Origin of the sequence: Gardnerella sp. DNF00571G (assembly GCF_049262695.1) — a bacterium.
Classification (GTDB): Bacteria; Actinomycetota; Actinomycetes; order Actinomycetales; family Bifidobacteriaceae; genus Bifidobacterium; species Bifidobacterium piotii.
In genome coordinates this window covers 1,153,430-1,211,100 of the sequence record NZ_CP058396.1, presented here as the reverse complement: position 1 = coordinate 1,211,100, position 57,671 = coordinate 1,153,430, and the positions used below count along the sequence as shown (strand labels likewise).

Sequence of the window (57,671 nt, the reverse complement as noted above, 5' to 3'; positions counted from 1 at the left end):
TTTGTTTAATCGGAGTGTCGACTTGACTATTAATGAGAATCATTATTATTATTGATAGACGTTGTAAAGATATCTTCAATAGTCATTCGTGAAAGAAGAGCGCGAATAGGCGAAATAGAGAAGATGAAGTGTAGAGAGCGAAACAGTAATATGACTCAGGTCATTAAGAATATGGTAAAACGCGCGTTCGCGATGTGCGGCGTTGCGGTGCTTGCGTTTGCGGTGCTGGTATCGGGGTTCAGCGCTGCTTTACCGGCAGTTGCATTAGAAAATAGTAATCCTGAAGAAAAGTACAGTCCTACAAAAAAAGAAGTGCTAAGTCATGGCCATACGGACGTATTTTACCCAATTCAATACAATGGTAAATTCATTATGGCCGTCGAAAAAGACGGTACCACTTTCTTAAAGCCTGAAAACACTACTTTGCGTGTAGCGAAAAGCACGTATACTACAAAATCGCAGCTTCCTTCGCTCGCTACTGAATACTACTATCTTGATAGTTCCGGAAATCAAAAAGGAAATCCTCTCTACCCGGGTTGGGACACAGGTTATGCTGCAACTTTAGTTGGTGCATCTCACGCAGATGAAGCAACAGCAGATATTGCAATTCAGCAAGTTACTGGACCAATGAACGGGCGTATTCTGCTTTGGACTACAGAGGGCGTTGGTAAAAATTCAAAGAAATTATCATTTGAAGAGAACGATTTAGACGACGAACCTGATACTGAAGGTAGCCGATTTATGCTACCTGGTGTGATTCATCAACATACTGCTGGTCACGTGCATGCAAACTGGGGATTTACGCAACCTGGCGTGTATAAACTAAAAGTAGCAGCAACTATTACAAATAAAAACACTAAAAAGCAGATCACAACTGAGCCTGCAGAATACACTTTTGAAGTAGAAGACACATATTCAAGCGAAGTACCTGCTTCTGGAATTACGGAAACGCTTGATTTGCATCGTCGCGGTGATTTTATTAATCCTGATGATGATGAAGAAGCGCACAAAGCTTCTGAAGATCATAAGGACACGGATGAAGACGATGGTGGTGATATGCGCATCGGTAATATTCGTGATTCCGGAGAACATCCACATTATCATTCATACGAAGGTTATGGCGGTTTAGACTTAAAAGTAGTTAACAAACCAAAGGGCGCTCGTATTGAGTGGAGATATGTGCGCGCTGACGAAGGTCCTGACGCGTATGGAACCACTCTTTTTGCCGAGAGATTGCAGCTTCCAGCTGAGCCTGCAATGAACAAGATGAAGGTTTATGCTCACGCAACTGAAGGCGAAACGCAAGTTGGCAAAGATACTGCATCTGCAACAATCGCTGTTGAAGATCACGGTGCTGACGGGCATCCTGTAGTAAAAGCAATTGTTCCTTATAAGCGTTTCAAACCAGGGGATACTTTACACGCGAAAACAGTGTTGCTTAACCCTCATGTTGCAACAGATGCTACTACTGGTGATCCAATCGATGACCCTACGAATCCTGTAACTTCCATTGTTAAAGACTATGTTTGGTTGATAAAAAAGGAAGGGGAAAGCGAATTTAAGCGCATTCCTGGTGCTGTGAGCAGCAAGTTGGATCTAAAGCTTGATGCATCAATGCAAGGTGCAACGATTCGTCCTTCATTAGTTTTAAAGAACGGTGAGCTTTACCGTAATAAAATGTTTGATGAGTTTTGCGATTATGTTATTGAGATGAAAGGTGTTCCTCACTCTCATAACAATGAGGGCAATGATGATCAAAGTGGTTCTGATTCTGAAGATGATGAGAATCCTCATGGGAAAAAGCGCCATGAGAAGCGCCATGAGAAGCGCCATGAGAAGCGTCATAATAATCGTCATAATAAGCGCAAAAATAAGACTAAGCATTTCGCTGGTGGAAAGAACTTTTTGAAAGGCGTATTCGGTGGTGCTGCAAATTCTGGACTATTCGGATCTAGCTCTAACGGTGGATTCCAATTCGAATCTAATTTCTTTAAGAAATCTGGCAAAAAATTAAAGCGCGCAAAGAATAATCGCAATAAGACTAACCGCAATAATCGTAAGAATAATCCTAAAAATAATACGCAAAGTGGTGCTAGTTCTGGTTCTAGTTCTTTTACAAGAACAGAAAATTCAAGCGGAACATCGTTACATAATTCATCGCGACGAACTTCTGGCGGAACTCATACTAAGAACAAGAGCTCTAAGAAAAGTGGACAGACTATTCGTAATTTCGTAAGAACAGATAATAATTCTGGCAATAAGTCCAAAAATAGTTCTGTCAATAACTCTGATTTTGTTAAGAGTAATGAACGCCATGCTTTGCAAGGTGCAAGGCAATACAACGAAGAATCTGATGAAACGTATGAAGATGATTCAGATGATACAAAAGGTGATAGTTCTTCGATTAAGTGGATTGCGGTTGCAGCTTCAGGTGCGAGCGTAGGCTTATGCACAATAACTGGTGCATTCGGCGCATTGGTACGTCCTAGATTGAAATTGTTGTAAATGGTATTCGTATTATTACTAGAAAGTTTAAATAATGAATTACAAACAAAATGAAACATTGCAAGTAAAACGAAAGCATGCATATTCTACTGCGTTGCTTGCGCTCGTATTTTCTTTAGTAACTTTGGTTGCATCGTTATATGCACCAAATCCAATGCAAGAAACTGCTTATGCCGCTGAAGGCAATCAGCCGGTTATGATTCAAGCAGGTCATGCTGATTTTGGGCCAACGCTAATCGACGGCAAATGGAAATTGAAGATTCGCGATGATACTGGTGATGAACCAGTGTGGCGAGACCCAGAAAATGTGGTATTTAAATTAGGTGGCAATTCAATAATTCCTATGCCTGATGACGCTGCCTACAGTTTTATTGGCGAAAAGCCTGGAACCAAGCTTTACGTAATTCCACAAACTCAGAATCCTGATGTGCCGTGGCTTGGTTGGAATACGCAGGAAGGTGGCGTGCTTAACGAGCTCGATCGTGGTGCAAACCTTTCGCTTGAAGGAGTAAGTGGTCCAGGCAAATTGCATGTTTACTTAGAAAATGGCAATAACAATCCACAGCAACTTTGGGATAGTACTAAAGGTTATCCGCAAAATAGCTGGATTGAAACTAACGCTCATACTCACGTGAATTGGGTGTTTTCTAAGCCTGGAATTTATCATGTGAAGCTTACTTTTTCAGGAAAGCTTAAAGACGGACGCGCAGTAAGCGATACGCGTGTTCTTAATTTTGCGGTTGGAGATAATACCGATCCTAATGCTGCTTTAGGTGCGGGTGCTGCTGGAGCAAATAGCAACGAGGGTGACGGAGAGGGTCAAGATGAAGAAGATAACGATGAATCCGAAAAAGATGAAGCTAATCATCATCACGAACTCCTTCACAACAAGCATAAGCATTTTCACAAAGTATCTGAAAAAAGTGACGATACAGCTTTAGTTCTTCAAATCGTAGGTATTTTTGTGGCTATTATTGCCGTAATTATTGTGATTTTTGTACTAATAGCTGTAGTTAAAAGCAAGAAAGCACGAAATCTTGCGCTTGCTAAGCAAGTTTCTGCACAAGCTAATCGACAGCATGCAAATAATGCAAATTCTGTGAATAATGCAAATGGTGACAATACCTTGTCAAATCTAGTGAGTGATCAAGAAACGACAGTAATGTCACCAATTAATAATTCTCAATATTCTCAATCAGACAATATGCAATCTGATGGTACTCAGTGGAAATAATGGTGTGACGAAAATGGTTCTTAATAGTATAAAGAAATTGTCTCGCGCTTTGTTGGTGGGCGTGTGCTTGTGCGGCATGATGATGGGAACTCCCGCAGCTTTTGCTGACAATGGTAGTGACACAACTGTTGTAAGCGGAAAGAAATCTTCTAAAGATTTTGACGCAATAAAGAAAGCTAATTTTGAAGCGTGTACAGCTGCTCGATTAGATAAAACTGCTTCACAGCCTGCGGCTGATAGTAAAGCTGTAATGTGCCACGCGTATAAAGGGCATGCTGACGTTTTTGCAACTTTCTTTGATACTACAAGCAGGCGCATGGTATTAGGAACCTTGGGAGATGCGTTTGAAAGTGAAGATCATAATGGCACTCGTTACGATACGAATAGACTTATTTTTGAAGTCGGCTCTAAAAATATCATGCAGCTTTCCAAAGATGAGAATAATTCGGTAATAAAAGAAATCTACGCAACAACTCGCGAAGGTGTAGTCTGGTTCTTTGATCAGTCGGGAGACAACAATACTGGTGCATTATGGCCTGGTTTAGATACTAGACCGTTATATGAGGGAGCTGGTTCTACTTCAGTTAATCCAACAGTCAAACTGTCATTAACTGGTATCGAAGCACCTCACAATGGCGAAGTTTTTATGTACACTCGCAGCGGTGACGATTATGAGAAAATGCTCGGCTCTGCTGAAAACTGGCCGAAAGATGTTGACATCACTGAGACTGGTGGAAAGCATTCGCACATGTATTGGTCTTTTAACCGTCCTGGTGTGTACAAGTTAAAAATGAAGGCTACTACTACCGTTGGTGACGAGGAGCAAAGTTCTGAGCAAGTCTATACATTCCACGTCACTAATCATGATGTGACAGCTGGGGATTTTACTGATTATGATGGCGCATCTTTTGATGGTGGTGAAGATGACGAAGAAGATTCAGATGATAATGACGATTCTCAAAGTGAGGATCACAGCATTAATGTGCAACAAAGTAACGGATCTTTCTTCATTAACGGTAATAACAACACTGTGTATGTGACTCCATGGCCTGGAGCAAAAATGCAACAACAAGGACTTCTTGGAAGTAATAAAGGACTTGCTGGAAATAATAACGGTGGTCTTATTAATGGGGAACATAACGCGAAAAGCGGAAAGCAAGATTCTCAAAGTCAGCAATCTGCTGCGCTAAAGTTCAAAGACATCAAGGGTGACAAGCTTGTTATAGACCACGGTCACGTTGATATTGCTGTATATACTGGCGATTCAAATAAAGTTGATATGGCTGTGCAAGAAGATGTGACAGGAAGCCACGTCTTTAGAGACCCAGACACAGTTGTATTCGCAGTTGGTGATGCTGGTAAAACTAACGGAGTGTATCGTATACCGCAAACACAAATTGATGGTGTGCCATGGATGGGTTGGAATAATCAGTCTATGAATCCGCATAAGCCAACTCAATTGAGCTTAACAGGAGTTGAAGGTCCTGGAAATGTACGTGTTTGGATGTTTGGCGGCTTGGGCGGTGGAGATCAAGAGATTTTCTCCACTCAAGGAGCAACAGATTATACGATACCTGCAAATACGCATGCTCATGCGAATTGGGATTTCGACGAACCGGGATATTACACATTGCAATTCCAAGCTTCTGATGGAAATTCTACAGTAACTCGCAATATTCATGTTGCTGTTGGTGTTGATCCACAAGAAACGCCAATGGGGTATGCTGACGGCGGCGGAAGCAATGAAAAAGAGGATACACAAGGCAAAAAAGTTGGTCCTTCTGCACCTCATAATCCAGTAAAACCTACTAGTTTGCCTCGTTCTGGCGGTAATAATGGCAGTGGTGGAATCGGTGCCGTTGGTGGCGGAAATTCTTTTGTTGGAGGTCGTGGCTTTGGGGCAAACAATTCGCGTTCTGGAAAACAATTGCCAAGAAAAGCTAAAAAGTATAAAGGTCTTGTTTCAAAAATTAGTAACAAGAGGCTTGCTAAAAGTTTGTACCGACAGAAATTGAATGATAATGACGATATTGTGAAATCTGAAGCAAAGGGTGTAAAAGGATTATTCAATCGGAATCCTTCACTTGCCTATTCGCTTCTTGCTGGCGGAATTATTGCTGTGCTTGGCGTTTTTGGTGCCGGAATTTGGTTCCTCTACAAGCGCGGGCTTATTAACTTCAATTGGTTGTTGCGCTATTAGGTTGCACTATTAGTAGTAGGAGTGTGTAAGGGTGATTTATAAGCCCAAAAAAGTAAAGCCGACTTTCTTCTCTTCGCTTGCTGCAATTGCAGTCGTCGCGCTTATTTTGCCGCTTTCTTCTTGTGGTAGTGCTAACGGGGATCGTGCAGGGCATCGCGATGGTCGCATTAATGTAGTTACAACAACGGGCGTTTTGCGAGATATGGTTGCGAATGTTGCAGGAGACGCAGCAAATGTGAGCGCGATTGTGCCAGACAACGCAGATCCGCATTCGTACGAGCCGCGTTTGCGCTCAATTAGAGATGTTGTGTACGCGGATGTAGCTTTTAGCAACTACATGATGCTTGAAGAACACGGCGTTATTACCGCGCTCGACGCAAATTTGCGAAAAGGTGTGCCAAATGTGCAACTTGCGGAAGAAAGTGTGAAGCACGCGGCAGATATTATTCCGATGATAGAAGACGTGTCTTTAGACACGATTTGGCTAGGGCTTGCTACAGAACGCATGGCTGCGCAGCCAAGCGAGGAAGCGCATAGCGCGCAAGGCGGCGCAAGTGCAAATACGCAAAAGCGTGCGGAAGAATCGCCCTCGGCGGCGGCTGGTGAGTTAGCTTCGCTAAACAATCTCAATAAAACAAAAACAAATTCACAGCAAGCTAGACAACTAGAAAAGTCAGGTCAATCTTTGCAATCAAATGCGCCTTCTACCGCAACAAAAGAAGGTCGCGCAACTGTAATAAAGCCTAATGCATACAACATGAAGCGCTCCGACAGAATACGCTTAACGGCAACGAAAGTAAGCGGACCAGGCGCGCTATTCGCATACTTGACTGGCACTTTTGGAAGCGTAGAAACATACTTTAACAGCGCAAACGGAATAAGCGCAAACGACCACATAGACTTGCCAGCAGACGCGCACACGCATTTAAGCTGGGCATTTAGCAAGCCAGGCGAATACACGCTTGACTTGCACGCCGACATGCTAAACGCGCAAAACGAGGTAGTTTCTAGCCTTGGAAACACTAAAATGCGATTTGCTGTAGGCGTAAACGCGCAAAAAATAGCCAAAAAGCGTGGAGCTAGCGTAGTGCTGAACAAAGGTCATGCAGATTTAGCTTACGACTTAGCAAAACGCGGATTTGTGTACCGCGTAGATACTTTGCAAGAAAAGCGCTCCGCTGCGCCAAAACGCGTGTATTACAAGCCGCAAGATGTTGTTGTAGAAGTGCCAACTAACGCGCTAAAAGAGATACCAGCCGAACAAGGATACAGGTTTTTGGGAGCTGCAAGGCAGAAGATTTATCAGCTTCCGCAAGCAGTTTTAGGAAAGCACGTTCATGGAGACATTGACCCGCATTTGTGGCAATCCGTAAAAAATGGCATAGCATACGTGCGCACAATCGCAGATCGCCTTTGTGAAGTGGACCCTAAAAATGCTCGTAAATATCGCGAAAATGCGGACCGATACATTAACAAGTTGCTAGATGTAGACGCGTATATGCGCAAAAAAGTGGCGTCAATACCAAAAGAGAAGCGCAATTTGGTTACAACGCACGACGCTTTTGCATACTTGGGCAAAGCTTACGGAGTGAACATTGCAGGATTTGTAACGATTAATCCTTCGAGCGAGCCGAGTGTGCAAGATAGGCGTAGATTGCAGCAGATTTTGCGCGATTTAGAGATTTCAGCTGTGTTTTTGGAGCCAAATTTGATCTCGCGTTCGTCTGTGCTTAAAGAGCTTGCGGCGCAAGCGCGCGTAAAAGTGTGCCCGATTTATGGAGACGCTTTCGATTCTAAAGTGCGAACTTATGCGGATATGATGCGGGCGAATGCGGATTCTTTGGCGAAGTGTTTGAAGTGAGATTGATGGTGGATTTATGAAGATTAATGAGGGGAATATGGACGCGAATATGGACGAAAATATGGACGCGAATACTGTTATAAACGCGCAAAACTTAAGCGTAAGTTACGGCAGTCGCACGATTGTAAAAGACGTTTCATTTACGATTAAAAGCGGCGAATTTGTTGGGCTTCTTGGTGCAAATGGAGCTGGTAAAACAACGCTTTTCCGCGCAATTATGGGGCTAATACCGCATTCTGGAAAACTGGAAGTACACGCTAATAAAAGCGATGAATCTTTGATTAATTCGCGAGTGAGTAACGTTGGTTACGTGCCGCAACGTCACGATATTGCGTGGGATTTTCCGCTTTCTGTACTAGACGTGGTAATGATGGGTCGCATTCGCCACATTGGCTACGTGCGTCGCGCAAAAACAGAGGATTACGAGATAGCGCTCGCTTCTCTTGAGCGCACAGGAATGGCGGATTTTAGGGATCGCACAATCGGCGAGCTTTCGGGCGGGCAAAGGCAGCGCGTACTTGTTGCGCGCGCTCTTGCAGGGCAGCCGCGATTGCTTCTTTTAGATGAGCCATTTACAGGCTTAGACATGCCTACTCAAGAGCTGCTCACGAGTCTTTTTTTGGATTTAGCAAAGTCGGGAGAAGCGATTTTGATGAGCTCGCACGACATAATCGGATCCATAAACTCGTGTTCTAGAATCATGCTTTTCGACGGAAGCATAGTAGGAGACGGCGCTCCAGAATCATTAAACGCAAATCAATGGGTGCAAACATTCCATGTGGATGCGCAAAATCCACTAATCAAAGCTGTAGAGCGCGTTATGGCGCATGAAAGTGTGGTAGAAAAATAATGCTATCTCCAATCGACTTTATACAAGACCTTACAAACCCAGACCTTTGGTTCTTACTAAAAGCGCTTATAGTGGCGTGCCTTTCTAGCGTAATATGCGGAGTTGTAGGATGCTACGTGGTGCTACGCGGAATGGCGTTTATTGGAGACGCAGTAGCGCACTCCGTTTTTCCAGGACTTGCAATCGCGTTTGTTTTGCAAGGAAACTTGCTATTTGGCGGCGCGCTGGCAGGAGTTGCAACCGCGCTAATCGTATCAATATTTAGCCAAAATCGCAGGCTTCGCGAAGACTCGTTTATAGGCGTATTCTTTGTGTCTGCCTTTGCGCTTGGAATCGTAGTAATATCAAAAGCTTCGGGCTATGCAGGATCCCTGGAATCGTTCCTATTTGGCTCCATTACAGGAATACCAGACTCCGACATTGCTGTAGTAGCAATAACAGGGCTAATAATCGTAACGCTTTTAATGATGTTCCATAAAGAGCTAGTATGCGTTTCGATGGATCGAGAAACAAGCCGCGCAATGGGCTTGCCAGTAGCGTGGTTGGACGGAATGCTATACGTTTTAGTTGCGATTGCTGTAGTGGTATCTGTGCAAATAATCGGAAACGTGCTTGTTTTAGCGCTTTTGATTACGCCTGCGGCGACTGCGCGATTGCTTACTGACCGACTTGGAAAGATGATGATTTTAGCGCCTGCTATTGGGTGCGCTTCTTCGATTCTTGGAATGTACTTGTCTTGGAGTTTAGACACCGCTACTGGCGGAACAATCGTTTTGGTTGCCACTTTTATGTTTGTTCTAGCGTGGGTGTGCTCGCCTAAACACGGGTTGGTGGCGAGAATTGTGCCGAAACTACGATCAGTCGTTGCACGATTTGACTGAGCTTGAAATTGCATAATGCATTTCAAGCTCCTTCAAAGCGCTGAGCCGCTCAAACGTAAAGTCCAGTGGACTTTACGTGCGGCGAAGACGTTCGCGCGCTTAGACCGCGCGAGCGATTTTCTCTATTTGCTGTTGCGCGAGGTTTGAGTATTTCTCTCCTCGCAGGCGCGCCAACCTGCCTTCGAGCTTAGAGCGTAGCGCGAGAAGGCAATTTGGCGCGCTGAGCCGCTCAAACGTAAAGTCCAGTGGACTTTACGTGCGGCGAAGACGTTCGCGCGCTTAGACCGCGCGAACGAAACACTTTTACGGATGGTTTATGAACGTTAATATTCTAAGGTTTTAGGTTTTAGTACGGCGCTATTTATTGCTCGTAGAGAAATACATCAAACCTTCTGGATATCTAGGACTTTTGCGTGGCTTTTATCACCGAGATTCTCGATTTTTCTTGCTGCTTCAGCGAATCACCATCGGAGGACTGCGAATCGACTTGCATGAGCGCTTAAAGCGTAGCGCGCGAATGCACTTCGATTCGCTGAGCCGCTCAAACGTAAAGTCCAGTGGACTTTACGTGCGGCGAAGACGTTCGCGCGCTTAGACCGCGCGAACGAAACGCTTCATCCGCTGCGAAAAATCTCGAATCTCTACAGCACCTGGCGTAATCATGTAGTGTGCTTATGGAAGATTTTGCGGTTTATACTTTGCGGCACAATAGACGTATGGTATCTAAAGGAAAACCTTCGCCTAGAAGCGCAGTTAAGCCGCTCAGCGATGAGCAAGTAGAACGCTTAGCGTGCGCACACAAGTTAGTTGACCCCACTTATTACTACCCAACGGGCGCGCGGACGCCAAATACAGCAGAAATCAACGCACAAAATCCAAAGGCAACCGAACGATTGCTTGAAGGAACGTCTCGCGTGCTTAGATCTCGTTGCAAAGTGCGCGCATGGGGATTGGAAAACGTGCCAGAAGAAGGCGTGTTTATAACCGCTTGCACGCACGTTACAATGTTCGACGTTTTTGTGCCAATGACTTCTCTATTCCACCAAGGCCGACGTCCGCGATACATGGCAAAAGCAGAGCTTGCGAATTGGCCAATCATGGGAAAATGGTTCCAGCTTGTTGGCATGCAACCAGTTCCGCGCAGAAGCGGAAAAGCGCGCGAAATCGAAGAAGAATCGATTAAAATCCTAACAAACGGCAGACCGCTTAGCGTATGGCCAGAAGGAACAGTTACGCGCGACCCTCAAAAATGGCCTATGAGCATGAAGCCAGGAATTGGCATTATTGCGCTCGAAGCATCGCGCAGGCTTGGACATCAAATTCCGCTATTTTGCGCTGTTACGTGGGGTGCTGCAAGCATTAATCATTGGTGGCCGTGGCCAAAGAAAAACGTTGTAATGTGCTACGATGCGCGTCTTGACTATTCGGATCTTCTAAAAGATATGGAAAATTGGGGTGATTTGCCGCCAATGGAATCTGCTGCCGAATTGGCTCGTCGCGTACGCGTGCGCATGACGGAAATTATGGAAGAGATTCGCGGCGAAAAATCGCCAGAAGGATACTTCGATTACAAGCTTATGAAAAGAGTGAAAGAATAGCGATTGTAAATTTGCGATTCGATAAGCGATAAGTCGTTGATAAATCGTTGACAAGTCGTAAGTAAATCGTTGATAAATCAGTGATAAGTTATTAGAAAATCGTAAGCAAGTCACCAATAAGTCACTAATAAAGTCTTCACAAAATGCCCGTAAAGCGCACTGTGTAGAATTGTGTAATAGTGTGATTAAAAGTTGACTAAGTTGACTATAAGCTAACTAAGTTTGCTACGAGTTGACTAAGTTGACTATAGCTTGACTAGTTGTAAATCGCTACAAATGGCTTAAAGCCAAAGTGGTTTACAAACTTATAAACCGAAAGGCTAGGCGTAAACATGAACGTTACGGTGTTGGGTGCTGGAGCTTGGGGTACGGCGTTTGGGCAGGTGCTTGCAGACGCGGGAAATCAAGTGACAATGTGGGCAATAGAGCCGCAAATTGTGGAAGGCATTCGTAGCAATCACCGCAACGAAGTTAGGCTGCCAATCGTAGAGCGTTTGCCAGAAAACATGACTGCTACGGGGGATCGCGCAGAAGCTGTAGCAAACGCAGACATTGTAGTAGTGGCGATTGCAGCACAATTTGCGCGCGTTGCACTCGAAGAATTTGTTGGCAAGATTCCGCAAAATGCGATTGTTGTTTCGCTTATGAAGGGCATTGAGCGAGCTACAGGCAAGCGTATGGACGAAGTTGTGTGCGAGGCATTGAACTTACCGCGCAACCGTTTTGCGGCACTATCTGGGCCAAACTTAAGCAAAGAAGTGGCACTAAGGCAGCATGCTGCGGCGGTAGTTGCGTGCGAGAATCGCGCAAATGCCGAAGTGGTTGCAAAAGCTTGCTCAAACAGCTATTTTAAGGCGTTTGTGTCAAGCGACGTAATCGGCGTAGAAATGTGCGGATCGCTTAAAAATGTTGTTGCGCTTGCAGTTGGCATGGCTAGAGGAGCAGGCTTTGGCGAAAATACTGCAGCGATGATTGAAACGCGCGGTCTTGCAGAGTTGACGGCATTGGGCGTTGCGGAAGGCGCGGATTCTCGCACTTTTGCAGGACTTGCAGGCTTTGGTGATTTAGTTGCAACTTGTGGGTCTCCGCTAAGTCGAAACTACACTTTTGGCGCCAATCTTGGAAAAGGCATGAGCGTTGAAGAAGCAACCGCTGTGAGCAATGGCGTTGCGGAAGGCGTTCCAACTACTAGCGCGGTTGTAGCAATGGGCAAGCGTTTGGGAGTTGCAACTCCGCTTGCAAGCGCAATGGCTCGCGTGTTAGAAGAAGGAATCTCGTGCCAAGAGATGCTTGCAATGCTTTTTGATAACGATGTTTGCGAGGAGTAGTGAAGCGCGAAAGTAGCAGTTGCGAAAGCCGCGCGTAAATCGTAAGCATGCAAATCGTAAGTGCGTTAGTCGTGGTCGCGTTAATCGTAGGCAAAAATAATAATCCAAAATAATCAAAAATAACTAAAATAATCTAAGATAGCTAAAATAATTCAAAATATATAGAGGAAAAAAATGACGAAAAAGCGTGTAGTGTTCTTGTATGGCGGTAAAGCAGACGAACATTCGATTTCTTGCATATCGGCTGCTGGAGTGCTCAGTGCTGTAGACGAAAGTCGATTCGATATTGTACGCATTGCAATCACAAAGCAAGGCGAGTGGATTGTTGGCGGCGAAGATCCGCGAAACTTCCGTATGGAACAAGGCGAGCTGCCAGTAATCACAAAAACCGCGCAAACGCGCGATGTTGTGCTAGACCCAGCAAAGGGCGCAGACGGATTTTTGGTGCGAGAAGCGGATGGCACGCTTACAGGCCTGGGGCATATTGACGCAGTTTTTCCAGTTCTTCACGGCCCGAATGGCGAAGACGGCACTTTGCAAGGCTTGCTAGAAATGATGCAAGTTCCGTACGTTGGTTGCGGAGTTTTGGCATCTGCTGCGTGCATGGATAAGTACTACGCAAAGCAGCTTTTTAAGGCGGCGGGAATTAATGTTGCTCCTGGAATCGCACTGGACGCGCGCAAGTTTGCAAGCGACGCGGCAAATCGATTCGTAGCGTACGCAAACGAAATTCTTGAGCAAGTTGAAGAAGCAAAACTAGAGTATCCGCTTTTTGTAAAGCCAAGCCGTGCAGGGTCTAGTTTTGGAGTTACAAAAGTAGAAACGCGCGATGCTAAAGCTTTAGCAGATGCCGTTTTTGAGGCTTCAAAGCACGATTGGCGAGTATTGATAGAGCAAGGAATTGACGCGCGAGAAATTGAGTGCGCGGTTCTTGCAGCGCGCGATGGTGAAGAGCCAAAAGCCAGCTGGCCTGGAGAAGTTGTGCTCGACAAGCGCCAGGCTGGCGAAGACCAGTTCTACGATTTTGACAGCAAATACATGGATTCCGCAGCTTCGCACGTGGAAGTGCCAGCAGATTTGCCAGAAGAGACTTTGCAACGCGTTCGCAAAACGGCGCTCGCAGCATTTAAGGCGGCAGATGGCAGAGGGCTAAGTCGCGTGGACTCTTTTGTAACTAAAGACGGCCGCGTAATCCTTAACGAAATCAACACAATGCCTGGTTTTACGCCAATTTCCATGTATCCAAAAGCTTGGGAAGCAACTGGAATAAGCTACAGCGATTTGATTACAAAACTTATTGAAGGCGTTATTTTAGACTAGTCGGAGGTAAAAATGCGTAAACAGCGTAAGCTTGCAAACAAACAGAATCCAGACGCGTACACGATTGCGCGCAGACGTCAAGGATCTGTAGGAGTGTCGCTGTGCGTGTTCCTATTTACGTGGATTCTTGCAACGCTTTTAATTGGCGAGTTGATTAGCATTTTTGTTCCAAAAGGTGTTTTAAGTCCTTCGTTAAGCTCCTTTGTTTCTTCGGATGTTGCGCAATACTTAATAGCGTTGCCGCTTGCAATGCTTGTTCTAAGGCGCACTCCAGCAATAGAAACTCGCAAGTTTACTATGTCTTTGCGCCAATTTGGCGGATTCTTTGCTGTTAGTGTGCCAATAATGTATGCAGGAAGTTACATTGGGCTTGTTGCTTCTGCGCTTATTTCTGGCGGAAAAGCCGAGAACAGGATTGCAGACGTTGTAGCAGGCGGAAACGTGTGGGAAACGCTGCTTTTTGTGGTATTTTTAGCGCCAGTTGTGGAAGAATGGCTGTTTAGAAAGCAAATCATAGACAGGTTGCGCGTGTATGGCGAAAAGCGCGCGATTGTGTTCTCCGCGTTGGCGTTTGCGCTTTTCCACATGAACATGTTCCAGTTCTTCTACGCTTTTGGACTTGGTCTTGTGTTTGGATACATGTACGTTCGCACGTCGCAGCTTAGATACAGCGTATTTTTGCACATGATTGTAAACTTCCAGGGAAGCGTTATAGCGTTGTGGATTTCAAACAACATGATGGATTCAAATGGAGATCTTATTAAGGTTGAAAACTTGAACACGCAAGAGATTGCGGATTTGGCTCCAGGATTTATGTTTATAGGCCTTTACGCAATGTTTATGATTGTTATGTTTGTGTTTGGAATTGTGCTTCTTGCTCGTCGCAAGAGGTATCTTGAATTCTACGATTCGCCGCTGGAGATTCGCGGGAGTGCTGGAACAAAAGCGCTTTACGGAACTGTTGGCGTTATGGGATTCTTGATTGCGTCCGTTTTGCTGAATCTGCTTATGCTGTTTGTGTAGTGTGAATCTATAAGCTGTTTGTGTAAGCTGAAGCTGTTCGTACAAATTGAATTGATTTAATTGATATTTGATTTAAGTTAGGAGGCGTCTATGTTAGACCAAAACAATTTAGAAAGCGCTCAATGTGCAAATGACGATTGCTTTGCCGCAGATCCAATCCGCGTGGGTCTTTTAGGCGCTGGAACAGTAGGATCGCAAACAGCGCGTCTAATAGTGGAAGAAAACGCTGACTTATCGGCAAGAATCGGCGCTCCGCTAGAGCTGGCGGCGGTTGCGTGCTTGCATCCAGAAGATGTGGACGCGCCATGGATTGCCAAAGATCTTTTAAGCGCAGACGCAGGAGCGATTTGTAAACGCGAAGATATAGACATAATAGTTGAGCTAATTGGCGGCTTAGAGCCAGCGCACACATTTGTAAAAACTGCGCTAGAATGCGGAAAATCGGTTGTAACAGCAAACAAAGCGTTGCTTGCAAAGTTTGGTCCAGAACTCTACGAGTGCGCGCAAAAAAACGGAGTCGATTTAAGCTTTGAGGCGTCTGTTGCAGGCGCAATCCCGATTTTGCGTCCGCTTAGAGAGTCGCTTGTAGGCGACAAAATCACGCAAATTTTTGGAATCGTAAACGGAACTACAAACTACATTCTTGACGAGATGACGGTTCGCGGGCTTGATTTTGATTCGGCTTTGCGCGCAGCTCAAGAAAAGGGATATGCGGAGGCGGATCCTACAGGAGACGTTGAAGGATTTGATGCAGCAAACAAGGCTGCGATTTTGGCAACGCTTGCATTCCAGATGCCAATAAGCATTGATGACGTTAGTGTTGAAGGAATTAGCGCGATTATGGCTGAAGATATTGCGGCAGCAAGTGCGCAAAATCGCGTGATTAAGTTGCTTGCGGCGGTTGCAAGCAACACTCGTGGCGCAGTGAGCGCAAGCGTTTACCCAGCGTTGGTTAGCAAAGAGCATCCGCTGGCTTCCGTTCATGGCAGCTTTAACGCCGTTTTTGTTAAAGCGCAAGCGGCGGATGATCTTATGTTCTACGGCCGCGGCGCTGGTGGTGCGCCAACAGCAAGCGCGGTTGTTGGAGATATTGTTGGAGCTGCTAGAAACATAGCGCGCGGTTGCAACGATGCTAGCGTGCCAATGTATAATGCAAAATCCTTGGCTTCTACGCGTTCGATTCGTGCGGATTTTGTTGTGCGATGCAGTATGGAAGATACTTCGCTTGCTCTTTGCAGCGAAGTGATGGATGTGTTTGCGGAGCACGGAGTTAACGCGGAACGATTGCCTATGCTTTGCCAAACTCAATATGAGGGCGAGGGCGATTGCCCAGCTTGCGGAATCGGCGGCCCTGGCGATTTGCGTGTGCTTGTAAAAGATTGCACAGAGGCGGATTTTAGCGCAATTCTTGCGGATTTGCAAAAGGTGGATGCTGTGTGTGCAAAGCCTCTTGCATTGCGAATTATTAAGTGATTAAGTAATCGAATAATTAAGTAATTATTGAGTAGTTAAGTAGTTAAGTAATTATTAAATAGTTAAGTAATTAAGTAATCGAATAATTAAGTAATTTAGTAGGCTGCTCGAGTGGAAAAGGTGCGAAATGAAACCAGTATGCAATAGTGTGTCAGTTTGCGTGCCAGCAACCAGCGCAAATCTTGGTTCGGGATTTGACGTTGCAGGAATTGCGCTTGACTATGCGGATTCGCTAGTTTTTACGCTTGATGATTCGCAAGATGTTCGCGTGATTATTCATGGCGAAGGCGAAGATACATTGCCAAAAGATGAGACGCATCTTGTTGTTCGCGCGTTTCGCAAAGCGTGCGAAGCGTTTGGCTTGCCGCGTTTGCGCTTTACTCTAGAAGCGCATAATCGCATTCCGCAAGCGCGCGGAATGGGGTCTTCTGCAAGCGCGATTGTTTCGGGCGTGGCTGCAGCTTGGGCTTTTGCGCATAATGGGAATCTTAACAAGCAGGCGATTTTTGAGCTTGCAGCTGCGATTGAAGGTCACCCAGACAACGTTGCTCCAGCGGTTTTTGGTGGATTAACAACCAGTTGGAAGAATGGCAGTGAGTTCCACACTGTTCGGTACAGCGTTTCTAAGAAGATTCGCGCAACGATTTTTGTGCCAAACTTTACTCTTTCAACGCAAATGGCTCGCCAAGCGCTTCCAGAAAAAGTGCCGTACGCAGATGCTGTGTTTAACGTTTCGCGCGCTTGCTTATTGCCGATTGCATTTGGTGATTTTGGTGATTTTAGCGCATTTGCTGATTCTTGCGATTCTTGCGATTCTGCGGACTCTGCGGATTCTTGCGATTCTTGCGCAAAAACAACTCTTTCCAGAAACGATTTGCTTTTTACGGCTACTCAAGACGCTATTCACCAGCCATACAGAGCAAGTCTTATGCAACCAACTTGGGATTTGGTAAAAGCTTTGCGAGACAAGGGGTTTGCGGCTGCGATTTCGGGAGCTGGATCTTGCGCAGCGGTGTTCTACGAGGAAAAGTCGCAAGCAACCGAAGAGGCAAATAACGCCACTAATATAAGCGAAAAAATAGAAAAAATTGCAGAACCGATTTTGAGTGGCTGCGATTGGAAGATTTTGCACGTAAAAATCGACTCGCACGGCGTAACGGCATCTCGCGCGTAGCTTGCAAAAATATAAAAGGAAGAGGGAATATGACAGTTTCGTTGATTTTGGCTTCTCAGTCTCCTGCAAGAAGAGCGGTGTTGGCTGCTGCAGGCGTGATTCCTGTGATTCACGTGAGCGAGGTAGATGAGCCAGCGGCGTTGCGTAATGCTGCAAATGCGCGAGGTGTTAGCGTAGAGCAGATGAGCGCCGAGGAGCGCGTTTCGATTTTGGCGCGAGAAAAGGCTTTTGCAGTGTATGAGTCGTGGAAGCTTGTGGCAGATGCAGCAGCTTCGGCTAGTGGCGATTTGGTTGTGGGGTATCCGCTGGAGGCTGAGTCTGAGGCTGAGAATGCTGAATCTGAATCTTCTGAAACTGGATCTTCTGAAACTGGTAGTAGCGCTTTGGCAAGTGATTCGCAATCAGACGTAACGCATAACGTAGATACCGCGCAAACTCGCGATTTTTCTGGCGTAAAAGTGCCTACTAAGACTTTTGATATTCACGATTTTGCGCATATGAATGAATCTTGTAACGATTGCAACAGCGTGCTTATTGTTGGCTGCGACTCCATGTTTTTGCTAGACGGCGAATGCTACGGCAAGCCGCATACTCCTGAAGTGGCATTTGAGCGGATTAAGCAAATGAGCGGAAAAACTGGAGAATTGTTTACTGGCCATTGCTTAATCGATGCAAAAAGTGGCAAAACAGTGTGCAAGGTGAGTCGCGCAAGCGTGACTTTTGCACATATGAGCGATGAGGAAATCCGCGCGTACGTAGAAACTGGCGAGCCGCTGGAAGTGGCAGGATCCTTTACGCTAGAAGGCTTTGGTGGTGCGTTTATTGAGGGGATTCAGGGAGATCCGCATGGAGTTCTTGGAATCAGCTTGCCGCTGCTAAGGCAGATGGTTTGCGATCTTGGGTACGCTTGGCCAGATTTGTGGAATAGTCGCAAGCTAGAGGGCGAGGCGATTAAAGACGATCCAGCTTCCAAAGAAGTGCCTAAAGAAAACGTGCATCAGCCAGGAGATGGATGGGTTATGTGCGATTGTGGTCGCAAGCATTGGGGTCATAATGGCGCTGCTGGCGTGTTGCTCGCTAGGCGAGACGATGCCACTGGGCGCGTGACTCACGTTGTTATGCAACATCGCGCGCTTTGGAGCGCGGAAGGTGGCACGTGGGGGATTCCTGGCGGCGCAATATCTGATGGCGAAACTGCGATTGAGGGCGCGTTGCGCGAGTCGTTTGAAGAAGCGAACATAACGTCTCAAGACATTGATGTTGTTGGAGCGTATTGCGAAAATCACGGGAATTGGCGTTATACAACGGTTTTTGCGTTTGAAAAGCCAGGGCATAGCGTGAATCCGTGCGCGCACGACGACGAGAGCATGGAAATCAAGTGGGTGCCGATTGACGATGTGCCGAAGCTAAAGCTGCTTACGGCAATGCGCACGGATTGGCCGTCTTTCCGCGCTCGCCTTGATTCTCTAGCATCGATTCGCTAGCTGCGCGACGACCTGCCTTTTTGCTTAGAGCGTAGCGCTAAAAGGCAATTCGGAGCGCTGAGCCGCTCAAACGTAAAGTCCAGTGGACTTTACGTGCGGCGAAGACGTGAGCGCAGCTAACCTGCGCGAACGATGACCTGCCTTGTAGTGCGTTTGTATTAAAAAACGCCAAAATTCAGTACAATCGCACTACAGTTTTGTTTGTTTGTGTAGTGTGTTTGTATCATAATCCGAGTTTGTTGATTCTTATCCGTGAAATCTTATAAAATCGTGTTTATGCGCTGATGCATGCTAGTTTTCTGCTAGTTTAGATGTTATATGGCTTGTGCTTGATTTTTGTAATTTTGTTTGTGATTCATGGGTACACTACAGCAAGATTCAACGAGCAGGTAAAAAATAACATAGAAAAATTTGATAGCGACTTTATGTTTCAATTAAACAAATCCGAGTTGGAATATTTGCAATCAAATTTTTTTGACCGCAAATATTAGTTCTAAAAAAGCAGGTCAATGCCTTATGCTTTTACTGAGCAGGGTGTTTATATACTCACTGCGGTGTGGAGCGGCTGGAAGCGGATTTCAAACATAAACTAGTTTTGGGATTTATTAAACGCTACACTTCTATAGTTATTAATGGCGGTAGAATTAGAGTAATTTGTTTTTTGCAGGTTTTGAGCAAATAAGGCTACGATTATGGAAGTTGAAAAATTTGACCAGTGGGCAGAGCAGCTGTTGGATACTGGTAAGAATCGCAATAACTTAGTTAATTTTAAGGATACTAAAACTTCAACATTAGATGTTTTGCTTCCAAGCTGTGAAGATATTTTTCAAAAGTTTTCATCAGAAAATTCTGGTTCCTTTAAAATATTTGACCCAGAAGAAGAATTTAATAAAAAGCATAATGACAAGTATTATGTAGATAATTTAAATACGGATGATTTTAATGAGATAGAATATGCAGATGGTAACCCAAGAAAAAAATATGAATCAAAAACTGATTTTAAGAATAATTATTCCAACAAAATAAAAGCTAATCAAATTCTTGCATATAGTTCATCTGGAAAGCCATTAGAAGCAGCAAGAAATATTATGAGAAAATCCAGGGAAATTATTGAAGAGACTGGAGTAAATGTTGCGTTCATTACATTTGGGATAATTCATTGGAAAGAAGCTAATTACGCTGATACTATTTACAACGCACCAATACTTTTAATACCTATTCAATTAAGTAGTGAGTCGATTGGACGGTCATATAAAATATCTGTTTTAGATAATGATGTTATTGTAAATAGAGCGTTTTCTTACAAACTTGATAACGAGTATGGCATAACTCTTCCGAATTATAGTAGCGAAATCACGTTAGAAGAATATTTTGAAAATGTACAAAACATGGTTTCTAAACTCGGCTGGACAATAAGTAAAGAGTGCAAAATTGGGCTATTTTCATTTGCAAAGATTAATATGTATGTGGATCTTAAAGAAAATAAAAATGATATTTTAAATAGCCCTACTGTTCGTCAACTTTTTGGCGAAGTAGTTGATTATGATAATTCATACTTAGATAACGAAGATATTGATAAATCTGATTATGATTCAATAATTGATTTATGTAACGTTGTAGATGCTGATTCTAGCCAAATAGAGGCTATAGAAATGGCTAAATCTGGTAAAAGCTTTGTTCTGCAGGGTCCTCCAGGAACTGGTAAGAGTCAGACAATTACGAATATTATTGCTGAATGTCTTAATGACGGTAAGAAAGTATTGTTTGTTTCAGAAAAACTTGCTGCTTTAAACGTCGTTTATAACAAAATGAAGCAGGTTGGTCTTGCGGATTTTTGTCTTCAGCTTCATTCAAATAAAGCCAACAAAAAGAGTGTTATTGAAGATATATGCAGAAATCTCAATATTAAGAAGGATGTTGTAAGTAATATTAAATTTGATGAAGAAATAAAAGCTAAGAAAAATGTTAAAGAAAAATTAGATTCTTATGAACGTAATCTTCATGAGGTACAACCCGTAATAAATAAAAGTTTATATGATTTATACGAGTCACTTGCAAAATGGGATTATGCGCCAGAATTTATATGCCCCACTGAAGATATATCAAAATTAGGTTCTGAATACTTGAATAGGTCTACTGATCTTTTAAGAAGTTATGTTGATTATTCATATTATATCGGTTATGACTATCGCAAGAATCCTTGGTATGGGTATATAAATCAAGATAATTCAATTGCCGAAGAAGTGCGATTAAAGGGTAGTATTTCTTCTGCTGTAAATACTTTGGACGACCTAATTCCATTGTTGGACAGGATTTCTGAACAGTATGGTGTTTGTTGTGAAAGTTTAAAAGATGTTCTATTCTGGGGGAAATTCTTTGACTTTGTTGCTAATTCAGCATTAGTTACGCCATATATATTAAAGAGACAGAACTTTGATATTGCCTACAATGCGCTAGAAAATCTAGAATCAATGAGCAATAAAATACATGCTTTAATGCAGAAATTATCTGATTGTAATGAGGATATTTATTATCTGGATGGTTTAGATAACTACAATAGTTTAAGACAATTTAGAAGCGTATTATCTAGAATTTTTAATTCTGAATATAAAAAAATTGTTTACGATATACGTTCATGCAAGAAAGTAAATAAAAAACCTAATTATAAAGAATCAATTCTTTTAATGGAGCTTTTGGCGAAATATCAGAAATCTATTAGTGAATATTCTGACGTTGAAGCTTCTATAAAATCATTGCTTGGTTCGGCTTATAAAGGTATTGATACTGATTGGAATTATGTTAACAGTCAAATGAGAATTCTTAAAAATATGCTTGATAGTGGATACTCATTTGAATCCTTGGAAAGATATTCAAGCTTTGAGTCTGAAAGCAAAATTTTTGTGGAGTATTCTCATCAAATTAACAATATTTTGAATGAAAATAGCATTAAAAATATGGATTACGTTTCTGGATGTTTTGATAAAAATATTGTTGATTTTAATACAATTGATGCTGTTAAAGTTCAATCTAGATTGCATAAGTGTATTGAGTCTTCTGATACATTGCAAAAATGGTGTACTTTTAGAGACATTCTTGCTCGTTTAGATAAGAATGGGCTTATTCCTTTTATTCATGAACTTATAAAGAATAATGTGAGTAAAGATAATATTGTTCCTACATTTAATAAGCAATTTTATTTACAGTGGATTGATTTTGTAATTTTAAAAAGTCCGATTCTTTCTCAATTTAATAGAGCAACTCAGGATAGATTCATAAAAGATTTTATAGAGAAAGATTTAGAAGAATTTAATATTAATAGAAAAAAGTTGCGTGCAAAGTTAGCAAATGCATGTCCTGGAAAGGAATGTGCTGTTGCTGGGAGCCAATTAAGTGAGCTTTTGTATGAGAACCAAAAATCAAGGAATAAAAAGAATATACGTTTACTTCTTTCAGAAACAAAAGATACTGTACAAATAGTTAAACCTTGCTTTATGATGTCTCCTTTAAGTGTGAGCACATTTCTTAATTATAAAGATTTAAAGTTTGATGTTGTAATATTCGATGAGGCTTCTCAGGTCTTTCCATGGGATGCGGTTGGTGCAATTAGCCGTGCTAAACAAGCTATCATAGTTGGTGATTCAAAGCAGATGCCCCCTAGTAACTTTTTCGCAACATCTGTTAATAATGATGATGACACAGATAACTATGACGATATTAGGAGCTTTGATTCTATACTAGATTTTGCTTCTAGCACTATGCCTCAGCTAAGACTAAATTGGCATTATCGTAGTCGCAGCGAGCAGCTTATTGCATTTTCAAACAAGAATTTTTACAACGGTAGTCTTATAAGTTTTCCCGCTGCTAAAGATAATTCAGAAGGTATGGGTGTGGATTATTACTACGTAAATGGAGTATTTAATCGTTCATATCATAATAATCGAAAAGAAGCTGAATATGTTGTCGATTTAATTTATAAAAACATTGAGAAATATCCTAATAGAAGTTTAGGTGTTGTTGCTTTTAGTCAGTCTCAACAAAATCTCATAGATAATTTGCTTTTTAAACGCCGTCAAGTTACTCCTGAAAAAGAGTTTTTCTTTGATTCTGGTAAGGAGGAGCCTTTCTTTATAAAGAATCTTGAAACAGTTCAGGGAGATGAACGTGACGCAATCATTTTTAGTATTGGTTACGGCCCTGATAGTAATGGAATGTTTTCAACTAATTTTGGTCCTTTAAATCGCGATGGAGGGCAAAAGAGGCTGAATGTTGCCGTTACAAGGGCAAAATATAATATTCAAGTTGTTTCTTCCATGCATGCAACTGATATAGATTTAAGTCATAGTGAGTCAGATGGTGCTCGTCTTCTTCGAGAATATCTTGATTTTGCTGAGAATGGTGAGATTGCCTTGCAGCGCAGTGAAAGCGTGGTGAGTTATGATCAGTTTGATTCTGATTTTGAGGTTGAAGTATGTGAGTTTTTGCGAAATCATGGTTATTCGGTTGATACGCAAGTGGGGTGCTCTGGATTTAGGATAGATCTCGGCGTTAAAGTTCCTAATAGTTCAGATTATCTACTTGCTGTCGAGTGTGATGGCGCCACTTACCATTCATCAAAGAATGCGCGAGATCGTGATAGATTGCGACAAACAATTCTAGAAAATATGGGTTGGAAGTTCTATCGCATTTGGTCAACCGAATGGTTCAGAAATAAGATTTCTGAACAAGATAAACTTTTAGGATTTGTTCGTGAGGTAGTGGAAAACTATAAAAATCATAAAGATGATTATGCAGAGAATCTTGGAGATAGACTGCACGAAAGCTCCTCATTTTTATCTGAGACTGATGCTGATTTAGACGGAAAATCTTTATATGATGCTGAGTTCTCTGAAAAATCACCTAATAGTATTCTTAATGATATTCCTTTTAGTTTTGTTAAGTATAAGATGGCGGATACTAATAAGGATTGCAAGAATATTTTTAGCAAATATAATAACGCTGATTTCAAAAGTAGTGTAAAAGATATTTTGGAAGTTGAGTCTCCTCTATCAGAAAATCTTCTTTTACAAAGAATACTTTGGTATTTCGAGCGCGAAAAGGTTACTTCATCAGTGCAAAAAAGGTTTGACATCAAAATGCGTGGATGTGAATATTTTGGTATTGTCAGGGAAAATGGCTTTATGTATTTGAAGGATAAACCGATTATTTTCCGACTCCCGGGAGATATTGTTCGTGATTTTAAACAAATTGCTCCAGAAGAGCTAGGTGTTGGCATGATGGAAATTATTAGTAAAAATGTTGTTTTGGCGAAAGAAGGATTATATCGCTTTATGCTTGGCTTATATGGTAAAAAGAGAATTGGTAAATTAGATGGTGAGGCTTTAGATAATGCCTTATCTATGCTGCTTCAATCTGAGAAAATAGTTGAGATTGATGGACAGATTTCACTAAAATAGTCGTTTTTTATAGTTTTACTGGTGTAAAAGTGCAATCAAATGGCTGATTGAGCGATATCAAGTAGTTGTAGATAAGAAGACTGGGATTGTACGAAATCCAAACGAAGCATACGATAATCCGCGCTATATCGTTGATTTGGTTAAAAAGGTAGTTCGCGTTAGCGTAGAAACAATGAACATTATTGACGGTTTGCCAAAACTTAACGAAATCACTAATAAGCCAGATTGCTGGCCAGATGCGTGGAATTAGAAAGTGTAGAGTGGCTGGAAGTAGACTTCCAACTTGCGCTAGTTCAGTTAGAGTATTGTTTTCTTTACTTTGTTTGACGCTTTTTGTAGTTCGACACGCCGTTTTGAGCAACATTTTCGGGAAATCCTCTTGCTTTGTAGAATTATATTTATGCGCTGATGCATGCTAGTTTTCTGCTAGTTGTTAGAAGTTTATGGCTTTGCGAGATTTTGTAGTTTTGTTTGTGATTCATGGGTTTTGTGCTAAGCGCATAAAAATAAAGCAAACTAAGCAAGTAAATAAAATAATTACGTAAAAAACTTGCGCAAAAACTAGGGGAATATTATGTCTAATATGTCGAAAATTAAAAAAGAAACTATTGAAGCAAAAGGTTTTACAATACAGGTTTATACGGAAGATTTTAGGAATGATTACGTTAGTTTAACCGATATTGCGAGATATAAAAACAAAGAAGAGCCTAATGTGGTTGTTGCAAACTGGATGAGAAATTACAGTACAATAGAGTACTTAGGCATATGGGAGAGACTAAACAATCCGAATTTTAAACCCATCGAATTCGAGGGGTTTTTGAAAGAAGCTGGTAGCAATGCTTTTACGCTATCTCCTAAAAAATGGTCAGAAATCACGAATGCAATAGGTTTACTTGTAAAATCCGGTAGAGGTGGTGGAACTTATGCTCATAAAGATATAGCATTTAAGTTTGCAGCTTGGATTTCAGCAGAATTTGAACTATATATTATCAAAGATTATCAAAGACTTAAATCTGATGAGAACTCAAGGCTTTCTCTGAATTGGAATTTGAACCGTGAGATTTCGAAGATTAATTACAAGATTCATACGGATGCTATTAAAGAATATTTGTTGAAGGATTTGACTCCTGAGCAGTTGATGTATAAGTATGCGAATGAAGCAGATTTGTTAAATGTTGCACTGTTTAATAAGACTGCTAAGCAATGGAGAGACGCAAATCCTAAGTCAAAAGGCAACATTCGAGACGAGGCAAGTATTAATGAGCTTCTGGTATTGGCGAATATGGAAAGCTATAACGCTGTTTTGATTTCTAAGGGTTTGCCACAGGCTGATCGAATGGTGGAACTTAGAAATTTGGCGCGAACGCAGATTTTATCTCTTGAGAATTTGAATAATTCTGGAATGAAGAGTTTGGATTCCGTGCTAAAAAATTGAGTTTGCTCAGGCTGAAAGCACGGTGTGCTTTCAGCACAAGCGAAGACATTAGCGCAGCTTACCTGATAGTTTAACTTAGAAGTAGACTTCCAGCTTTTGCTAGTTTTCGTTAAATGTAAAATCGCGCGATACCCTTGATTTCGTGAAGATTTAGAGAAATAGTACATCGATTTTCGTGAAAAATCGGCATATTTTTACCCTTGATTTGGTGAAAAATCGGCATATATTGACATTGGTTTTCGTGAAATATATACTATAAAACATAGTGTTTTCAACGGTTTTGTGTTAATTAAAAGTGGTATTAAAAGTGGTGTTATATGTTAAGGCGAAAATTCTATCAAAAAATGCTCGATTGGAAGAATGCTGATCGCGGTTCAACAGCACTTTTGGTAACGGGTGCTCGAAGAGTTGGGAAAAGCACTATAGTTGAAGAGTTTGCAAGAAATGAGTACAAATCTTATATTCTTATTGATTTTTCGCAAGCTTCAAAAGATGCGCTTCGGTTATTTGAAGATTATCGTTCAGACTTAAGCACTTTCTTTACGTACATATCTGCACTGTATGGTGTGAAACTTTATAATCGCGAATCGGTAATGGTTTTTGATGAAGTGCAATTTTTCCCACAGGCTAGAGAATTTATAAAACAACTAGTTGCAGATGGTAGATACGACTATATAGAGACTGGTTCGTTACTTTCTATTAAACATAATGTTGAAACAATAGTGATTCCGTCTGAAGAACAAGAAGAACGCATGTATCCTCTTGATTTTGAAGAATTTCTGTGGGCTTGTGGAGAAGAAAATCTATCGACTGTTATTAAGAGTTCATTTGATGAGTTAAATCCTTTGCCAGATGCTTTACATAAAAAAGCGATGCGACTTTTTAGAGAATATATGCTAGTTGGTGGCATGCCGCAGTCTGTAAATGAATATGTTGCTTCGCGGGATTTTGCTCGAGTAGATAGGGTTAAGCGTCGTATTCTCTCACTCTATAGGCAGGATGCTGCAAAGTTTGCAAAAGGGTATGAAATGAAAGTTATGGCTGTGTTTGATGGAATACCAGCACAGCTTTCTAGGCATGAAAAAAGGTATAGGATTACGTCTTTGGGTAAGAATGCTCGTATGCGCGATTACAAGGATGCGTTTTTTTGGCTTTCGGATGCGAGTATTACAAATAATTGCTACAAATCTACAGATCCAAATGTAGGCTTGAATCTTAATGCGGATGATGCGTTAGTAAAATGCTATATGGCTGATACTGGGTTGTTGGCTTCTATGATACTTTCAGATAGTAGTATTGCGTCTAATGATCTTTATAAAGAAATTTTATTTGGAAAAATCTCAATTAATGAAGGAATGCTAGTTGAAAACGTTGTTGCTCAACAGCTAATAGCATCTGGGCATCGCCTATTTTTCTATTCAAATAGAGATAAAGAAAATTCGGAAAATACTATGGAAATAGATTTTTTGATTTCTAAAGCTTTTCTGGATTCTGCTGGCAAAATGCGTATATCTGCGATTGAAGTTAAATCTGGAAATGTGTTCAAAACGGTTTCTCTTGATAAATTTAAGGCGAAGTTTTCAAAAAGAATTGGAACGAGTTATGTGTTTGCTCCTAAACAGCTTAGCGTTAGAAAAGATTTGAATTGCATAATATTACCACTTTATATGTGTGGATTGGTGTAGCGCTCCGAATTGTCTTTTCGCTTAGAGCGTAGCGCGAATCGACGATTTTGAGCTCAGTCAAAGCGCACTACATAAATCTGTAGTGTGTTTGTATCATAATCCGAGTTTGTTGATTCTTATCTGTGAAATATTATAAAATCATATTTATGCGCTGATGCATGCTAGTTTTCTGCTAGTTGTTAGATGTTGTTAGATGTTTTTGTGGCTTGTGCTTGATTTTGTAATTTTGCTTGTGATTCATGGATTTTGTGTTAAGCGCATAGAAATAAAGTAAACTAAATCAAACTGTACTCAAAGATGAATAAAGTCAGCGAATACTATTGATACAGTATTCGCAAAAATAAACGATATTTATCCATAGTTTGGAAAAAGGGAAGACATAGTAATGGATAATCAATGCGATTCGGATATAAAGGAAGCACGTGTAATTAATAAATTACCTGTAAAACTTTCGCTGATAGATCAGATAGAGCATCTTAAGAAGCAAGGTATAACGTTTATCAAACGATCTGAAGATTCTGCAATTTCCTACCTTTCAATTTGCTCATACTATTTTGAAACGTGCTCATATAAAAAATTGTTTAATAAGAGAGTTGGCGGATCTAGAAATGGTCAGTATATTGACTTGGACTTTGATCAATTATGTAAAATAGAACAGCTTAATGGTGTGTTTCAAAGACTTTTACTTCTAATAACTCTAGCTGTAGAGCATGAATCAAAAGTTAAGTTAATGAAAATATTTACTGAAAATTCTGGAGAAAATGGATATTCCATTGTTAAAGATTACATGTCTAGTCTTGACGATTATGACTGCAAAATACTACTTGCTGAATTAGAACGACTTAAAGGTGGAAAATATAGTAGAGAATCGGCAATAAAGTATGCAGATGGAATACCAATTTGGGTATTTGTAGAAAGTATTACATTCGGAACATTGCTGAGATTTTATCGTTTTTGCGCAAAACGATGGAAGAACAGAGAGATGCAGAAGGAACATCATTTATTATGCAGGGTAAAATCTGTTCGCAATGCTTGTGCTCATTCTAATTCAATATTAGATGGAATTACTGAAAAAAGTTCTGATGATGTTATTGTGCTTGAAGAAGTTAGTAAAGAGATTGAAGCTATAGGGTTTAAGAAGCGTGCTAGGCAATCAAATATGTGTAATGCGAAGATGAAAGAAATAGTGATATCGGCGTATATGTATAAAAAATTTATGTCTAGAGATTGTAAGTGTGAGGAATGCGTAAATAATGGGGAAAGCATTATTCTCTACATTGCAGGAGATTTTATAAACAAGGCAGATGAGTACATGAAAGAATATAGCAGGGTGAGTAAATTTAACTCCTCGCTTGCGTTTATTCGTACCATTATTGACAGTTGGGTATATGAAGGATACAATTAAGAATGCTTGAAAACCTTAGGGTTTTGGGGGGCGGAAGCGCGAGAGCGCATCTGCCCCGATTTTTTTTTGCAGCTTACTCAAAATCGCGTGATGCTCTTGCTTTCGTGAAAATCCAGCATATTTTTACCCTTGATTTGGTGAAAAATCAGCATATATTGACATTGATTTTCGTGAAATCTATATGACAAAACAGTAGTGTTTTCAACGGTTTTGATGAATTAATAAATACTTTCAATATGTCGCTTGTTTTTTTAACGCTTGAAAACAATGCAATACTTATAATTCATGCGAATCGGCTTACAAAAGGATTTTTACAAGAGATAAGGGATGCAAGATGAGTAGGAATACGTATACGGCAGAAAATGGATTCGTTATTACGGACGATATTGTTGACAAGTGGGCTGCAGAAGCGGAAGGCAATTTTTCTGGTGCTACTGTTACAGAGTTTGCTGGAAGAGCTTGGGAAGATGAGACTCAGCCATTGAAACCGCGTACTGTTAGGTTGAGTGATACTGTTTGGCATTTAATCGAGGCTGATGCTAAGCGTAGAAAGATGACTGTTAGTGCGTGGACTAGAAAAGCTATACTTAACGAATTGTCTAATGAGCTAGCATCGCAAAGGTAGCTGCGCGACGACCTGCCTTTTCGCTTAAAGCGTAGCGCGAAAAGGCAATTCGGAGCGCTGAGCAGCTCAAGGCAGAAGCACTGCTTCTGCGCGGCGAAGACGTTAGCGCGCTTAGACCGCGCTAACGGTTTTCCAATTCGGAGCGCTGAGCCGCTCAAACGTAAAGTCCAGTGGACTTTACGTGCGGCGAAGACGTGAGCGCAGCTAACCTGCGCGAACGACAAAAAACGCTGAAATCCAGTACAATCGCACTACAGTTTTGTGTGTTTGTGTAGTGTGTTTGTATCATAATCCGAGTTTGTTGCTTACGCCATAGTCACCCCAAAACTGCTGCGATTAGCGCAATAAAAATCGGACTTGTAGTGGTAGAAAACAGGATTCCGTCGCGCGCAAAACTCAAGCCAACATTGTATCTTGCAGCGTAATTGTATACGTTTTGGCCAGTCGGAAGAGCCGCCAGCACAACGCACGCGTAAAGAGTGGCGCCTCGAAAACCCATAACAAAATAAGCCAGCAAAAACGCAACAATTGGCATAATCAAGTTTTTTAGAATCGCAACTGTAGCAATCGCAGCTCGGTTAGAATCCTTTTGTAGCGGCTTGCTGCCGTAAAGCGACATTCCAAACGCCATCAAAATCATAGGAACCGCGGAATCGCCAATCATCTTGATTGGGTCATAAAGAAAATTCGGAACAGGGAAATAGCCAACTTTTGCAGAAATTGCCGAAATAATAATTCCTCCAAGCGATCCGATTAAAAGCGGCTGCTTAAGTGGCTGCTGAGCAATACGCTTAAGCGAGCACTTTCCAGTGGTTGTAACGTCTAAAACCGTTAGTCCAACAGGCGTAAAAACAGCTTGTTGCATAACTAAAATCGGGGCTACAAGCGCGGGATTTCCAAGAATATAGGTTGCAACGGGCAAGCCAATGTTGTTTGAGTTTAAGTAAAGCGAGTTAAGCGCGCCAATTGTGCAATCTGCCGCAGGAAGGTGGAAAAACAGGCGATTAAGCAGAATAAACGCAACGCCAACAATCATTGCGGAGAAAAACGCAACAAAAATTGACGAGTGGAAAATCTCAAAAATTGGCTCTTTTGCGAGGATTGCAAACATTAAACAAGGACTAGAAACAAAAAAGCTTACGCGATTAAGCACCATTTGTGCTTGCGATCCGCCGATGCGAAGACGCGCAGTTACGTAGCCAGCGGCAATCACGATACCGATTACGCAAAAGCCTTGCATAGCGCTGATTAAACCCATGTAAACGATTCTAGCGCTGATTTTTGCAAATGGGGTAATGTGTGGCTCCGCGCATACGCGATGATTTGCAGCGCGATGATTTGCAGCACAACGATTAGCAGTGCAACGATTCGCACGCGTATGTTGTTTGACGTTGCAATATGGCATACTAGAGAACGGTGGCGCTGCAAGCCGCCAAAGCATTCGACGGCGTCGATCCCCTCGCGCGTTTTATCGCATGATTTTTAATCGAGGCAGGTGTCCGCTGTCGCGCAGCTAGACTTTATTAACAGCCCGAGGGGTGGCTCGCACAAGCGTGCCCATTCCAGGCTAAGAGCGCGAGACGATTGCAGCGTTTCGCTAGGAGCATTGTGCCCAGAGTAACGCGAGAAAGCTTCAACGTATTTGAAGCAGACGATAATAAAAAAGATAAAAATGAAAATGCTAATTCTAGTGCTAGCGAGAATGCTGGTGCTAATGCTAGCGTAAATCCTAATGTTAGCGTAAATCCTAATGCTACTTCCGCTAGAGTTGGCGGCGTTGTTAATGTTGTTTCGGGCTCTAAAGATGCTGCTAACGGAGTTCGTCGCAGGCGCGCTGGAAGGCGTGTTGTTAGAGTTGCAGGAGCTGCTGGCGAATCGATGAAGTTGCACGTTGAAGGCGGAGATAATCAGGATTTGCGCAATGGCGTAGCGGCGACGGATTCTGCTCCTTTTGTTGCGGATTCTGCTGCAGATAGTTCTTATGCACAGCAGCAATCTCAAGCGCATTTGCGACCAATAACATCGCTTTTATTCCAAGAGCCAGTTTTGCCTCAGCGCGAGCATTCTGCTGAAAGCCGCGAGACGGATTCGGATTACGAAGATTCAAGCAGTAGTAAGCGCGATTCGCGCAGCCGTCGTGATTCTCGTGATTCTCGTGATTCTCGTGATTCGCGCAGCAAAGACGAGAGTAGGCGAAATAGCCGAGAGTCACGCAATAATCGCAAGTCAACAGACAACAGTTTAGACTTTAGCGAATCACTTGAAAACAAAGACGATTTTAGTGAAGACACAAATCACAATTCTAAAAAATCGCGTAAAACTCGCTCGAACAAGTCTTATGCCAAAGCTAAAAGCGGCCGCGAAACTTTTGACGATAATTATGATTTGCAAGACGACGATACGCAATTGATTCGCGTGCGTTCTAGAGTAAATCGCGACGAGAAAAACGCGCAAATTGAGCGAGATAAAAATGCGAATCAAGATGAATCGCAAGCAAGTGAGCGCGGCGAGTATGGAAGCCAAAACGCCCGAAAATCGCGCAAAAATCGCAGACTTAATGCTGCAGAGCGCAGAGCTGCTGCCGAGGTTGAGCAAATCGAAGAAGACCTTGAATACGACGATATAACTTACGCGCCAATAGAAAATCGTAAAGCTGGAAAAGCCTCTAGAAGACTTGACTATAGCGATTTTGAGGATGATTTTAGTGGAGATTTTGCACGAAATCGCGTTGATAACTTTGATAGCGTTGAAGATGCTTATAGCGCAGATAGCGCAGATAGCGCAGATTCAAATGAAGTCTACGCAAAAGAATCCGATTTGCAAGACGACGAGGATGGCGTTGTAACAAGGCGCAGGCGTCGCAGGCGCTCCTCTAGAGTAGATAGGGCAGATAGAGCAGATAATGCCAATAAATCTGCCGAATCCGAAGAATCTTCTTCCTTTAATTCAACGTCTAGCAAGTACAGCGTAGACGAAATTGAGGTTTCTCAAGAAGACCGCGATTTGATTCCAGACCCAGAAGAATTGCGATCTCAAGACGAAGAAGTTTACACGCGTAGGCGAAGGCGTCGCAGATCCAAGATTGCAGATGACTCAAGCACGAGTGAATCGCGATTTGACTCTGCAGAGACGGATTCGCAAAGTCGAAGGTCTAGAAAACAGCAATATATTGACGAAATCACAGATATTGAAGGCTCCACAAGGCTGGAAGCCAAAAAGCAGCGCCGCCGCGATAATCGCAGAGAGCGCAACCGCCAGAACTTGCTTATGGAGCAAGACTTTTTGGCAAGGCGAGAAAACGTTGACAGACTTATGGTTGTGCGCGAACGCGATCGTCACACGCAAATATCTGTAATCGAAGACAACATTCTTGTAGAGCATTACGTTTCCGACATTCAAGAAGTTGCAACCGTTGGAAACATCTACCTTGGCCGCGTGCAAAACGTGCTGCCAAGCATGGAGGCTGCGTTCGTAGACATTGGTCAAGCTAGAAACGGCGTGCTTTACGCTGGCGAAGTCAACTGGGATACAACCAGGCTAGAAGGTCAGCCGCGAAGAATGGAACTTGCGTTTAAGGCGGGAGACCCTGTTTTAGTGCAGGTTACTAAGGACCCTATAGGCCATAAGGGTGCGCGACTAACATCGCAAGTAACGCTTGCTGGAAGGTTCTTGGTGTTGGTGCCGTCTGGAGCGATGACGGGCGTAAGTCGCAAGCTATCCGACCGCGAGCGCAGCCGACTTCGTGCAATCGTAAGCAAAATCGCGCCTAAAGACATGGGCATAATCATTAGAACTGCTGCCGATGGTGCTAGTGAAGATGCGATTGAAAAAGACCTTGAGTCGCTTGTAAAACAGTGGGATCGCATAGAAGCAAAGCGTCAGGAATTCTTGCACGGAAAGCGTCCAAAGCTGCTGCAAGGCGAGCCAGACGTGGCGATTCGCGTTGTTCGAGACATTTTTAACGACGACTTCCAAAAGATGATTGTGGAAGGCAAGGGCGCGTACGACCGCATTTGCGAATACTTGGAGATGATGGCGCCTGATTTGCAAAGCAAGATTGAGTACTGGGATCCTGCAGAGCATGAAGGTAAAGACGTGTTTGACAAGTGGCAAATCGATAGCCAGCTTAGAAAAGGCATGGAGCGCCAGGTTTATCTTCCTGCAGGCGGGTCGATTGTTATTGACCGAACGGAAGCAATGACAACGATTGACGTGAACACGGGTCGTTTTATTGGCCGCGGAAAGTCTTTGGAAGAGACTGTGACTCGTTGCAATTTGGAAGCTTCCGAAGAGATTGCGCGCCAGCTGCGACTTCGCGATATTGGCGGTATGGTTATGATCGACTACGTAGACATGGTTATGCCAGCAAACCGCGATCTTGTTTTGCGTAGGCTTGTTGAGTGTCTTGCGCGCGACCGCACAAAGCATCAAGTTGCGGAGGTTACGTCTCTTGGTCTTGTGCAAATGACGCGTAAACGAGTTGGGCAGGGGCTTGTTGAAGCGTTTTCGGAGGAGTGCCCAACGTGCAAAGGCCGCGGGTTTATTCTTCACGACGAGCCGACTGTGTCTTCGGAATACGCCGATCCGTACGCGCTTAAGGGCGGAGATCCGTTTATTAAGACCAATAAGCACGGCCACGGAAGCCTTGCGGACACTGCGCCTACAGTTAAGCAGGAGTCTAGTGCGGATGTTCGCGCTAAGTTGGCTAAGATTGCGGCGGCTGCGGCGTCTTCGGCGTTCTTTGAGGAGTCTTTGCGCAGAAGTTTGGACGGCGGTAAGGATGATGCGGATTCTGCGGATAGCGATGATTCTGCGGATGTTGCGGATGATGCGATTAGTGAGGATGCTGCGAATGCGGCGTTTGCTGGCGATTTTTCAGTAGATGAGCCAGTAGATAAGCCAGCGGAAGAGTCGCAAGCAACCGTTGAATCGCAAGAAGCAACAGACGAATCGCAAGAAAAAGACGAGTCGCAAGAAAAAACAGACGAATCAGAAAACTAAAAACGCCCAAAGTATAAGGCTTGAGTACAATAGTTTCTACTGTTTAGCTCGACTTTATAGATTAGCTCTTGACGTTAGTACAGGGGTAGGTGTATTTTTGATAGTCGGTGTCTTGCCGCATGTTCAATGCTGCGTGCGAGGCAAAAGTAAAGCTTTCAATTTAGCTAAGGAACGAATTATGTACGCGATTGTGAAGGCCGGTGGCCATCAAGAGAAGGTTGAGGTTGGAGACGCCATCCTCGTAAACCGTCTCGATGCAAAGAAGGGCGATACCGTGGAATTCCCGGTCGCGCTCGTTGTTGACGGTGCTAAGGTGACCTTAAGCGCTAAGGATCTTGCAAAGATCACAGTTAAGGCAGAAGTTCTTAACGACGAAGCTAAGGGTCCAAAGATTAGCATTATGAAGTATAAGAACAAGACTGGCGTGGCTCGCCGCAAGGGTCATCGTCAGAAGTTGACTCTCGTCAAGATCACGGCCATCGCCTGATTGACGGTGTTATAAACCTGAAAGGACAGCAAGATGGCACATAAGAAGGGTGCGTCCAGCTCGCGCAACGGTCGCGACTCACAGGCGCAATATCTTGGCGTTAAGAAGTTCGGTGGAGAAGCTGTTGTGGCTGGAAACATTATTGTTCGCCAGCGCGGCACCAAGTTCCATGCAGGACAGAACGTTGCTTTGGGCAAGGATCACACGCTGTATGCTTTGGTAGACGGCAATGTGAAGTTTGGCATTCGTCGCGATCGCAAGGTTGTAGACGTAGTTACCGCCTGAGTAACTCATTAATCTTCTAGCCGCACCCCGTTCGGTGCGGCTTTTTTGTTTGTTAGCGCGCGAATTCATAGGGCAAATTTGGCGAGTATTGAGCATCAAGTAAGGTAAAAGTTATGAGCGATTTTGTAGATCGAGTAACAGTACACGTTAAAGGCGGCGACGGCGGCAACGGATCCGCAGGCGTGCGTAGAGAAAAATACAAGCCACTTGCAGGGCCAAATGGCGGCAATGGCGGCAATGGCGGAAGCGTTATATTCGTAGCCGATCGCAATGCAAATAGCTTGCTTGATTACCGATTTATGCCTCATCGCGTAGCGCAAAACGGCACAATGGGCTTAGGAGATACAAAAGACGGCTCCAAAGGAGAAGACCTTATACTTCCAGTGCCAGTTGGAACCGTGATTTTTGAGGCGAAGGGCGCATCGGGCGCGCAAAAAAAGCCAGGCAACGTTTTGGCGGATTTGCAACACGTAGGAGACACGTTCGTAGTCGCAGCAGGAGGTGCTGGCGGCCTTGGAAACGCAGCTCTTGCAAACAAGGTGCGTCGCGCTCCAGGATTTGCGCTGCTTGGCGAGCCTGGCGAAGAGCGAGACGTAATCCTAGAGCTAAAGTCAATCGCAGACGTGGCGCTAGTTGGATTCCCATCTGCAGGAAAGTCAAGTCTTGTAGCATCAATCAGTGCTGCAAAGCCAAAAATCGCAGATTACCCGTTTACAACTCTTGTTCCAAATCTTGGTGTAGTCAGCTTTGGCGAATACCGCTACACAATCGCAGACGTGCCAGGATTGATTCCAGGTGCTTCCGAAGGAAAAGGACTTGGTCTAGAATTTTTGCGTCACATTGAGCGCACGGAAATAATCGCCCACGTAATCGACTGTGCAACGCTAGAGCCAAATCGCGACCCAATCAGCGATTATAAGGCTTTGGAACACGAGCTTTCGCAATACGCAAACAAGCTTGATTTGCCGCTTGGAGCGATTCCAATTCCCGAGCGTCCGCGAATTATTGTGCTCAACAAGATTGATGTGCCAGAAGCAAAAGAGTTGGCAGAATTTGTGCGAAGCGACTTTGAAAAAATGGGCATGCCAGTTTTTGAGATTTCTACTGCTTCTCACGAAGGCTTGAAAGAGCTTGGTTTTGCGCTTGGAAAGATGGTGGCTAGTATGCGCGAAAAGCTTGCCGAGCAAGAGGCTGCGCGAGAAGAAGAACGCGTTGTTATTCAGCCGCTTGAGCAGCCAGCATTACGACGCCGCAGAGATGATGGACGCGGAAGTGCTAGCGACTTTACAATCGAGCGCGAAGAAGACAAAAATGGCGACTTTTGGTTTACTGTTACGGGTGCTAAGCCAGAGCGTTGGGTTGTGCAAACAAACTTCGACAACGACGAGGCAGTGGGCTATTTGGCGGATCGCTTAGCGAAGCTTGGCGTAGAAGACGAGTTGCGCAAGAAGGGCGCGCGACCAGGAGACGAGATTAGGATTGGCCGCGGAAACCGCATGGTTTGCTTCGACTGGGATCCAAGCATTGCAGCAGGCGCGGAAGGTTTGGATGGCGCAAGCCTTGGTGCGCGCGGAAAAGACTTGCGACTTGAGGCAAATGACCCGCGTGGCGCAAGGCGCACTAATGCGGAGCGCCGCCGCGACTACCACACAATGATGGATGCAAAGAGTGCCGTGCGAGACGCTATGATGGCGGAACGCAAGCAAGGGCATTGGGCAGATCCATCGGTAGATGACGATAAACACGATGAGCAGAGCCTATTTGGGCGTGGAGAGTAATTGATTAATAATGGTTAATAAAGCAATTGAGCCTACCGAAAACGGGGTTCGGCGTTCAATTAGCAATGCGCGCACAATAGTCGTAAAAGTGGGGTCTAGCTCGCTAACTTCGCAAAATGGTCACTTAGATGTGCAAAAGTTGCGCTCGCTAGTAGATGCCATTAGTCGCACGCAAATTAACGGCGCGCATGTTGTGCTTGTGTCTTCTGGCGCAATCGCAGCAGGATTTGGGCTGCTCGGCTTTGATTCTAGGCCAAAAGACGTTCCAACGCAGCAAGCTACGGCTTCGGTTGGTCAGGGTTTGCTTATGGCGCAATACGAGCAAGCATTTGCAAAATATGGTCTAAAAGTAGGGCAAATGCTGCTAACGGCAGACGTTACTATAAGTCCGTCTCGCTATCGCAATGCTCAACGCACAATGCTTAGGCTGCTGGAATTAGGTGTTGTGCCAATCGTAAACGAAAACGATGCTTTGTCTAGTAACGAAATACGTTTTGGAGATAACGATAGGCTGGCGGCGCTTGTTGCAAACATTGTTCGCGCAGATGCGCTGGTTCTTTTAACAGACGTAGACGCGCTTTACACGGCTCCGCCCAGTGAGCCAGGTGCTAAGCGAATTGGCTTTGTTGCAGATGTTACGCGCGCGCTAGACGATATTAAAGTTGGCGAAAGCGGATCGGGCGTTGGCACAGGCGGAATGGTAACCAAGATGGATGCGGCGCATATTGCTGCTGTTTCTGGAATCCCAACGCTTTTGACGTGTGCTAGTAACGCGGAGAGTGCGCTAGCTGGCGATTCTGTTGGAACCGTTTTTGCGCCACTAAACTCGCGCGCGTCTTCTAGAAGACTTTGGATTGGTTTTGCGTCTAATCCGCATGGCGCGATTATTGTAGATTCTGGTGCTGCTGCAGCCGTTTGCGCAGGGCGAGCAAGCCTGTTGGCTGCTGGAATCGTAGGGGTTACTGGCGATTTTTGTGCGAGCGACCCAGTGTGGATTGATGATGAGCATGGAAACCACTTAGCCAAAGGACTAGTTGCATTTGATTCAGACGAGATACCGCAGGTAATGGGGCTTACAACGGATGACTTAGAGGCCACTTTGGGGCGGCAATACGCGCATCCTGTGGTTCATCGCGATAATCTTGTGCTTTTATAGCATTTTCGTGTTTCCTACTTAACGTTGTGCGATTTTCCTATTTAGCGTTGCTGAGGGCTGGGTGTTTCTACGCTCGCGCGTTACATCGCGCTCACTCCTTCGCCGCATGTAAAGTCCACTGGACTTTACATTTAAGCGGCTCAGCGAATCGAGGTGACTTCTCGCGCATTATGCAGCTCGAAGTCGTCGATTCGCACAACGCTCCGCCTATTACGTGTGGTTTGTTGTTGCGGTTGTTCCGATTTGGCTTTGATTTTGTTTTTGGTTTAAGTTTGTTTGTAGGCGTGTATCATTGGATTGTTTGGTATCGGCTGCCGCTCTTATACTGTTCGACCAAGAATCACCCAGCCCTCTTACGAGTCTGAACAATTGCGTATTGCTTAAACACCGAGATTCTCGATTTTTCGCATTGAATGAGATTTATCGCTCGCGCGGATTAGCCGCGCTCACGTCTTCGCCGCGCAGAAGCAGTGCTTCTGCTTTAAGCGGCTCAGCGAATCGAGGTGACTTCTCGCGCATTATGCAGCTCGAAGTCGTCGATTCGCCGCAAAAAATCTCGAATCTCTACCCAATTTATGCGCAAACGCGGGAAATAACGTGTAATGGCTAAACTGTAGAGTATGGCAGAAAATATCGCAGCAAATATGGCAGCAAATGCATCGCAAATCGCAGAAGGCTCATCGCAAATCGCAGCAAATACATCAAACTCCCAATGGTGCTCTATGAGCAATCGCATTAACAAAGTGGCACCGAGTGCAACGCTTGCTGTAGATGGCAAAGCAAAAGCGATGAAAGCCGCAGGAATCGACGTTATTAGCTTCGGCGCAGGTGAACCTGATTTTCCAACGCCGCTCTACATTGTGGAAGCCGCAGCAGCCGCATGCAAAGACCCAAAAAACTACAAGTACACGGCTACGGCTGGCCTTCCAGAGCTGCGCGAGGCGATTGCGCGCAAAGTTAAGCGCGATTCTGGCTACGATGTTTCTCCAAATCAAGTTGTTGTAACGAATGGCGGCAAACAGGCTGTTTACGAAGCATGCCAGATTTTGCTAAACGATGGCGACGAAGTTATAATCCCAGCGCCATATTGGACAAGCTACCCAGAGGCGGTAAAACTTGCAGGCGGCGTGCCAGTGGCGGTTATGTCTGGCGCGGATCGCGGTTTTGAGCCAGATATTGATGCGATTGAGGCGGCTCGCACACCGCGCACGCGTGCGATTATTGTAACTTCGCCTTCTAATCCAACAGGCGCTATTTGGAGCGCGCAAACGATTCGCGCGATTGGCGAATGGGCTGTAAAACACCACATTTGGGTGCTTTCCGACGAAATCTACGAGCATTTGCATTACGATGGCGTAAAAACTTCGTACATTGGCGTGGAAGTGCCAGAAGTGCGCGATCAGCTTCTTGTTTTGAATGGCGTTGCAAAAACGTACGCAATGCCAGGTTGGCGTGTTGGATGGATGGTTGCGCCACTTGAGGTCGCAAAAGCCGCGGTTAAGCTTCAAAGCCACATGACGTCTAACGTTTCTAATATTTCGCAGCGCGCAGCTCTTGCAGCAGTTGGCGGGCCATTAGATGAAGTTGCAAAAATGCGTGATTCCTTCGACGCTCGTCGCAAGGCGATTGTGCAAGCGCTGAACAGCATGGAAGGCGTAACTTGCCCTCTTTCGCACGGAGCTTTCTACGCGTTTGCAAACGTTGAGGCGCTGCTTGAGCGCCCACTTGGCAAGGATTCTAAGATTCCAGGCACATCGTCTGTGTTCGCACAAATGCTTCTTGACGAAGCGCATGTTGCTGCTGTTCCTGGCGAGGCTTTTGGCGCGCCTGGTTACTTGCGATTCTCGTGCGCTTTGGCGGATAGTCAGCTTGCTGAGGGCATGAGGCGCATGAAGCAGTGGATTGAAAGCGGCAGCGCGCTTTAAAGTCGGAAGCTTCCGCGCATTTAGCGACACTCGCTAATCATAATAAAACCCCTTAAATCTTGCCCTTCCGCTATCATGAATATTCGGCGGTTTTGCCAAGTCAATCTTTTTAAGGTATGATTAGCAAGTTCACCTAGGGATGTGGCGCAATTGGTAGCGCAACGGTCTCCAAAACCGTAGGTTGTGGGTTCGAGTCCCGCCGTCCCTGCCAGTTTTATTGTTAACAATTTTCAAACGAAGGATTCAAGCATGGCCAAGGCAAAAGAGAAGAAGCCAAATTTGTTCATGCGTATTGGCATGTTCATTAAGCAAACTATTGACGAAACGCGCAAAGTCGTAGCTCCACACGGAAAAGAGTTGTTTGCTTGGTCTGCTTCCGTGTTTATTTTTGTTATTTTCTTGATGGTTTTTGTCACTGTTATGGACTTCGGTTTAGGCAAGTCCGTTATGTGGCTGTTTGGCTGATTTAAACGAATTTTGAGGGTGTGCAAATATGACTGACGAGTTGAATCTCGAAAATGTTGAGTCTGTAGAGAATTTTGCTGATTTAGATGCAGCTTCTGTTGCAGATGCGCCTGAGCAGGCTGAATCTACGGTTGCTGGCGATTCTCCAGTGGAAAATAGCGCTGATTCTGCCGACAATTCTGCTGATTCTGCCGATTCTGCTGATTCTGCCGATTCTGCAGACGTAAATCCTACAGACGCTGGCGCCGCCGCAGTCGCCGAGTTTTCCAAGACTTTGCGAACTCTTGAAGGCAAGTGGTACGTTCTTCACACCTACTCTGGCTACGAGAAGCGCGTTAAAACTAACGTTGAATCTCGCGTTCAAAGCTTTGGTTTGGAAGACAAGATTTTCCAGATTGAAGTGCCAATGGAAGAGGTTGAAAAGCACACAGACAAGGGCAAGAAGGTTATTACGCGCGTGCGCGTTCCAGGATATGTGCTTATTCGCATGTGGCCAGACGAGAATGCTCGCCGCATTGTGCGCGAGACCGAAGGTGTTACTGGTTTTGTTGGCCCGTCTAAGGAGCCAGCGCCTCTTAGCCGCAAGGAAGTTATTGATATGATGGCTCCTATGATTGCGTCTGAGGCGTTGAAGAAGGCTGGAGATAAGCCAGCAGCAGCTCGTAAGCGTACTGTTGAGGTTGCTTACAAGGTTGGAGATCAAGTTACAGTTACCGACGGCCCATTTGCAACTATGGCTGCCGTTGTTTCGGACGTAGATCCTACAACGCAAAAGCTTACGGTTCTTGTTTCTATCTTTGGCAGAGAGACTCCTGTGGAGCTTGGCTTTGACCAGGTAGAGCCTATTGTTTGATAGCTATTTCTTTGATAGCTGTTGTTTAATAGGTTTAGTCTGTTTAGGCGATTTTAATAGATTTTAAGGGATTTAATTCTCGATGAATTTTATCTTTTTAGACTCGGTTGATTCTACGCAAAATATTGCGCGAAAAGAGCTTATTGATTGCGATTTTGAAAGCTCTTCAATCTTGAATCCGCTTGTTTGTGCGATTATTGCAAACAATCAAAGCGCTGGCAGAGGTCGTCTTGGTCGCAAGTGGGTTAGTGAATCGGGGCAAAGCTTTCTAGCGTCTTATGGTGCTGTTTTGCCAAAAAGCGTTGTTATGGATTCAAAATACAACGGTTGGCTGCCTATGATTGCAGGACTTTGCGCAAGAGACGCGTTGATTGGCGCGCTTAAAGATGTTGGTGCGCACAAAATCGCAGAAGCCAGCGAAGTTGGCGAAATTAGCGAAATCGGCGAAGTTGAAAGTAAAATTTGCGATTTTGGTCAAGAAATAAAAATCAAGTGGCCAAATGACATTTTTATTGACGATTGCAAAGAAGGCGGAATTCTAACCGAAATCGCAGCTATTGCAAATCATAGCTGTGTTGCAAATCATGAATCTTCGCAACAAAATATTGGCGTGATTTTTGGAATCGGCCTTAATCTTAATGTGTCTAAAAGCAATCTTCCAATCGAAAAAGCAACATCTTTACAAATGCATTACGCGAATCTTCCAGACGCTATGGAGTTAAGGGATATTATTGCTAAGCGTTTAGCGAAAAACTTAAACAATAGACTCGCGAGTTTTGTGCAAAATCCTGCGCAAAACGCATTGTGCTTGCGTAAGGAAGTTAGCGCAGTTTGCTGGACTCTTGGGCGCAAAGTTAGCGTGTATGCGCCAGAAGTTAATAGTGAACTAAATAACAGTGAATGCGTAGAAGGCGTTGCGCAGAGCATTACTGACGATGCTTCGCTTTTGATTCTTAAAGACTCGGGAGAATCTGCGATTGTGCACACGGGCGATGTTCATGCGGTTAGTGTTTGATACAATCGCACTACAGTTTTGTGTGTTTTGTAGTGCGATTGTATGGCGACACGCCGTAAATTAGGTACAAACGCACTACATGATTACGCAGATTTCACTAAGCTAGGTAGAGATTCGAGATTTTTCGCCGCGAAAGAGGTGTATCGTTAGCGCGGTCTAAGCGCGCTATTCCTCACGGCTATTAGTAGTCGTTCGGCTGATTTGGCACATAACGTCCACCGGACTTTATGTTTGAGCCAAATCACGCTTTGAAGGAGCTTGAAATGCGTTATGCAATTTCAAGCTCAGTCAAAGCGCTTCGCAGCGCAGAAGCAGTGCTTCTGCCTTGAGCTGCTCAGCGCGCCAAATTGCCTTCGCGCGCTACGCTTTAAGCACTCCGGCAGGTTGGCGCGCCTGCGAGGAGAGAAATACTCAAACCTCGCGCAATACCAAGTAAGGGAACCGCGCTACGCTCTAAGCGAAAAGGCAGGTCGGAGCGCGAAAATGAGTCAAAGTGATCTTGCTTTTGATACAAAAAAGACCGCAGTCTCGTCACTGCGGCCTTAGAATAGTTAGCGCGTTACGCTTGAGATTAATCACGCATCACGCATCACGCATTGGTGTTGCGCTTAAACGCGCCATACAATCCTGCGCAAACTGCGCTAGCGATTGCAGCTTTAATAATATCGCCCACAATAAAGCCAGTAGAAGCCACGGCGATTGCCCAAACAGGCAAGTGCATCATAAGCGATTGGCCTACAAATCCAAATGCGTAAATCACAAGAGAACCAACAACAGATGCTGCAAAATATGCGCCAAATCGTGCAAATTTCTTAGCAACAGAATCCTCTGGCATAGCAGCATTAACAACACCTTCGAGAGCAGACTTTACAAGCGCAATCGCAGCCACGCCGAATACGAATCCAACAAGGAATCCAACGCTAGGACCTGCAAAAGCCACAACGCCACTCTTTCCGCCTGCAAACACTGGCATTCCAGCAGCACCAATCGCAAGGTACATAAGCACAGAGCTAACGGCCTGGCGCCAAGTCAAAGTAAGACCTGCCAAAGCCAAAACCAAAGTTTGCAAAGTTACAGGAACAGGAGTTCCAGGAATTGGCAATGCGCCAGCCATAGTGGCAGCACTAATAAGAACAGTAAACAAAAATGCCTTAGCAAATGGAACAGCTAAACGATTAACGTCAAAGACCTTAGATGCAACTGCATTAGAGTTTGCGCCAGAGTTTGATTCAAAATTAGCCACGATATCCTTCTTTCGTATTGTTTTTCGTTGCTGAATCAAAGATTAGACAAAAATCACCAGCCGCGCGTTGGAGAAGTTTACAAAAAATCGCATAATGTTTTGTTCAAATTCACGGATACTATAAGCCAAATTTCCTATAACTTGTAACGTATGGTTACGAATATCAAAAAAATACTTGTGGCAAATCGCGGCGAAATCGCGCTTAGAGTGATTCGCACTGCTCAAGAAATGGGAATCCCGACTGTTGCTATTTATGCGGCATCCGACCGCCAAGCGCAGTATGTTGAGATGGCAAGCGAAGCGTACGCGCTTTCTGGAGACACGTACAGAGACACCTATTTAAACGAAGACGCGATTATAGACATTTTGCATAAAAGCGGCGCGGATGCTGTACACCCTGGCTACGGATTTTTATCGGAAGTAGCGAGTTTTGCGCAAAAGGTGATTGATGCTGGCTCTGTGTGGATTGGTCCGAAGCCAGAAGCGCTTATTGATTTGGGGGATAAAATAACCGCGCGGCGCGTTGCAACTCGCGCTAAAGTGCCGCCCGTTCCAGGAATCTCGGAGCCAGTAAAAGACATTCGAGAATTGCTGACTTTTGCGCAAACACACGGCTACCCAGTTATGATGAAGCGCACGGATGGCGGCGGCGGCCGCGGAATAACCGTTGTGCAAAACGATGATGAGCTTCGCGGATTCTACATGAACCACGACGCTTTGCAAGGCGGCGACCTTGACGAGTACTTTATTGAGCGTTTTATAGACAAGGCTCGCCACGTGGAAACACAAGTTGGTCGCGATTCGCATGGAAACTTCACCATATATTCCACGCGCGACTGCTCGGTGCAGCGCCGAAACCAAAAGTTGGTTGAGGAAGCACCAGCGCCATTCCTTACCGATGACGAGAACGCGCAGCTTCACCGATATTCTCGTAACCTATTTGAAGCTGTTGACTACGTTGGTTTGGGCACGTGCGAATATATGGTGACATCTCAACACAAAGTTTACTTCTTGGAAGTGAACCCACGATTGCAAGTGGAGCACACAGTTAGTGAGGAAGTTAGCGGACTAGATCTTGTGCGCGAACAGCTTACGATTGCCGACGGCGGCGAGCTTACGCAAAATCACCCTTCGCGAGGACACAGTTTTGAACTTAGAATCACTTCGGAAGATCCAGCAACGAATCTTACGCCTAGTGCAGGCACGCTAACAAAAATAGAATGGCCATCGGGCCCTGGAATTCGCGTGGATTCTGGCGTAGAAGTTGGAGATAGCGTGTCTCCAAAATTCGACTCCATGATGGGCAAGCTTATTGTTACGGCGCAAAATCGTGATGCGGCAATTGCTCGCGTAAGGCGCGCGCTTAAGGAGCTTTGCATTGAGGGCGTGCCTACTCCTGCAAAGCTTTTTGAGCAAATTTTTAACGACCCTGATTTTACAGCGCAAGATCACGATTTTGATATTTCTACAAAATGGCTTGAACGCAAGTATTTGAACCGCACTGCTGCAGCGGCAAATGGCGGACAGCCTGCTTCTTTGGATTCCAATAAGGCTAGTGAAGACGCGCAAAATAAGCCGACTAAAATGGAGTCTTTTGTAATAGAAGTAGACAATAAGCGCGTAAAACTTACGATTCCGCAAGACATTGTAGACAATCTTACTGGTTCTGCACGAGTTAGAAGCACGGTTCGCGCATCGCAGCCGCTTAGAGGTCGAGGATTAAGGGGAGATACTCACAAGTCGGAAACACCGAAGGACGCTCCTGGCGTGATTTCGGCTCCAATGCAAGCTGTGATTACGCGTGTAAACGTTGCGGAAGGTCAGAGCGTAGCCAAAGGCGATTTACTTGCTGTTCTTGAATCCATGAAAATGGAAAACTACGTTTACGCACCTGCAGCAGGCGTAGTTACTGGCATTTTTGTGGGGCCTGGAGATGGTGTAGAAGCAGGCGAAAAGCTTGTAACAATTGACGTAACTAAAGGCGGTAGTGCAAAATGAGTGCGCTTACTAAAGATGATACGCAAGTTGCAGAAGATGTTAATAAAATCGCTGCACAAGTTAATAAAGATGCGCAAAATGCGCAAGACACGCAGCCTACGCAGCCTCAGCGCGGAAAGGCAGCCGTAGAACACGCGGCTCGTCTTGCTAGAGACGCCGAGCAGAATGCTTTAGAGCGCCAGCATGCAAAGGGAAAATCCACGGCAAGAGAGCGCTTGGATTTGCTTTTTGACACGGGCACGTTTGAAGAAATCGGCCGCTTTAATGGCGGAGACATAAATAACGATGTTGCAGGATGCGCTGTAATCACTGGCTTTGGCGAAGTGTACGGCAAAAAAGTGGCCGTGTATGCGCAGGATTTTTCCGTTCGCGGCGGCACGCTTGGCAGCGCGGAAGGCCAGAAAATTTGCCATCTTCTAGACATGGCGTTGCAGCTTGCGGTTCCTGTTGTTGCGCTAATCGACTCGGGCGGCGCTCGCATTCAAGAAGGCGTTAACGCGCTTACGCAATATGGCAGAATCTTCAAAAAAACTTGTGAAGCAAGCGGTTTAATTCCGCAAATTTCCTTGATTTTAGGACCTTGTGCTGGTGGTGCAGTTTATTGCCCTGCTCTTACGGATTTTATAATCATGACTCGCGAGCATTCCAACATGTTTGTAACTGGTCCAGATGTTGTTAAGGCGGCTACTGGTGAATCGATTAGCATGGACGATTTAGGCGGTGGATATGTGCATAACTCCACTTCGGGTGTTGCTCACTACTTGGGCGAAGACGAGGCGGATGCTATTGACTACGCGCGCACAGTCCTCGCTTATTTGCCGCAAAATTGCAATCAAAATCCGCCAACATTCGCATACGCTGCCACTCGCGCAGATAGAGAAACCGCTAAGCAGCTTGCGACTATTGTTCCGAGCAACGATCGCCAGCCGTACGACGTTTTAGACGTTATTCGCGCAATCGTAGATTATGGCGAATTTGTGCAAGTTCAGGAGCTTTATGCTGCATCCGCGGTTGTTGGTTTTGCTTGCATAGACGGGCATCCTGTTGGAATAGTTGCAAATCAGCCTAAAGTAAATGCTGGAATTTTAGACGTTAATTCTTCCGAAAAAGTAGCGCGATTTGTGCGATTGTGCGACGCGTTTAATCTTCCTGTTGTAACTCTTGTAGACACTCCTGGATACAAGCCAGGGTCGGACCAGGAGCACGCTGGAATTATTCGCAGAGGCGCAAAGGTGATTTACGCGTATGCAAACGCGCAAGTTCCGCTTGTTACTGTGATTTTGCGCAAGGCTTTTGGTGGAGCATACATTGTAATGGGCTCAAAGTCGATGGGAGCAGACTTTAACTACGCTTGGCCTACAAGTCAAATAGCGGTTTTGGGTGCTCAAGGAGCTGTGAACATTATTCATCGCAAGGATTTGCAAAAAGCAAAAGAGCGCGGTCAAGATGTTGACGCTTTAAGAAAAAAGCTTGTTGAAGATTACGAAAATACCACTGTAAACGCAAATCTTTCGCTGGAAACTGGCCAGATTGACGCAATGATAGATCCGGAGCAAACAAGAGATGTTATTGCTAATTCTTTGAAGATTTTAAGAAGTAAAAAACGTGTTTCGAGAACGGGGAAGCATCATGGAAACCAGCCAATGTGATTTTAGGGTGATTTTAGGGTGATTTGGCAGCCGCGCAAAAGTCGCAAGCAGCCGCGGACGCGACTAGCAACAAGTTCAAATAATCAAAGTCACAAATAAATCAAAACACAAAACACAAATCTTAAAAATAAAACGTAAACCCACAAACAAAGGAAAATAAAATGACAAAATACTTATTTGATGAGCTTGCACAAAATCCACATATTTTAGCTTTTGCAGGGCAATCCACGCCATGGGTTCAAGCGTTAAAAGAAGCGCAAAAAGACGAAGATTTAAGCGCGCAACTACGCGATTACAATAACAGCGCAAAAAATCTTTTGAACAATATATATGCGCAACTTTTAGCAAACGCAGGAAAAGACATAAACGTATTCGACGCTTTAGAATCCACAAATGATCGCACGCAAGACGCGCAAATAAGCGTTCCAGGAATCGCATTGGCGCAGCTTGCATCTGTTAGCGATTTTACAAATCTTGGGTACAATTTTGAAGTTTGCAAGCCAATCGCAAGTCTTGGGCATTCTCAAGGCGTGATTGCTGCAAAAATGGTAGAAGCGCGATTAGAGGCTGGCTCTTGGCAGGCAGCGCAAAGCAAAATCGCGGAACTTTTGGCGATTGCATACATAATCGGAGCGGCTGCAGATCGCGAAGCGCGGCTTTTGGAAATAAGCGCAAACGGCAATGCTACTCCAATGCTTTCCTTAAAAGGCGTAACTCAAAAACAGGCAGAAGTTTTGATTTCTCGCGTGGATCGTAAGCGTGCTGAAGTTTCGATAGCAGTTAAAAATTCGCGAAATCACATGGTGTTATCGGGCTATCCGCAAGACATGGAGGCCGTTTTAAGCGAAGCGCAAAAAGAAGCGGCTCATTCTAAAAAATTACGAGATATGAAGATGCGCGGCGGATCGGTTTTTGCGCCAATCGCAGAGTATTTAGATGTTACAGTGCCATTCCATTCGCCAATGATGAGCAAAGCGGTAGATAACGCTGAAAAATGGGCAAAAGAAGCTGGATTAAATGCCGATCTTACTAGAAGTCTTGCAAATCAAGTTTTAGTAGAGCAAGTTGATTGGGCAAGTCAAATCAAAAAAACTTTGGCAAATCTGGGCGAATCTGCTAAAGATTTGTGGGTAATCGACATGGGTCCTGGAGAGGTGCTTGGAAAGCTTACAAGCGTGCTGGTTCAGGGAAGTGGCGCTGGAATTGTAGAAGCTGGAACAATGGCGTCTCGCGCTAATGCGTCTACACTGGAGGCTTCTTCCGCAAATTCTTTGCGCACGGGATGCTGGGCGGATTTTGCACCACGCGTAGTAGAAACGCCATTAGGGCGCAAAGTAGTTACAAAGTTTAGCAAGCTAACGGGCAAGGCTCCTGTTCTTCTTGCAGGCATGACTCCAACAACCGTAGACCCGCAAATCGTTGCGGCTGCTGCAAACGCGGGATACTGGGCGGAGCTTGCAGGCGGTGGCCAAGTAACAGAAGAAGTGTTTAACAAGCACGTGGAAATGCTCCAAAATCAGCTAAAAGAGGGAGCAACTGTAGAATTCAACGCAATGTTTATGGACCGCTATTTGTGGAATTTGCAATTTGGAGCCAAGCGCATAGTTCCAAAAAAGCGCGCTTCGGGAGCGCCAATCGACGGCGTTGTAATATCTGCAGGAATCCCAGAGTTAGACGAAGCGAAGGAACTTGTTAAAACTCTTCAAGAAGACGGATTCCCGTATGTTGCTTTTAAGCCAGGAACAGTAGAGCAGATTCGTCAAGTTATTCGCATTGCAAAAGCTGTTAAGCCAGCAACGATTATTGCGCAAGTAGAAGGCGGATCTGCAGGTGGACACCACTCTTGGGAGTCGCTAGATGATTTGCTTATTAGCACTTATGCTCAAGTGCGCGAATGCAATAATTTGGTGCTTGTAGCAGGTGGTGGAATCGGCACTCCTTCGCGAGCTGCCGACTACATTAGCGGCGAATGGTCCAATAAGTACGACTTGCCAAATATGCCTGTAGACGCCGTAATGATTGGCACAGCAGCAATGACAGCAAAGGAAGCGCACACAAGTCCGCAAGTTAAGCGCATGTTGGTGGAGACGCCTGGAATTACAGAAGCAAATGATGCATGCGTGGAAGGTCTTGGTGCAAGTGACGATCCGTTTGCTCCGATTGGCGAGCGCTGGGTGCCGTCTGGAAAGGTTGTTGGCGGAGTAACAAGCGGATTAAGTCATTTGCACGCAGATATTTACGAGATTGAAAATGCATCTGCGCGTTGTGGAAGGCTTCTTGTTCACATGATGAAGCATCCAGAAGAGCTTGAATTACGCAAAGACGAGGTTATTGCGGCTCTTAACACAACAGCAAAGCCGTATTTTGGCAATGTTGAAAGCATGACATACCAGCAATTTGCACAACGATTCCTAGACTTGTGCTACCCATGGGCAGATTCCACGTATGCGGATCGATATGCTCATTTGCTTAAAAGAATCGAAGCGCGTTTTGCGTTGCAAGATTCTGGCGAATTTGAGTCAAGCTTGCCTTCTTCTAAAATCATTTTTGAAAATCCTCAAGAAGCTTTGAACAATCTTATTGAAAAGTTCCCAGATGCAGCGCAAACAAACGTTATTCCAATGGATGCCGCATGGTTCCCAACTTTGGTGCGCGAATACCCTAAGCCAATGCCGTTTGTGCCAGTAATCGACAACGATTTGCTTCGCTGGTGGGGCCAAGATCAGCTTTGGCAGTCGGAAGATTCGCGATATTCGGCAGATGCTGTTCGCGTAATTCCAGGGCCGATTTCTGTTGCTGGAATAACAACAATGGACGAGCCAATCGCAGATATTTTGGGAAGATTTGAAGATGCGGTTATAAGGCGTTCGGCTGCTGGCGATTCTAGAGTTTCTCTTGCGCAAAGCGCGTTTAGTCAAAGCGCGTTTAGTCAAATCGCGTGCGCAAAAAATGTTGAAGAATACGTGCGCGCATGCCCGAATATATCTTGGATTGGTCACCTAACTTCTAACCCTGCTTATAAAACGCAAAATAATAGCGAAAACTACGTTATAAGCGTTGTTAGTGAAGAAGATAGCGTAATTAAGCTTGATTTAGATATTAAATTAGACACATTCTGGGATGATTTAAGCGGCAATGATTCAAGTGCTAATGATTCAAGTGATAACGATTCAAGTAAGGCTGATAATAGCAATAAGAATCATGCTGTGCGAAGCATTGTGATTCCGCTTATTGTAGATGCGAATCGCGCAGGAGGCGTGCCAGTAGTAGATAGAGATCGCTTGCCAGAGCACGTTTATAAGATGCTTGCAGCTACAGCAGGCATTGGAAACGTTGCGATTACGGGAGATGCTTTAAGCGAAATGCCTAAAGTAGATGAAAGCAGCAAATCGCAAGAAGCGCCATTCGGCGTAGTAAAGTCTTCGTACACGCTTTCTAGAAATCTTGGAATCGATCACGAATCTGCTACAGCTGGGCGACTTTCGGGCGGATTACAGCCGTCTAGAATTGTTCCAGACGCGCTAGTTGGTCCTGCTTGGCCAACAATTTATTCTGCTTTGGGATCCGTAATGGTAGACGGGTACCCAGTAATCGAAGGCTTGCTTAACGCGGTTCATTTAGACCACCTAATAGAACTAGATGTATCTACAGACGACCTGCAAAAATATGTTGGAACACGCATAAACCTCACTGGTTGGGCAGAAGATTACGCCGAATCAGCTTCTGGGCGAGTGGTGACAATACACATAATTCACAATGCGCAAGACGGAACGCATCTAGCTCACGAAACAGAGCGATTTGCGATTCGCGGTCGCAGCTACAGTGCGGCGCTGCCAAAGCCTGCTGCGCAATACGGAGCTGCCGCGGATTTGCACGAATATAATGTAGATGCAACTCCTAGAAGAATGCTTAGAAGAGTTGTTTTGAGTGCGCCTAAAGACATGACGGCGTTTGCGCGCACTTCTGGCGATTTTAACCCAATTCACACTTCTTACAGAGGCGCTGCAATATCTGGGCTTAAAGCGCCGCTTGTGCACGGAATGTGGCTTTCGGCGGCAGCTCAGCACGTTGCGCAAGCCTTGGACGAAAAAGGCGCGCGCTACGAGTTGATTGGCTGGACGTACAACATGTACGGCATGGTGCAGCTTAACGATAAGGTTGAGATAACTGTTGAGCGCGTAGGAAAAGTTCGACGCGCAGGACTTGCGCTAGAAGTAACATGCCGCGTAAATGGGCAAGTTGTGTCTAAGGCCAGCGCTCTTACAGGCTCGCCGCGCGCAGCCTTTGTATACCCAGGTCAGGGTATTCAAAAGCAAGGTATGTCGCTAGATGAGCGCGCAAAATCGCCAGCTGTGCGCGAAACTTGGCAGCGCGCCGATAAGCTTACTCGCGAAAAGCTCGGATTCTCAATTCTTGCTGTTGTTCGAGATAATCCTAAGGAACTAACAGCAAATGGCGTAACGTATCGTCACCCAGAAGGCTTGCTTAACTTAACGCAATTTACGCAAGTTGCGCTCGCTACTGTTGCTTTTGCACAAACTGCTCGCTTGCGTGAAGCTGGATGCGATATTTGGCCTGCCTACTTTGCTGGCCACTCGCTTGGCGAATACAATGCGCTAAGCTCTTTCGCTCAAATTATTCCGCTAGAAACCGTGTTGGAACTCGTGTTCCACCGCGGATCTACAATGCATCATTTGATTGAGCGAGATGCGCAAGGCCGATCCAACTATAGAATGGGAGCTTTGCGTCCAAACCAGTTTGGCGTAGGAGACGATGGCGTAAACGCGTATGTTGAAGGAATCTCTAAGCAAACTGGCGAATTCTTGCAAATCGTAAACTACAATTTGGCAGGTCAGCAGTATGCGATTGCAGGAACAATAAAAGGTCTTAAAGCTTTGGCCGAAGATTCCGCTAAGCGCGCTAAAGAATATGGTGGAAAGCCGCCGTTTATTTTGGTTCCAGGAATTGACGTGCCATTCCACTCCAAGCTGCTTAGAAAAGGTGTGCCAGAGTTCCGCGATAAGCTCGATTCGCTTCTTCCAAAGCATATTGACTACTCGGTGCTTGTTGGTCGTTACATTCCAAACTTGGTTGCGTGCCCGTTTGAGCTTACGCGCGAATTTGCGCAAAAGATTCTAGACGTTGTGCCTTCAGAGCGTATTGAAGCGGCTTTGCAAGATGATGCAACTTGGGATTCTTATGCTGCAGACGATCAAAAGCTTGGCAGATTGCTTCTTGCGGAGCTTCTTTCTTGGCAGTTTGCTTCCCCTGTTCGCTGGATTGAAACGCAAGCACTTATGTTCTCTAGCACTTCTTGCGGCGGATTAGGCGTAGAAGAATACGTTGAAGTTGGTTTAGCGAATGCTCCAACTTTGGCAAATCTTGGCGCAAAAACGCTTGCATTGCCAGAGTTTAGTAGTCAGCGTGTTGCTGTTTATAACGTTGGACGAGACGAGAGTCGTGTTTATAAAACAGACACAGATTCGCTTGTGCCAGAAGTTTTTGAAGACGATGAGAGCGCGGCTAATGAGCAGGTGGCGGCTGCTGGCGATTCTTCCCAGGAGGCCGCACAAAAGTCGCAAGCAACCGCAACGGCAAGTGCTGCATCTACTCAAATAAATGCAAATAATAATGCAAATAATTCTGTGCAAAATGCATCAAATGCAGTGCCAAATGTGCCATCTGATTCTGTTGCAGATATTGCATTTAAGGCGTCGGACGCTATTGAAATGCTGATTGCATACAGTGCAAAGATTCGCGCCGACCAAATTGGCGCTGCCGACACAACGGATACGTTAACAAACGGTGTATCTTCTAGGCGAAACCAGCTTTTAATGGACATAAGCTCCGAGCTTGGCGTGCCTAGCGTGGACGGCGCTGCGGAAGCTCCAATGAGTGCTCTTAGCAAGCTAGTAAACTCTGCAGCTCCTCGCTACAAGGCTTTTGGTGCCGTTCTTAGCGACATTGTAAGGCAAAGTTTGAGGTCGCTTTTTGGTGCAGCTGGCGTAAAGCCTGCTCAAGTAGATAAGCGAATTACGGAAGTCTATAAGCTTGGCGAAGGCTGGCGCGCGCACGTTTTGGCGGCTCTTGTTTTGCAAACGCGATCTGGCGCAAGCGTTCGCGGAGGCGATTTGGCTCAGCTTTCTACAGAGCCAGCAAAGAACGCTTCTGCAGCTCAAGCGTTGATTGATTCTGCGATTAATCAAGTTGCTAAACAGCACGGAATTACTCTTGCTCAGCCAGGTTCTGCAGGCTCTGGCGCTGCAGGCGGCGCGGTTGTTGATTCTGCTGCGCTTGACGCTTTTGCGCAACAGGTTGTTGGCGCGGATGGCGTTTTGGCTGCCACTGCTAAGTTTGTGCTAGCAAAGCTTGGTGTTGAGGCTCCTCAAGTAAAAGATGAAGCGGATGAAAATGCGGCTGTTGTTGCAGCTGTAGAAGCTGAGCTTGGAGCGGATTGGCCAAAGCAGGTGGAGCCTCGATTTGATGAGCGCAAGGCGATTCTTTTCGATGACCGCTGGGCTAGTGCTCGCGAAGATTTGGCGCGTATCTACTACAATTCTGGGTATGATTCTTGCGCGAATAATTCCGAAGATCTTAAGCAAGTTAGCGAAATTTTGAACCGCTACGGTAGCTTTGTTGGATTAGGGAGCGCAACCGCTCGCGAAGCTGAGTGGTTTGCTAAAAAGTGCAAAGATAATAAATTCAACGGTAATAATCGCAATGATAATAATCGCAACGTATTGTCTTCTATTTTTGAGCAAGTCGCAAAAGATGCGCTAAAGTCTACTGGCGATTTGCCAAAGTTGCGTAATCATGAGCATTATGGAGACGATTCGCAAATCTTCTCGAATTGCTTTGAAGGAGACGTTGCTGTTGTAACAGGCGTTGCGCCAAATTCGATTGCAGCACGAGTTGTGACTGGTCTTCTAGAAGGCGGAGCTACGGTTATTGCCACTTCTCACAGCTTTAAGCCGAGTGTAAAAAAGTGGGCTAAAGAAGCTTACAGACTTCACGCAACAGCTTCGGCTAAATTGTGGCTTGTTCCAGCAAACTTGTCTAGTTACCGAGATGTTGACGCTCTTGTAAAGTGGGTTGGCACAGTTTCTAAGAAGGTTAGTGGCGCTACAACCACCATTTTGAAGCCTGCTTACAATCCAACTCTGTTCTTCCCATTTGCAGCTCCGCCAGTTAGTGGAACTTTGGCGGATTCTGGTGCGCTTTTTGAATCGCAATCCAGGCTTATGCTTTGGGGTGTTGAGCGCGCAATCGCAGGATTTGCGCAAATCGGAGCAGATACAGATGTAAAGCATTGTATGCACGTTGTGTTGCCAGGATCGCCTAATCGCGGTATTTTTGGCGGCGACGGAGCTTATGGCGAAGTCAAGAGCGCATTCGATGCCATTGTTAACCGCGCGCATGCAGAAAAAGTGTGGTCGAATCGCGTAACTTTTGCTCATCCAAAGATTGGCTGGGTGCGTGGAACTGGCTTAATGGGAGGCAATGATCCTCTTGTGGAGGCTGTTGAAAGCCGTGGCTTAAAAACCTTTACAACAAGCCAGATGGCAAATCTTTTGCTTGACTTGTGCACTAAAGATGCGCGCGAGCTTGCTGCAAAGGCACCTCTAGATGTTGATTTAACAGGTGGATTAGGCTCGGAGCCTCTTGACTTGAACGAGCTTAAAGCTCAAGCTTTGCAAGAGAATAGTCGTAAGCAGGCTAATCAGAATGCTGCAAACGATTCTTCAATCAAGTCTGAAGTCAAGTCTCTAAATAAGGCTCTTCCGTCTCCAAATATTCCAACTCAAGCAAGCGTGAACTTGGAAGATTGGAAGAACGTAACAGCAAAGCCGCAAGACCAAATCGTTATAGTTTCTGTTGGCGAGATTGGCCCTTGGGGTTCTGGTCGTACGCGCTTTAGTGCCGAGCAGTCAATCCAAGATGACGGAACGGTTTCGCTTTGTGCAGGCGCTGTTTTGGAATTGGCTTGGAGCATGGGCTTGCTAACTTGGCAAGACTCGCCAAAGCCAGGATGGTACGATGCGGAAGGCACGCTTGTGCCAGAAGAAGACATTGCAGAAAAGTATCGCGATGAGGTAGTGGCTCGCTCGGGAATAAGGCCGTTTGAGACTGGTATGGGCAGCGACTACAAGGATGGAGCGAACGAAGAAGAAGCCGAGATCTTCCTCGACCACGATGTATCTTTCAACGTTGCTACAGAGCAAATTGCGCGCGAATATGTTGCGCTAGACGAAGAGCACACAGAGATTTCTAGCGACCCAGAGTCTGGCGAATGGATTGTTACGCGCAAAGCTGGATCCATGATTCGCGTGCCAAGGCGAGCAGCCATGACGCGTACTGTTGGTGGGCAATTGCCTAAGGGCTTCGACCCATTAAAGTGGGGTATTCCAGCTTCGATGGTTGGAAGCGTAGATCCGATTGCGCTTTGGAACATAGTCTCTACTGTTGATGCCTACATCTGCGCAGGATTTACGCCTTCGGAAATTTTGCAAGCTGTGCATCCATCTCTTGTTGCATCGACTCAAGGCACAGGATTTGGCGGAATGACGTCTATGCGAAAGCTGTATTTGGATAGATTCCTAAATCACGAAATTCCTACAGACGTGCTTCAAGAAGCGTTGCCAAATGTTGTTGCAGCTCACGTAATGCAAACGTATATTGGCGGCTATGGAAACATGATTCAGCCAGTATCTGCATGCGCCACTGCTGCAGTTTCGCTAGAAGAAGGCGTTGATAAGATTGCGCTTGGCAAAGCCGACTTTGTTGTAACAGGCGCGATTGACGATATTGGCGTTGAGTCCGTTGTTGGCTTTGGCAATATGAACGCTACTGCAAACAGCGAGGAAATGTACGAAAAGGGCATAAATCCGCGATTCTTCTCGCGTGCTAACGATCGCAGGCGCGGAGGATTCTTGGAAGCGCAAGGCGGCGGCACGATTCTTATTACGCGAGGAGATATTGCGCTTAAGCTTGGCTTGCCTGTTGCTGGCGTAGTTGGATTTATTCACTCGTACGCGGATGGAATTCACACTTCGATTCCAGCTCCAGGATTGGGCGCGCTCGCTGCAGGATTGGGCGGCCGCGATTCCAAGCTTGTGCACGATTTGGCGGCGCTTGGTGTTACTCCAGACGATATTGCTGTTGTTTCTAAGCACGATACGTCTACAAACGCAAACGACCCGAACGAGTCTGAGTTACACAATACGCTTGCGCACGCGATTGGGCGCACAAGCGGAAATCCGCTATTTGTGATTAGCCAAAAGTCGCTTACTGGCCACGCAAAGGGTGGCGCATGTGTGTTCCAGATTAATGGCTTGACTCAGCTGTTTAGAAGTGGTTGGGTTCCAATCAACGCTTCGCTTGATTGCGTGGATCCTAAGCTTGCGCGCGACGACCACATGGTTTGGTTGCGAAAGAGGATTCACATTGGCTCTGTTAAAGCGGCTCTTGCTACATCGCTTGGATTCGGGCACGTTAGCGGATTCGTGGCGCTTGTGCATCCTGGTGCGTTTGAGGCGGCTGTGGCAGCTAGCGCTGGCGCGGATGCACTTAACGAGTGGCGAGCAAAGGCAAATGCGCGTTTGGCTGCGGGTCATCGACTTTTGCAAGAGGGCATGATGGGTCATGTGCAACTGTTTGAGCCTGTGGAAAATCGCCGTTTGCTTAAAGACGGCACGCGCATGCCAGATGGATCGCGCTACGATGGGCATGAAGCAGAAAAAGCTATGCTGCTAAACCCAGATGCTCGCCTAGATGCAAGCGGCTATTATTGCTGACGAATCGACGATTTCGCGTTTAGAGCGTAGTGCGGTTTCCTTACTTGGTATTGCGCGGGCGCGACGACCTGCCTTTTCGCTTAGAGCGTAGCGCGAAAAGGCAATTCGGAGCGCTGAGCTTGCTTAAGGTTGAAAGCACAGTGTGCTTTCGACGCAAGCGAAGACGTTCGCACGGCTAATCCGTGCGAACGACAGGACCTGCCTTGTAGTGCGTTTGTATGGCAACACGCCGTAAATTAGGTACAAACGCACTACAAGTTTGTGCGGGTTCGCACTATACGTGTGACTAATATCGCAGTTATATTTTTGACTTTTGTAAAAATTGCAAAAGTGTTATAATGGCTCCTTACGTGCAAAATTGCGAAAAATTCAAGGTGCTTATGGCGATTTGCGTTCAAAATAAGCAATCTTATGCGTAAACCAAAGTTGGTTGTAATAAGAAGTGAAACATAGTTGTGTCACCTATAGTTTTCATGTTTTGCATGGCA

Annotated in this window: 33 protein-coding genes and 1 tRNA gene; 32 read left to right on the top strand and 2 right to left on the bottom strand. The window is 44.9% G+C overall.

What is annotated here, in order from left to right; genetic code table 11:
- Positions 1 to 150: 150 nt before the first annotated feature.
- The 19 genes from HXT30_RS04820 (at position 151) to HXT30_RS04730 (ending at position 29,534) form a co-directional block, all read left to right on the top strand.
- Entirely contained in the window at positions 151 to 2,505 is a 2,355-nt protein-coding gene (locus tag HXT30_RS04820; RefSeq protein WP_422111428.1) for a choice-of-anchor M domain-containing protein, read from the top strand.
- A 34-nt stretch (positions 2,506 to 2,539) separates the two neighbouring features.
- Complete coding sequence (locus tag HXT30_RS04815) at positions 2,540 to 3,739, top strand: choice-of-anchor M domain-containing protein (RefSeq protein WP_415701677.1); 1,200 nt, start codon at positions 2,540 to 2,542, stop codon at positions 3,737 to 3,739.
- A 13-nt stretch (positions 3,740 to 3,752) separates the two neighbouring features.
- The gene (locus tag HXT30_RS04810) at positions 3,753 to 5,939 is read left to right on the top strand and encodes a choice-of-anchor M domain-containing protein (RefSeq protein ID WP_422111427.1); all 2,187 of its coding nucleotides are present in this window, start codon (positions 3,753 to 3,755) and stop codon (positions 5,937 to 5,939) included.
- 85 nt (positions 5,940 to 6,024) lie between these two features.
- Positions 6,025 to 7,800, top strand: a complete 1,776-nt coding sequence (locus tag HXT30_RS04805) for an anchored repeat ABC transporter, substrate-binding protein (RefSeq protein ID WP_422111846.1) — start codon at positions 6,025 to 6,027, stop codon at positions 7,798 to 7,800.
- Between the two features lie 16 nt (positions 7,801 to 7,816).
- The gene (locus tag HXT30_RS04800; RefSeq protein ID WP_422111426.1) at positions 7,817 to 8,650 is read left to right on the top strand and encodes an anchored repeat-type ABC transporter ATP-binding subunit; all 834 of its coding nucleotides are present in this window, start codon (positions 7,817 to 7,819) and stop codon (positions 8,648 to 8,650) included.
- Complete coding sequence (locus HXT30_RS04795; RefSeq protein WP_004129803.1) at positions 8,650 to 9,531, top strand: anchored repeat-type ABC transporter permease subunit; 882 nt, start codon at positions 8,650 to 8,652, stop codon at positions 9,529 to 9,531. The genes HXT30_RS04800 and HXT30_RS04795 overlap by 1 nt, the downstream gene beginning before the upstream one ends.
- Positions 9,532 to 10,247: 716 nt before the next feature.
- A complete protein-coding gene (locus HXT30_RS04790) occupies positions 10,248 to 11,129 on the top strand; it encodes a lysophospholipid acyltransferase family protein (RefSeq protein WP_422111425.1) in 882 nt (293 codons plus the stop codon).
- A 332-nt stretch (positions 11,130 to 11,461) separates the two neighbouring features.
- Complete coding sequence (locus HXT30_RS04785; protein ID WP_422111424.1) at positions 11,462 to 12,457, top strand: NAD(P)H-dependent glycerol-3-phosphate dehydrogenase; 996 nt, start codon at positions 11,462 to 11,464, stop codon at positions 12,455 to 12,457.
- 174 nt (positions 12,458 to 12,631) lie between these two features.
- The gene (locus tag HXT30_RS04780) at positions 12,632 to 13,777 is read left to right on the top strand and encodes a D-alanine--D-alanine ligase family protein (RefSeq protein ID WP_422111423.1); all 1,146 of its coding nucleotides are present in this window, start codon (positions 12,632 to 12,634) and stop codon (positions 13,775 to 13,777) included.
- A 12-nt stretch (positions 13,778 to 13,789) separates the two neighbouring features.
- A complete protein-coding gene (locus HXT30_RS04775) occupies positions 13,790 to 14,800 on the top strand; it encodes a CPBP family intramembrane glutamic endopeptidase (RefSeq protein ID WP_422111422.1) in 1,011 nt (336 codons plus the stop codon).
- A 90-nt stretch (positions 14,801 to 14,890) separates the two neighbouring features.
- Positions 14,891 to 16,273 carry a homoserine dehydrogenase gene (locus tag HXT30_RS04770; protein WP_422111421.1) on the top strand — a complete coding sequence of 461 codons (1,383 nt, stop codon included), beginning with the start codon at positions 14,891 to 14,893 and terminating at the stop codon, positions 16,271 to 16,273.
- Positions 16,274 to 16,400: 127 nt separating this feature from the next.
- Positions 16,401 to 17,447: a homoserine kinase gene (gene thrB / locus HXT30_RS04765; RefSeq protein WP_422111420.1), complete on the top strand. Its 1,047-nt coding sequence runs from the start codon at positions 16,401 to 16,403 to the stop codon at positions 17,445 to 17,447.
- 29 nt (positions 17,448 to 17,476) lie between these two features.
- A complete protein-coding gene (locus HXT30_RS04760; protein ID WP_422111419.1) occupies positions 17,477 to 18,931 on the top strand; it encodes a Maf family nucleotide pyrophosphatase in 1,455 nt (484 codons plus the stop codon).
- A 311-nt stretch (positions 18,932 to 19,242) separates the two neighbouring features.
- The gene (locus HXT30_RS04755) at positions 19,243 to 19,422 is read left to right on the top strand and encodes an ORF6N domain-containing protein (RefSeq protein WP_415701689.1); all 180 of its coding nucleotides are present in this window, start codon (positions 19,243 to 19,245) and stop codon (positions 19,420 to 19,422) included.
- A 201-nt stretch (positions 19,423 to 19,623) separates the two neighbouring features.
- A complete protein-coding gene (locus tag HXT30_RS04750) occupies positions 19,624 to 24,384 on the top strand; it encodes a DUF4011 domain-containing protein (protein WP_422111418.1) in 4,761 nt (1,586 codons plus the stop codon).
- Between the two features lie 574 nt (positions 24,385 to 24,958).
- Positions 24,959 to 25,819 carry a KilA-N domain-containing protein gene (locus HXT30_RS04745; protein ID WP_415701691.1) on the top strand — a complete coding sequence of 287 codons (861 nt, stop codon included), beginning with the start codon at positions 24,959 to 24,961 and terminating at the stop codon, positions 25,817 to 25,819.
- 317 nt (positions 25,820 to 26,136) lie between these two features.
- Positions 26,137 to 27,504, top strand: coding sequence for an ATP-binding protein (locus HXT30_RS04740; protein ID WP_032842031.1), 1,368 nt, complete (start codon positions 26,137 to 26,139; stop codon positions 27,502 to 27,504).
- 385 nt (positions 27,505 to 27,889) lie between these two features.
- Complete coding sequence (locus tag HXT30_RS04735; RefSeq protein ID WP_116286104.1) at positions 27,890 to 28,909, top strand: Abi family protein; 1,020 nt, start codon at positions 27,890 to 27,892, stop codon at positions 28,907 to 28,909.
- 334 nt (positions 28,910 to 29,243) lie between these two features.
- Positions 29,244 to 29,534 (top strand): hypothetical protein, encoded by a 291-nt coding sequence (locus HXT30_RS04730; RefSeq protein ID WP_422111417.1) that lies wholly within the window; start codon positions 29,244 to 29,246, stop codon positions 29,532 to 29,534.
- A 316-nt stretch (positions 29,535 to 29,850) separates the two neighbouring features.
- Here HXT30_RS04730 and HXT30_RS04725 read toward each other — a convergent pair whose 3' ends face one another.
- The gene (locus HXT30_RS04725; protein WP_016636162.1) at positions 29,851 to 30,792 is read right to left on the bottom strand and encodes an AEC family transporter; all 942 of its coding nucleotides are present in this window, start codon (positions 30,790 to 30,792) and stop codon (positions 29,851 to 29,853) included.
- A 350-nt stretch (positions 30,793 to 31,142) separates the two neighbouring features.
- Between HXT30_RS04725 and HXT30_RS04720 the strand changes: the two genes are divergently transcribed.
- The 10 genes from HXT30_RS04720 (at position 31,143) to HXT30_RS04675 (ending at position 42,499) form a co-directional block, all read left to right on the top strand.
- Positions 31,143 to 34,535, top strand: a complete 3,393-nt coding sequence (locus HXT30_RS04720) for an Rne/Rng family ribonuclease (protein ID WP_422111416.1) — start codon at positions 31,143 to 31,145, stop codon at positions 34,533 to 34,535.
- 178 nt (positions 34,536 to 34,713) lie between these two features.
- Positions 34,714 to 35,022 carry a 50S ribosomal protein L21 gene (rplU, locus tag HXT30_RS04715; protein WP_004111933.1) on the top strand — a complete coding sequence of 103 codons (309 nt, stop codon included), beginning with the start codon at positions 34,714 to 34,716 and terminating at the stop codon, positions 35,020 to 35,022.
- A 33-nt stretch (positions 35,023 to 35,055) separates the two neighbouring features.
- On the top strand, positions 35,056 to 35,307 hold the full coding sequence (gene rpmA / locus HXT30_RS04710; protein ID WP_004106248.1) for a 50S ribosomal protein L27: 252 nt from the start codon (positions 35,056 to 35,058) through the stop codon (positions 35,305 to 35,307).
- Between the two features lie 113 nt (positions 35,308 to 35,420).
- Complete coding sequence (gene obgE / locus HXT30_RS04705; protein WP_102704902.1) at positions 35,421 to 37,085, top strand: GTPase ObgE; 1,665 nt, start codon at positions 35,421 to 35,423, stop codon at positions 37,083 to 37,085.
- 10 nt (positions 37,086 to 37,095) lie between these two features.
- On the top strand, positions 37,096 to 38,241 hold the full coding sequence (proB, locus tag HXT30_RS04700; protein ID WP_415701696.1) for a glutamate 5-kinase: 1,146 nt from the start codon (positions 37,096 to 37,098) through the stop codon (positions 38,239 to 38,241).
- A 620-nt stretch (positions 38,242 to 38,861) separates the two neighbouring features.
- On the top strand, positions 38,862 to 40,166 hold the full coding sequence (locus HXT30_RS04695; protein ID WP_422111415.1) for a pyridoxal phosphate-dependent aminotransferase: 1,305 nt from the start codon (positions 38,862 to 38,864) through the stop codon (positions 40,164 to 40,166).
- A gap of 135 nt (positions 40,167 to 40,301) precedes the next feature.
- Positions 40,302 to 40,377, top strand: a tRNA-Trp gene (locus HXT30_RS04690).
- A 38-nt stretch (positions 40,378 to 40,415) separates the two neighbouring features.
- A complete protein-coding gene (gene secE, locus HXT30_RS04685) occupies positions 40,416 to 40,631 on the top strand; it encodes a preprotein translocase subunit SecE (RefSeq protein ID WP_004111941.1) in 216 nt (71 codons plus the stop codon).
- Between the two features lie 28 nt (positions 40,632 to 40,659).
- Positions 40,660 to 41,484 (top strand): transcription termination/antitermination protein NusG, encoded by an 825-nt coding sequence (nusG, locus tag HXT30_RS04680; protein WP_422111414.1) that lies wholly within the window; start codon positions 40,660 to 40,662, stop codon positions 41,482 to 41,484.
- Positions 41,485 to 41,566: 82 nt separating this feature from the next.
- A complete protein-coding gene (locus HXT30_RS04675; protein ID WP_422111413.1) occupies positions 41,567 to 42,499 on the top strand; it encodes a biotin--[acetyl-CoA-carboxylase] ligase in 933 nt (310 codons plus the stop codon).
- Between the two features lie 589 nt (positions 42,500 to 43,088).
- Here the strand turns inward: HXT30_RS04675 and HXT30_RS04670 are convergent.
- A complete protein-coding gene (locus tag HXT30_RS04670) occupies positions 43,089 to 43,742 on the bottom strand; it encodes a biotin transporter BioY (protein WP_422111412.1) in 654 nt (217 codons plus the stop codon).
- A gap of 150 nt (positions 43,743 to 43,892) precedes the next feature.
- On the opposite strand from HXT30_RS04670, the gene HXT30_RS04665 reads away from it, so the two are divergent.
- The 3 genes from HXT30_RS04665 to HXT30_RS04655 all read left to right on the top strand — a co-directional run bounded on the left by HXT30_RS04665 (position 43,893) and on the right by HXT30_RS04655 (position 57,183).
- Entirely contained in the window at positions 43,893 to 45,740 is a 1,848-nt protein-coding gene (locus HXT30_RS04665) for a biotin carboxylase N-terminal domain-containing protein (RefSeq protein WP_422111411.1), read from the top strand.
- A complete protein-coding gene (locus HXT30_RS04660) occupies positions 45,737 to 47,389 on the top strand; it encodes an acyl-CoA carboxylase subunit beta (RefSeq protein WP_422111410.1) in 1,653 nt (550 codons plus the stop codon). The genes HXT30_RS04665 and HXT30_RS04660 overlap by 4 nt, the downstream gene beginning before the upstream one ends.
- Positions 47,390 to 47,550: 161 nt before the next feature.
- Positions 47,551 to 57,183: a fatty acid synthase subunit beta domain-containing protein gene (locus tag HXT30_RS04655; protein ID WP_422111409.1), complete on the top strand. Its 9,633-nt coding sequence runs from the start codon at positions 47,551 to 47,553 to the stop codon at positions 57,181 to 57,183.
- Positions 57,184 to 57,671 lie beyond the last annotated feature (488 nt).

What these genes read in the sequence shown, in the direction of transcription:
- HXT30_RS04820 (WP_422111428.1), top strand. Translation starts at nt 151, where the DNA reads ATGACTCAGGTCATTAAGAATATGGTAAAACGCGCGTTCGCGATGTGC.
- HXT30_RS04815 (WP_415701677.1), top strand. Translation starts at nt 2,540, where the DNA reads ATGAATTACAAACAAAATGAAACATTGCAAGTAAAACGAAAGCATGCA.
- HXT30_RS04810 (WP_422111427.1), top strand. Translation starts at nt 3,753, where the DNA reads ATGGTTCTTAATAGTATAAAGAAATTGTCTCGCGCTTTGTTGGTGGGC.
- HXT30_RS04800 (WP_422111426.1), top strand. Translation starts at nt 7,817, where the DNA reads ATGAAGATTAATGAGGGGAATATGGACGCGAATATGGACGAAAATATG.
- HXT30_RS04795 (WP_004129803.1), top strand. Translation starts at nt 8,650, where the DNA reads ATGCTATCTCCAATCGACTTTATACAAGACCTTACAAACCCAGACCTT.
- HXT30_RS04790 (WP_422111425.1), top strand. Translation starts at nt 10,248, where the DNA reads ATGGTATCTAAAGGAAAACCTTCGCCTAGAAGCGCAGTTAAGCCGCTC.
- HXT30_RS04785 (WP_422111424.1), top strand. Translation starts at nt 11,462, where the DNA reads ATGAACGTTACGGTGTTGGGTGCTGGAGCTTGGGGTACGGCGTTTGGG.
- HXT30_RS04780 (WP_422111423.1), top strand. Translation starts at nt 12,632, where the DNA reads ATGACGAAAAAGCGTGTAGTGTTCTTGTATGGCGGTAAAGCAGACGAA.
- HXT30_RS04775 (WP_422111422.1), top strand. Translation starts at nt 13,790, where the DNA reads ATGCGTAAACAGCGTAAGCTTGCAAACAAACAGAATCCAGACGCGTAC.
- HXT30_RS04770 (WP_422111421.1), top strand. Translation starts at nt 14,891, where the DNA reads ATGTTAGACCAAAACAATTTAGAAAGCGCTCAATGTGCAAATGACGAT.
- thrB (WP_422111420.1), top strand. Translation starts at nt 16,401, where the DNA reads ATGAAACCAGTATGCAATAGTGTGTCAGTTTGCGTGCCAGCAACCAGC.
- HXT30_RS04760 (WP_422111419.1), top strand. Translation starts at nt 17,477, where the DNA reads ATGACAGTTTCGTTGATTTTGGCTTCTCAGTCTCCTGCAAGAAGAGCG.
- HXT30_RS04755 (WP_415701689.1), top strand. Translation starts at nt 19,243, where the DNA reads ATGTTATATGGCTTGTGCTTGATTTTTGTAATTTTGTTTGTGATTCAT.
- HXT30_RS04750 (WP_422111418.1), top strand. Translation starts at nt 19,624, where the DNA reads ATGGAAGTTGAAAAATTTGACCAGTGGGCAGAGCAGCTGTTGGATACT.
- HXT30_RS04745 (WP_415701691.1), top strand. Translation starts at nt 24,959, where the DNA reads ATGTCTAATATGTCGAAAATTAAAAAAGAAACTATTGAAGCAAAAGGT.
- HXT30_RS04740 (WP_032842031.1), top strand. Translation starts at nt 26,137, where the DNA reads ATGTTAAGGCGAAAATTCTATCAAAAAATGCTCGATTGGAAGAATGCT.
- HXT30_RS04735 (WP_116286104.1), top strand. Translation starts at nt 27,890, where the DNA reads ATGGATAATCAATGCGATTCGGATATAAAGGAAGCACGTGTAATTAAT.
- HXT30_RS04730 (WP_422111417.1), top strand. Translation starts at nt 29,244, where the DNA reads ATGAGTAGGAATACGTATACGGCAGAAAATGGATTCGTTATTACGGAC.
- HXT30_RS04725 (WP_016636162.1), bottom strand. Translation starts at nt 30,792, where the DNA reads ATGGGTTTAATCAGCGCTATGCAAGGCTTTTGCGTAATCGGTATCGTG.
- rplU (WP_004111933.1), top strand. Translation starts at nt 34,714, where the DNA reads ATGTACGCGATTGTGAAGGCCGGTGGCCATCAAGAGAAGGTTGAGGTT.
- rpmA (WP_004106248.1), top strand. Translation starts at nt 35,056, where the DNA reads ATGGCACATAAGAAGGGTGCGTCCAGCTCGCGCAACGGTCGCGACTCA.
- obgE (WP_102704902.1), top strand. Translation starts at nt 35,421, where the DNA reads ATGAGCGATTTTGTAGATCGAGTAACAGTACACGTTAAAGGCGGCGAC.
- proB (WP_415701696.1), top strand. Translation starts at nt 37,096, where the DNA reads ATGGTTAATAAAGCAATTGAGCCTACCGAAAACGGGGTTCGGCGTTCA.
- HXT30_RS04695 (WP_422111415.1), top strand. Translation starts at nt 38,862, where the DNA reads ATGGCAGAAAATATCGCAGCAAATATGGCAGCAAATGCATCGCAAATC.
- secE (WP_004111941.1), top strand. Translation starts at nt 40,416, where the DNA reads ATGGCCAAGGCAAAAGAGAAGAAGCCAAATTTGTTCATGCGTATTGGC.
- nusG (WP_422111414.1), top strand. Translation starts at nt 40,660, where the DNA reads ATGACTGACGAGTTGAATCTCGAAAATGTTGAGTCTGTAGAGAATTTT.
- HXT30_RS04675 (WP_422111413.1), top strand. Translation starts at nt 41,567, where the DNA reads ATGAATTTTATCTTTTTAGACTCGGTTGATTCTACGCAAAATATTGCG.
- HXT30_RS04665 (WP_422111411.1), top strand. Translation starts at nt 43,893, where the DNA reads ATGGTTACGAATATCAAAAAAATACTTGTGGCAAATCGCGGCGAAATC.
- HXT30_RS04660 (WP_422111410.1), top strand. Translation starts at nt 45,737, where the DNA reads ATGAGTGCGCTTACTAAAGATGATACGCAAGTTGCAGAAGATGTTAAT.
- HXT30_RS04655 (WP_422111409.1), top strand. Translation starts at nt 47,551, where the DNA reads ATGACAAAATACTTATTTGATGAGCTTGCACAAAATCCACATATTTTA.